General features: G+C 45.9%; 55 protein-coding genes, 2 pseudogenes and 1 other annotated feature (2 of these 58 running past the window's edge). Of the genes and pseudogenes, 13 read left to right on the plus strand and 44 right to left on the minus strand.

What is annotated here, in order from left to right:
* From N288_RS11145 to N288_RS11190, 10 genes are all read right to left on the minus strand, one after another.
* Positions 1-163 carry the beginning of an aspartate aminotransferase family protein gene (locus N288_RS11145; RefSeq protein ID WP_009793882.1) on the minus strand. Its footprint begins 1,193 nt before the window's first position, so 163 of the gene's 1,356 nt are visible here — the first part of the coding sequence; it begins with the start codon at positions 161-163; the stop codon falls past the left edge of the window.
* A gap of 31 nt (positions 164-194) precedes the next feature.
* Positions 195-1,667: a CoA-acylating methylmalonate-semialdehyde dehydrogenase gene (locus N288_RS11150; RefSeq protein WP_371931631.1), complete on the minus strand. Its 1,473-nt coding sequence runs from the start codon at positions 1,665-1,667 to the stop codon at positions 195-197.
* Between the two features lie 116 nt (positions 1,668-1,783).
* Positions 1,784-2,011 (minus strand): hypothetical protein, encoded by a 228-nt coding sequence (locus tag N288_RS11155; RefSeq protein WP_009793880.1) that lies wholly within the window; start codon positions 2,009-2,011, stop codon positions 1,784-1,786.
* A 21-nt stretch (positions 2,012-2,032) separates the two neighbouring features.
* Complete coding sequence (locus N288_RS11160) at positions 2,033-3,487, minus strand: NCS1 family transporter (RefSeq protein WP_009793879.1); 1,455 nt, start codon at positions 3,485-3,487, stop codon at positions 2,033-2,035.
* A gap of 141 nt (positions 3,488-3,628) precedes the next feature.
* Entirely contained in the window at positions 3,629-5,044 is a 1,416-nt protein-coding gene (gene hydA, locus N288_RS11165; protein ID WP_009793878.1) for a dihydropyrimidinase, read from the minus strand.
* Positions 5,045-5,057: 13 nt separating this feature from the next.
* A complete protein-coding gene (gene preA / locus N288_RS11170; protein WP_009793877.1) occupies positions 5,058-6,347 on the minus strand; it encodes an NAD-dependent dihydropyrimidine dehydrogenase subunit PreA in 1,290 nt (429 codons plus the stop codon).
* Positions 6,340-7,719, minus strand: a complete 1,380-nt coding sequence (locus N288_RS11175) for an NAD(P)-dependent oxidoreductase (RefSeq protein WP_009793876.1) — start codon at positions 7,717-7,719, stop codon at positions 6,340-6,342. The genes preA and N288_RS11175 overlap by 8 nt, the downstream gene beginning before the upstream one ends.
* Positions 7,720-7,786: 67 nt before the next feature.
* Positions 7,787-8,677: a nitrilase-related carbon-nitrogen hydrolase gene (locus tag N288_RS11180; RefSeq protein WP_022543843.1), complete on the minus strand. Its 891-nt coding sequence runs from the start codon at positions 8,675-8,677 to the stop codon at positions 7,787-7,789.
* 270 nt (positions 8,678-8,947) lie between these two features.
* Complete coding sequence (speD, locus tag N288_RS11185; RefSeq protein WP_009793874.1) at positions 8,948-9,763, minus strand: adenosylmethionine decarboxylase; 816 nt, start codon at positions 9,761-9,763, stop codon at positions 8,948-8,950.
* Positions 9,764-9,984: 221 nt separating this feature from the next.
* A complete protein-coding gene (locus tag N288_RS11190; RefSeq protein WP_009793873.1) occupies positions 9,985-11,163 on the minus strand; it encodes a M20 family metallopeptidase in 1,179 nt (392 codons plus the stop codon).
* A 155-nt stretch (positions 11,164-11,318) separates the two neighbouring features.
* On the opposite strand from N288_RS11190, the gene N288_RS11195 reads away from it, so the two are divergent.
* Positions 11,319-12,728 carry an aldehyde dehydrogenase gene (locus N288_RS11195; protein ID WP_009793872.1) on the plus strand — a complete coding sequence of 470 codons (1,410 nt, stop codon included), beginning with the start codon at positions 11,319-11,321 and terminating at the stop codon, positions 12,726-12,728.
* Between the two features lie 960 nt (positions 12,729-13,688).
* Here the strand turns inward: N288_RS11195 and N288_RS11205 are convergent.
* The 4 genes from N288_RS11205 to N288_RS11220 form a co-directional block, all read right to left on the minus strand.
* A complete protein-coding gene (locus N288_RS11205; RefSeq protein ID WP_009793870.1) occupies positions 13,689-14,681 on the minus strand; it encodes an LLM class flavin-dependent oxidoreductase in 993 nt (330 codons plus the stop codon).
* Positions 14,682-14,734: 53 nt separating this feature from the next.
* A complete protein-coding gene (locus tag N288_RS11210) occupies positions 14,735-15,700 on the minus strand; it encodes an LLM class flavin-dependent oxidoreductase (RefSeq protein ID WP_009793869.1) in 966 nt (321 codons plus the stop codon).
* A gap of 40 nt (positions 15,701-15,740) precedes the next feature.
* The gene (locus N288_RS11215; protein WP_009793868.1) at positions 15,741-16,127 is read right to left on the minus strand and encodes an IDEAL domain-containing protein; all 387 of its coding nucleotides are present in this window, start codon (positions 16,125-16,127) and stop codon (positions 15,741-15,743) included.
* 267 nt (positions 16,128-16,394) lie between these two features.
* The gene (locus N288_RS11220) at positions 16,395-18,977 is read right to left on the minus strand and encodes a DEAD/DEAH box helicase (RefSeq protein WP_009793867.1); all 2,583 of its coding nucleotides are present in this window, start codon (positions 18,975-18,977) and stop codon (positions 16,395-16,397) included.
* A 185-nt stretch (positions 18,978-19,162) separates the two neighbouring features.
* On the opposite strand from N288_RS11220, the gene N288_RS11225 reads away from it, so the two are divergent.
* Positions 19,163-19,420 (plus strand): YpbS family protein, encoded by a 258-nt coding sequence (locus N288_RS11225; protein WP_022543845.1) that lies wholly within the window; start codon positions 19,163-19,165, stop codon positions 19,418-19,420.
* 66 nt (positions 19,421-19,486) lie between these two features.
* On the opposite strand, the gene dacB is transcribed toward N288_RS11225, so the two are convergent.
* The 22 genes and pseudogenes from dacB to N288_RS11330 form a co-directional block, all read right to left on the minus strand.
* A complete protein-coding gene (gene dacB / locus N288_RS11230; protein WP_022543846.1) occupies positions 19,487-20,971 on the minus strand; it encodes a D-alanyl-D-alanine carboxypeptidase/D-alanyl-D-alanine endopeptidase in 1,485 nt (494 codons plus the stop codon).
* Positions 20,972-21,137: 166 nt separating this feature from the next.
* The gene (gene ileS, locus N288_RS11235; RefSeq protein ID WP_009793864.1) at positions 21,138-24,203 is read right to left on the minus strand and encodes an isoleucine--tRNA ligase; all 3,066 of its coding nucleotides are present in this window, start codon (positions 24,201-24,203) and stop codon (positions 21,138-21,140) included.
* Positions 24,204-24,259: 56 nt separating this feature from the next.
* Positions 24,260-24,497: a binding site (T-box leader), on the minus strand.
* 23 nt (positions 24,498-24,520) lie between these two features.
* The gene (locus tag N288_RS11240; RefSeq protein WP_009793863.1) at positions 24,521-24,850 is read right to left on the minus strand and encodes an MGMT family protein; all 330 of its coding nucleotides are present in this window, start codon (positions 24,848-24,850) and stop codon (positions 24,521-24,523) included.
* Between the two features lie 30 nt (positions 24,851-24,880).
* Positions 24,881-25,690, minus strand: a complete 810-nt coding sequence (locus N288_RS11245; RefSeq protein ID WP_009793862.1) for an endonuclease I family protein — start codon at positions 25,688-25,690, stop codon at positions 24,881-24,883.
* The gene (locus tag N288_RS11250) at positions 25,687-26,649 is read right to left on the minus strand and encodes a S8 family peptidase (protein WP_009793861.1); all 963 of its coding nucleotides are present in this window, start codon (positions 26,647-26,649) and stop codon (positions 25,687-25,689) included. The genes N288_RS11245 and N288_RS11250 overlap by 4 nt, the downstream gene beginning before the upstream one ends.
* 145 nt (positions 26,650-26,794) lie before the next feature.
* Positions 26,795-27,868, minus strand: a complete 1,074-nt coding sequence (locus N288_RS11255; RefSeq protein ID WP_009793860.1) for an undecaprenyldiphospho-muramoylpentapeptide beta-N-acetylglucosaminyltransferase — start codon at positions 27,866-27,868, stop codon at positions 26,795-26,797.
* A gap of 107 nt (positions 27,869-27,975) precedes the next feature.
* On the minus strand, positions 27,976-28,731 hold the full coding sequence (locus N288_RS11260; protein ID WP_009793858.1) for an exodeoxyribonuclease III: 756 nt from the start codon (positions 28,729-28,731) through the stop codon (positions 27,976-27,978).
* Between the two features lie 23 nt (positions 28,732-28,754).
* A complete protein-coding gene (gene mug, locus N288_RS11265) occupies positions 28,755-29,294 on the minus strand; it encodes a G/U mismatch-specific DNA glycosylase (RefSeq protein ID WP_022543847.1) in 540 nt (179 codons plus the stop codon).
* A 98-nt stretch (positions 29,295-29,392) separates the two neighbouring features.
* Positions 29,393-29,830: a peptidylprolyl isomerase gene (locus N288_RS11270; protein ID WP_009793855.1), complete on the minus strand. Its 438-nt coding sequence runs from the start codon at positions 29,828-29,830 to the stop codon at positions 29,393-29,395.
* Between the two features lie 297 nt (positions 29,831-30,127).
* Positions 30,128-30,643 (minus strand): annotated as a pseudogene (locus N288_RS25835) (methyl-accepting chemotaxis protein); the annotation flags it as partial.
* A gap of 249 nt (positions 30,644-30,892) precedes the next feature.
* Positions 30,893-31,432: pseudogene (locus N288_RS25840) on the minus strand (protoglobin family protein); the annotation flags it as partial.
* Positions 31,433-31,625: 193 nt separating this feature from the next.
* Complete coding sequence (locus N288_RS11280) at positions 31,626-32,144, minus strand: HD domain-containing protein (protein WP_022543848.1); 519 nt, start codon at positions 32,142-32,144, stop codon at positions 31,626-31,628.
* 120 nt (positions 32,145-32,264) lie between these two features.
* Positions 32,265-32,462 carry a hypothetical protein gene (locus tag N288_RS11285; protein ID WP_009793851.1) on the minus strand — a complete coding sequence of 66 codons (198 nt, stop codon included), beginning with the start codon at positions 32,460-32,462 and terminating at the stop codon, positions 32,265-32,267.
* A 210-nt stretch (positions 32,463-32,672) separates the two neighbouring features.
* Positions 32,673-34,742: a transglycosylase domain-containing protein gene (locus tag N288_RS11290; protein WP_009793850.1), complete on the minus strand. Its 2,070-nt coding sequence runs from the start codon at positions 34,740-34,742 to the stop codon at positions 32,673-32,675.
* Between the two features lie 93 nt (positions 34,743-34,835).
* On the minus strand, positions 34,836-35,576 hold the full coding sequence (locus tag N288_RS11295) for an STAS domain-containing protein (protein WP_009793849.1): 741 nt from the start codon (positions 35,574-35,576) through the stop codon (positions 34,836-34,838).
* Between the two features lie 197 nt (positions 35,577-35,773).
* Positions 35,774-36,754, minus strand: a complete 981-nt coding sequence (locus N288_RS11300) for a ring-cleaving dioxygenase (protein ID WP_022543849.1) — start codon at positions 36,752-36,754, stop codon at positions 35,774-35,776.
* Positions 36,755-37,045: 291 nt separating this feature from the next.
* Entirely contained in the window at positions 37,046-39,286 is a 2,241-nt protein-coding gene (locus tag N288_RS11305) for an AAA domain-containing protein (protein ID WP_232217717.1), read from the minus strand.
* A gap of 107 nt (positions 39,287-39,393) precedes the next feature.
* The gene (locus tag N288_RS11310) at positions 39,394-40,614 is read right to left on the minus strand and encodes an MFS transporter (RefSeq protein WP_009793845.1); all 1,221 of its coding nucleotides are present in this window, start codon (positions 40,612-40,614) and stop codon (positions 39,394-39,396) included.
* Between the two features lie 113 nt (positions 40,615-40,727).
* On the minus strand, positions 40,728-41,615 hold the full coding sequence (locus tag N288_RS24685) for a CAP domain-containing protein (protein ID WP_009793844.1): 888 nt from the start codon (positions 41,613-41,615) through the stop codon (positions 40,728-40,730).
* Between the two features lie 102 nt (positions 41,616-41,717).
* Positions 41,718-42,989, minus strand: coding sequence for a glycosyl hydrolase family 18 protein (locus tag N288_RS11320; protein WP_009793843.1), 1,272 nt, complete (start codon positions 42,987-42,989; stop codon positions 41,718-41,720).
* A gap of 128 nt (positions 42,990-43,117) precedes the next feature.
* Positions 43,118-43,390, minus strand: coding sequence for a hypothetical protein (locus N288_RS11325; RefSeq protein ID WP_009793842.1), 273 nt, complete (start codon positions 43,388-43,390; stop codon positions 43,118-43,120).
* A 45-nt stretch (positions 43,391-43,435) separates the two neighbouring features.
* Positions 43,436-43,867 (minus strand): hypothetical protein, encoded by a 432-nt coding sequence (locus N288_RS11330; protein WP_022543852.1) that lies wholly within the window; start codon positions 43,865-43,867, stop codon positions 43,436-43,438.
* Positions 43,868-44,187: 320 nt separating this feature from the next.
* Between N288_RS11330 and N288_RS11335 the strand changes: the two genes are divergently transcribed.
* A complete protein-coding gene (locus N288_RS11335) occupies positions 44,188-45,150 on the plus strand; it encodes a 3'-5' exonuclease (protein ID WP_009793840.1) in 963 nt (320 codons plus the stop codon).
* A 50-nt stretch (positions 45,151-45,200) separates the two neighbouring features.
* On the plus strand, positions 45,201-46,103 hold the full coding sequence (locus tag N288_RS11340) for an aldo/keto reductase (RefSeq protein ID WP_009793839.1): 903 nt from the start codon (positions 45,201-45,203) through the stop codon (positions 46,101-46,103).
* Between the two features lie 69 nt (positions 46,104-46,172).
* On the opposite strand, the gene N288_RS11345 is transcribed toward N288_RS11340, so the two are convergent.
* The 3 genes from N288_RS11345 to N288_RS24295 all read right to left on the minus strand — a co-directional run bounded on the left by N288_RS11345 (position 46,173) and on the right by N288_RS24295 (position 47,331).
* Positions 46,173-46,670 (minus strand): hypothetical protein, encoded by a 498-nt coding sequence (locus tag N288_RS11345; RefSeq protein WP_009793838.1) that lies wholly within the window; start codon positions 46,668-46,670, stop codon positions 46,173-46,175.
* Between the two features lie 297 nt (positions 46,671-46,967).
* The gene (locus N288_RS25115) at positions 46,968-47,114 is read right to left on the minus strand and encodes a lmo0937 family membrane protein (RefSeq protein WP_022543853.1); all 147 of its coding nucleotides are present in this window, start codon (positions 47,112-47,114) and stop codon (positions 46,968-46,970) included.
* Positions 47,115-47,184: 70 nt separating this feature from the next.
* Positions 47,185-47,331, minus strand: a complete 147-nt coding sequence (locus N288_RS24295) for a hypothetical protein (RefSeq protein ID WP_022543854.1) — start codon at positions 47,329-47,331, stop codon at positions 47,185-47,187.
* A gap of 113 nt (positions 47,332-47,444) precedes the next feature.
* Between N288_RS24295 and N288_RS11350 the strand changes: the two genes are divergently transcribed.
* Entirely contained in the window at positions 47,445-47,648 is a 204-nt protein-coding gene (locus N288_RS11350; RefSeq protein WP_022543855.1) for a DUF2188 domain-containing protein, read from the plus strand.
* A gap of 29 nt (positions 47,649-47,677) precedes the next feature.
* Here N288_RS11350 and N288_RS11355 read toward each other — a convergent pair whose 3' ends face one another.
* On the minus strand, positions 47,678-48,097 hold the full coding sequence (locus tag N288_RS11355) for a hypothetical protein (protein ID WP_009793834.1): 420 nt from the start codon (positions 48,095-48,097) through the stop codon (positions 47,678-47,680).
* 186 nt (positions 48,098-48,283) lie between these two features.
* Here N288_RS11355 and N288_RS11360 point away from each other — a divergent pair, with 186 nt between their 5' ends.
* Positions 48,284-48,904, plus strand: coding sequence for a hypothetical protein (locus N288_RS11360; RefSeq protein WP_148949471.1), 621 nt, complete (start codon positions 48,284-48,286; stop codon positions 48,902-48,904).
* A 51-nt stretch (positions 48,905-48,955) separates the two neighbouring features.
* On the opposite strand, the gene N288_RS11365 is transcribed toward N288_RS11360, so the two are convergent.
* Positions 48,956-49,801 carry a LysM peptidoglycan-binding domain-containing protein gene (locus tag N288_RS11365; protein ID WP_009793831.1) on the minus strand — a complete coding sequence of 282 codons (846 nt, stop codon included), beginning with the start codon at positions 49,799-49,801 and terminating at the stop codon, positions 48,956-48,958.
* Between the two features lie 272 nt (positions 49,802-50,073).
* On the opposite strand from N288_RS11365, the gene yhfH reads away from it, so the two are divergent.
* Together yhfH and pepF are read left to right on the plus strand one after the other, a co-directional pair.
* The gene (yhfH, locus tag N288_RS24690; RefSeq protein ID WP_009793830.1) at positions 50,074-50,208 is read left to right on the plus strand and encodes a protein YhfH; all 135 of its coding nucleotides are present in this window, start codon (positions 50,074-50,076) and stop codon (positions 50,206-50,208) included.
* Between the two features lie 146 nt (positions 50,209-50,354).
* Entirely contained in the window at positions 50,355-52,172 is a 1,818-nt protein-coding gene (gene pepF / locus N288_RS11370) for an oligoendopeptidase F (RefSeq protein WP_009793829.1), read from the plus strand.
* Between the two features lie 37 nt (positions 52,173-52,209).
* Here pepF and N288_RS11375 read toward each other — a convergent pair whose 3' ends face one another.
* Positions 52,210-53,460: an erythromycin esterase family protein gene (locus N288_RS11375; protein ID WP_009793828.1), complete on the minus strand. Its 1,251-nt coding sequence runs from the start codon at positions 53,458-53,460 to the stop codon at positions 52,210-52,212.
* 146 nt (positions 53,461-53,606) lie between these two features.
* Here N288_RS11375 and N288_RS11380 point away from each other — a divergent pair, with 146 nt between their 5' ends.
* Positions 53,607-53,798 carry a hypothetical protein gene (locus tag N288_RS11380; protein WP_022543856.1) on the plus strand — a complete coding sequence of 64 codons (192 nt, stop codon included), beginning with the start codon at positions 53,607-53,609 and terminating at the stop codon, positions 53,796-53,798.
* A gap of 14 nt (positions 53,799-53,812) precedes the next feature.
* Complete coding sequence (locus N288_RS11385) at positions 53,813-54,049, plus strand: transcriptional regulator SplA domain-containing protein (protein WP_009793826.1); 237 nt, start codon at positions 53,813-53,815, stop codon at positions 54,047-54,049.
* Between the two features lie 416 nt (positions 54,050-54,465).
* Here N288_RS11385 and N288_RS25845 read toward each other — a convergent pair whose 3' ends face one another.
* On the minus strand, positions 54,466-54,795 hold the full coding sequence (locus N288_RS25845) for a cold-inducible protein YdjO-related protein (RefSeq protein ID WP_224950341.1): 330 nt from the start codon (positions 54,793-54,795) through the stop codon (positions 54,466-54,468).
* Between N288_RS25845 and N288_RS25660 the strand changes: the two genes are divergently transcribed.
* A complete protein-coding gene (locus N288_RS25660) occupies positions 54,733-54,867 on the plus strand; it encodes a hypothetical protein (RefSeq protein ID WP_022543857.1) in 135 nt (44 codons plus the stop codon). The two genes, N288_RS25845 and N288_RS25660, sit on opposite strands and share 63 nt — an antisense overlap.
* Positions 54,868-54,893: 26 nt before the next feature.
* On the opposite strand, the gene N288_RS11395 is transcribed toward N288_RS25660, so the two are convergent.
* On the minus strand, positions 54,894-55,622 hold the full coding sequence (locus N288_RS11395) for a DUF2071 domain-containing protein (protein WP_022543858.1): 729 nt from the start codon (positions 55,620-55,622) through the stop codon (positions 54,894-54,896).
* 381 nt (positions 55,623-56,003) lie between these two features.
* Here N288_RS11395 and N288_RS11400 point away from each other — a divergent pair, with 381 nt between their 5' ends.
* Together N288_RS11400 and N288_RS11405 are read left to right on the plus strand one after the other, a co-directional pair.
* Positions 56,004-57,230, plus strand: coding sequence for an MFS transporter (locus tag N288_RS11400; RefSeq protein ID WP_009793822.1), 1,227 nt, complete (start codon positions 56,004-56,006; stop codon positions 57,228-57,230).
* Between the two features lie 248 nt (positions 57,231-57,478).
* Positions 57,479-57,671 carry the 5' end (the start) of a class I SAM-dependent methyltransferase gene (locus N288_RS11405; RefSeq protein ID WP_410110751.1) on the plus strand. 848 nt of this gene lie beyond the right edge of the window, so the window shows 193 of its 1,041 coding nt (coding positions 1-193); it begins with the start codon at positions 57,479-57,481; its stop codon lies beyond the right edge, outside the window.

Below are 57,671 nucleotides of genomic sequence, written 5' to 3' on the forward strand. Positions count from 1 at the left end.
CCATCGCATCTAAATAGCGTTTCCCGTCACTTGCAGTTATCCACGAACCCTCAGCCTTTTCCGCGACGATGGTCGACTGCGGGCTGTAGGGCTTCATTGAATGCCATACATATTGATCATCCTGTTCAAGCAATGATTTATTTCCGTTCACTGACTGTGCCATCCTATCTCCTCCTCGTTGCTGCTAAGTGATTTCAAAGTTCAAAACGAGATGTGACCATTTTCTTTTTCGTATAAAAATTCAAGCCATCTTTGCCATTGACATGAAGGTCCCCATAGAAGGAATCCTTCCAGCCTGAAAAAGGGAAGAATGCCATTGTAGCCGGAACGCCTACATTGATGCCGAGCATTCCGGCATCCGCCTCTTCACGGAATTGCCTGATGCTCCTGGCATCGTTTGTATAGATGGTTGCTCCATTCCCGTATCTTGACCTTCGGATGAAGTCCAGCGCTTCATCAAGGCTGCCTGCCCTGAGCAGGCTCAGTACAGGTGCAAATAGCTCTTCCTTTGCGATCGTCATATCGCATGTCACCCTATCAAAGATCGTTGCACCAAGAAAGTTACCGGCTGGGTGCCGCTCCATCTCCGTGCGGCCGTCCCGTATCAGCTCAGCCCCTTCTTCTTCTCCTTTTTCAATGAGTCCGAGGACTTTTTCAAGATGCTCCTTGCGGATGACGGGCGTCAGGAGGGTATCTTCTTCCATCCCGCTGCCGACCTTGAGCTCATCGGCTTTTTTCTTAAGCTCATTAATGAAGCTGTCGTTTTCTCCCACCACGACAACGGCACTGCATGCCATGCACCTCTGGCCGGCACTGCCGAATGAGGAACTGATGATATGCTGGGCCGCCTTCTCAGCATCGGCATCAGGCATGACGATATGGTGATTTTTAGCACCCGAGAGTGCCTGTACCCGCTTTCCTTCAGAAGCGGCCCGTTCATACACATATTTTGCAACCCGCTGAGAACCGACAAATGAGATGGCGGCAACCTCTTTATGTTCAAGCAGTGCATTCACAACATCATGTGCGCCGTGTACAATGTTCAGGACTCCAGGAGGGGCGCCCGCTTCGGCAAACAGTTCAGCAAGGCGCGCTGCCAGGATCGGCGTCCTTTCAGACGGCTTCAGCACAAAAGTATTCCCGCAGGCAACAGCAAGAGGGAACATCCACAAAGGGACCATCATCGGGAAGTTAAAAGGAGTGATCCCCCCAACCACGCCAAGCGGGTAACGGAACATCTCAGAATCAATATCCTCAGCGATCCCTGAAAGCGACTCACCCATCATTAAGGTCGGTGCACCTGCGGCAAATTCCACACACTCGATGCCTCTTTGGACCTCGCCGAATGCTTCTTTGAAGGATTTTCCGTTCTCTTTTACAATCAGCTCAGCAAGCTGTTCATGATACTGTGACAGCAGATTATGATATTTGAAAAGGAGCCTTGCCCTCTTTGGGACAGGCACCTTCCTCCACGAAATAAACGCCCTTCCTGCTGCCTGGACAGCAAGGCTGACATCTTCTGCACTGGAGGCAGGCACCCTCGCGAGCACTTCATCATTGGCAGGGTTGATGACTTCAAATGTATCTGCAGAGGAAGCTTCTACCCAATTGCCATCAATAAAATTTCTCAAAACCTCTGTTTCATGCCTGATCGCCATATGCTCCATCTCCTTCATATGAAATATCCACTTCAGATTTTTATAAGACTTCGATAGAAAGCTGCACATGAAGGCGAAGGATCAGCGGCAAATAATGAAATGCGCAATCCTTCGCTCTATCACAGCTATTTTTGTTCTGCAGAATGCTCTTTCTGCTTGAGCAGAAGCCCGCTGAAATATTTCCGTGCTTCTGCTGTCCCAACATGGATTGTTTCCTGGATCCCGCTGGCCGGATTGGCAAACAAGATGGCCGCTCCATCCAAGCTTTCTTTCACCTGAAGGATTCTGAATCCTTTTTCGATATAAAAATCGATTTTGTCTCTTTCATGCAAAAAGAACTGGTAGTCTGACATACTCTGACCTCCTGAAAATAGTCAAGATTTCATGGAATCAGCGGCTTTTTCCTGATCATCGTCCAAAATCCAGTCGCGCCCCACACTGATTCCGAGATATTTGCTGTCATCCGGATCATTGATTTCGGCCTGCTGATATTTGCGGAACCACCAGTACCGGGCAAGAAGGTAATAAGAGCCTGCTCCTGCCAGGAATCCGGCAAGGAATGAATAGTTGGGAAGCCAGTATGCAACTGCGGCACCAATGACCCAGCTGATGAATCCTGCAAGGTTGATTCCTCCCCAATACCTGAACTGCCCATGGTCCTCGTATAATTCAGGTACATTGACGCGCCTTTTTCTCAGCAGATAATAATCAGCAAAAAGGATGCCGACAATCGCAGACAGGATGCCGCCTACAAACAGGAGGACAGGGATGATGATGCCAAAGAGATTCCATGGCTGGACGACTGTCCCGACAATTCCTGCTGTAATAACGCCAGCCCAGAAAGGAAATTTCGGCCCGCCAACATTAGAAAATATCGTTGCCGCCGGAACGACATTGGCCGCCGTGTTGGTGGACCATTGCGCCAGGATGATCATCAGAAGCAGGACGCATAGGACGAGTCCTCCCGCCGCTTCCTGAAGGGCGATGACAGGATCGTAATTCAGGACGGCAATATAAGCGATTCCTCCAATGATAATCATAAAGGTCTGTGTCAGCGGCATGGCGATCAGGTTGCCGATCAGCGCCCCTTTATTGCGCTTGAACCAGTTTTTTTCATTCACGGGCGCCTTGATGAACCGGGAAATGGAAGGAATATCAGCACTCAAGGTCGCCCAAAAGCCCATATTGCTGAAGATCACAACAAGGAAAGCAGTAAATGCATCGGTTCCCGCTGCCGGATTCTCTGCCCATGTCCAAATATTCCTTCCTGCCTCTTCAGCCGTATCAGATAAAGATAGGTACATCCAGACGGAAATCAGGATAATGACCGGAGCTGCCATGTCAGCAAAACGCTCTATCGCTTTTATCCCAAGGCTGGTATTAATGAGCTGTGCAGCTGCGAAAATAAGAAAACAGATAAACCAGTTATTGAAACCGAATAAAATATCAATGATGCCATTCATGGCAGTGGCACCGAAGTAGGTATTGATTCCAAACCACATAGAGGCGGTGACGCCCCTCGTGATTGAGGGGATATGAGTCCCGATTGTGCCGAAAGGGGCGCGCATATAGACCGGGAAGGAAAGGCCATGCTCTATCCCGATGTCTGCAATCAAACTGATGAATAAGCCGATTCCGAGGCAGCCGATCACCGTTGCAATAATGACAAGCGGCAATGGGAGGCTCATAACCCCGGAGCCTCCGATGGCAAAGGTGGCGAGTACCACCACCATGCCCACCCACATAAATGAATAGCCGAGCGAGGTGATATTCCTGTCCTTTTGCTGGATCGGATAAAGGTCAGGGGATTTCAGATGGCTTTTTTTCATACGTACACATCCTGTCCGGTTAATTTTTGTCAGGCCGAGAAGCTGATTGAAACCGAAAAGCCGGGTTAGTGCATGCCATCATCCTGTTCACTGAACAAAGCCGGGGTAATTCATCTCCGTCCACAAGTCAACCCTCTTAATCTAATAAGCAGGAATCACGTTATTATGGGTTTTGTGTTTAAAATATTTTGCTCTTTTTAAATATTGCCCACTGCCCGCTTTTCCAGTGAACTGGCGGTCTTTAATCACATACTCTCCCCTTACGAGCACAGTGACAGGCTCTCCTTTGACTGATAATCCTTCAAATGCGCTGTAATCAACAGCTAAATGGTGGGTGCCTGCAGAAATGGTTCGTTCCTTTTCTGGGTCAAATAGGACAATATCGGCATCAGAGCCTACAGCAATCGTCCCTTTCTGAGGGTAGAGGCCAAATAGCTTCGCAGCACGGGTCGAAGTGATGTCGACAAATTGGTTGAGGGTGATCCTTCCCTTTGCCGCCCCTTCTGAAAAGAGGATCGAGAACCGGTCTTCAATAGTCGGGCCTCCGTTCGGTATTTTGGTAAAATCCTCCCTGCCGAGATCCTTTTGCCCCTTAAAATCAAAAGAGCATTGGTCAGAGCCGATCGTCTGGAGCTGTCCGCTTTTGAGGGCATTCCATAAAGTGTCCTGATTCCATTTTTCGCGGAGCGGCGGGGACCACACATATTTTGCGCCTTCAAACTCAGGCTTTTCGAGGCTGGTCTGGTCAAGAACGAGATACTGCGGACAGGTTTCCCCCCAGACATCGATGCCCCTGGAGCGGGCTGCGGCAATTTTTTCTGCTGCTTCAGCGCAGGATACATGTACCACATACAGCTGGGAGCCTGCCAGGCCGGTCAGCTCAGCCGCACGCCCCGTTGCTTCCCCTTCCAGCTCAGGAGGTCTTGTAAGCGCATGGTAGATGGGTTCTGTATGTCCTTCTTCCAATGCCTTTTTCGTAAGATAATCGATGACATCCCCGTTTTCTGCATGCACCATGACAAGAGCCCCGAGGTCCCTTGCGGCAACCAGCGTCTTGAAAAGCGTTTCATCATCAGCCTGGAAGACATTTTTATAGGCCATGAAGACTTTGAAAGAAGTAATTCCCTCAGAATCTATCACTTTCGGCAGCTCCGCCAGTACTTTATCATTGATTTCCCCGATCATGAGGTGGAAGCTGTAATCGATGGCAGCCTTGTCTTTAGATTTTTGGTGCCATTCATCAATGCTTTCCTGGAGAGGCCTTCCTTTAGATGTCAGGCAAAAGTCTATGATGGTCGTCGTGCCCCCAAAGGCTGCGGCAATCGTGCCTGACTCAAAATCGTCCTTTGTCACAGTCCCGCCGAATGGCATATCTAGGTGGGTGTGCGGGTCTATGCCGCCCGGAAAAACGTAAAGCCCTGCAGCATTGATGATTTCCGCCCCGGTATCTTGCAGATTCCTGCCAATCAGGGCGATTTTTCCTTCTTCTATTAAAATATCAGCCTGAAAAGTATCTGATGCTGTCACTATAGTGCCGTTCTTTATTATTTTCTTCATATTCAGCACCCCTTTACCGTTTAGATAGATCCAATTCGCATGCCTGTGCCCCGGCTATCGCGGCCTGCCGTTCATTCCAGGTCATAGGCGGCTGTGTGTGCGGAAGCTCTACCATTGAAATGGCCCCTTCCTCCGGGCAGACAATAGAACAGAGGTTGCAGCCGACACAGTCTTCTTCGCGGACTTTCAAATATTCTTTTCCGTTTTCATCAACCAGCATATCAATGCATTGATGCGAGGTGTCCTCACAGGCGATATGGCATTTATTGCAATTGATGCAGATATCAGGGTCGATCCTCGCGGCAATATTATAGTTAAGGTCCAGATTGCCCCAGTCCGAATACCTTGGTACAGATTTTCCGATAATGTCCCTGACTGACCGGATGCCTCTCTCGTCCAGATAATTATTCAAACCATCCATTAAATCTTCAATGATGCGGAACCCGTGGTGCATAGCAGCTGTACAAATCTGTACGCCGGAAGCGCCCATCAGCATGAATTCAACCGCATTCTGCCAGTTCGATATCCCGCCCATGCCTGAAATCGGGACAGATATTGCTGGATTCCTGGCGCACTCAGCGACCATGTTCAGTGCAATCGGTTTGACTGCCGGGCCGCAATAGCCTCCATGTGCTCCCTTCCCTCCGACATGCGGAATCGTATTCCAGGTATCAAGGTCCACCCCGGCAAGGCTGTTGATCGTATTGATCATACTGACAGCATCTGCACCGCCTTTTACCGCTGCTTCTGCTGTTGCTGTAATATCCGTTATATTGGGGGTAAGCTTCACGATGACTGGTGTCCGGGCCGCTTCCTTCGCCCAATAAGTCTGTTTTTCCACCAGCTCTGGCACCTGTCCGGATGCAGATCCCATTCCCCTCTCTGCCATCCCGTGCGGGCAGCCGAAGTTAAGCTCAAGTCCATCTACCCCAATCTCTTCGACCCGTTTGACAATTTCATGCCATTTCTCCTGTTTCGGCTCAACCATCAGTGAGGCAATGATCGTGTTGTTGGGAAACTTCTTTTTCGTTTCATAGATTTCCTTCAGATTGACTTCAAGCGGCCTGTCTGTAATCAGCTCAATATTGTTAAAGCCTGCGACCCGCTGTCCATTAAAGCTGACAGCAGCAAATCGGGAAGAAACGTTTAAAATAGGCTCACCCAGCGTTTTCCAAACAGCTCCGCCCCATCCGGCCTCGAAAGCACGCTGAACCTGATAGCCTGAATTGGTAGGTGGTGCAGAGGCAAGCCAGAAAGGATTGGTTGACTTTATGCCTGCCAATTCTATGCTTAAATCAGCCATTTGCTTCTCTCCTTTCTTCCTTCATCATCAGCTTGTGGATCGCATGGGCTGCTTGTTTACCCTGCTGGGCAGCAGTGACGACCATGGCTTCCCCTTTTCCTTTGCCGAAGACAATATCCCCGCAGGCAAACACTTTCGGATTTGAGGTCTGGCATGTCTCAGGATTGATTTCTACAACTCCTCCATCGTGAGCAAGGCCGAATTGATCGATGAGGCTTTCGTGCCTTTGCTGCCCGATGGCTTTAATAATGATGTCAGCCGGGAGCAGATGCTCAGATCCTTCAATGGGTACGGGCCTTCTCCGACCATCCGTATCCGGCTCGCCAAGCATCATTTGGATGCACTCCAGTCCTGCTGCTTCCCCGCGGTCATTGCTGATAATCCTTTTGGGTGCCGTCAGCCATCGGAACTCGACTCCATCCTGCTTCGCAAACTCATATTCAAAATCATAGGCAGTCATTTCTTCCTGTGTCCTCCTGTAAAGGATTTTCACATTCCCCGCCCCGAGCCTTGCTGCACAGGTTGCCCCGTCAATTGCTGTGTTGCCGGCGCCAATTACAATTGCTTTCTTGCCTGCCACATCTCTCCTCAGTTCACCGGTTTTTGTCTGCTTCACAAATTCAATCGCATCAAAGACACCTTCCAGATTTTCACCTTCAATTCCAAGGTCCGGCACTTTTGACATGCCTGCAGCAAGAATCACAAAGTCATATCCGTCCAGCAGTTCTCCGGCTGTAACATCCCGGCCGATCTTCGTTTTTGTCCTGATGTCTACATTCATCCGCCTGACCTGTTCTGCTTCCCAATGGGCAATCTCCTTGGGCAGACGGAATGAAACGATACCGTAAGTGTTCAGCCCTCCGGCTTCCTCCTCGGCTTCATAGATGACAGTCTCATAGCCGAGACGGGCCAGCTCCCTGGCAGCCGATAATCCCGCAGGTCCGCTTCCGATGACCGCTGCTTTTTTGCCGTTGGCCGCGCCTGGGAAAAATAAGTCCTTCCCGCTTTTTATGGCCCAGTCAGTCGCATGCCTCTGCAGTTTGCCGATCAGAATAGGGCTTTTTGTTGAATTCAATACACACGCCCCTTCACAGAGCTCTTCTGTCGGGCAGACCCTTGAGCAGCTTGCGCCGACAGGATTGGCATCCATGATGGTTTTGGCGGATCCCAGCATATTTCCGCTGCTGATTTTTTTTATGAATGAAGGGATATCTATTCCAGTTGGACATGCTTTAATACAAGGGGCATCATAGCAATACAGGCAGCGGCTGGCTTCATGGGCAGCATCCCTGCTGGACAGCGCAGGCTCCGCTTCCCTGAAGTTCTGTTCCAGGTCGGTGTGTGAGATTCGCTTTGGTTTTGCATCGATCACAGCGTTCCCTCCTATCCTGCCTGTGCCAGGCAGGCAATTGAAAAGCTTATTTTCACATAAAAGCCCCTTACGGAAGAAGGGATGTCATTTCACTGTATGTTTCCGGCCTGCGGTCGCGGTAAAACTGCCAGGTGTCCCTGACCTCCCGGATCAGCTTCTTGTTCATTTCACCTATGATGACTTCATCCTTATCCCGGCTGGCAGAGGCAACGAAGCTTCCTTTAGGATCCACCAGGTATGACTGCCCATAAAATTCTCCCATATTCCATGGACCCTCATAGCCGACGCGGTTGATGGCGCCAACATAATATCCGTTGGCGACTGCATGGGCAGGCTGTTCGAGTTTCCATAAATATTCGGACAGGCCGGCGACCGTGGCCGATGGATTGAAGACGATTTCTGCGCCATTAAGCCCCAGCAGCCTTGCCCCTTCCGGGAAATGCCTGTCATAGCAGATATACACGCCGATTTTGGCATATGCAGTATCAAATACCGGATAGCCCAGGTTCCCTGGTTTAAAATAATATTTTTCCCAGAACCCGCAGCCGTTTCCTCCTGCCGCAACATGCGGAATATGCTGCTTCCGGTACTTTCCCAGATAAGTTCCGTCTGCATCCAGGACAGCAGCTGTATTATAATAGGTAGCTATCCCTTCCCGTTCATAAATCGGAAGGACAATAACAATCCCAAGCTCCCTTGCCAGCTCCTGGAATAGCTTTGTTGTCGGGCCGTCCGGGATTTCTTCTGCAGCGTCATACCATTTCGTATTCTGCTCGGAACAGAAATAAGGACCATAAAAGATCTCCTGCAGGCATACAATCCGGGCGCCCTTTTCTGCCGCTTCCCTAACAAGCTTTATATGCTTTTCGATTGCCTTCTCCTTATGAACTGCAACTGGCTCGCTGCCGTCCACATCATGAGATGCTTGTATCAAGCCGATCTTCACATTGTCTGCCATCTTTACTCCCCCTCTAAAATAAATTGAATCATCCTTTGCAGAACCGGGCTGTTTCGTACCAGGGCAATCCAGCAGCATGGTTCAGAATGTTCCGTTAATCTAACATACGCAGAAAGGGCAAGTTGTAAAACTTAATTTAAAGAGAGTAGAAAGAAAAAGGTCTAGCAAAAAGACAGTGTGAAGGATATCTGCATACAAAAAAGACTGCAAATGGCCCCATAATGAGAGGATCTTTGCAGTCTCATGCTACCTTAATAAAAAGTATAGAAATTAATTTTGCGAGGAAATATTGGTGCCATAAAAGATTTCGTCCATCTCTGTTTTAAGTCGGTCGGTGATTTCTTCCGCTTCTTCTGAATCCAGCTTCTCCTTAGTAAAGCCAAACAGATAATTATTCAGGTCGAATTCCTTCAGTTTGCATTTTGTGTGGAAAATTTTTTCCTGATAGATATTCACATCGATCATATCATACAGGCCTTTTGCTTCATCTGGTATATAATTCTGTATAGAGTTAATATCATGGTCGATATATAGCTTTTCACCGTTGATGTCCCGGGTAAACCCTCTGACGCGGTAATCAATCGTCATTACATCCGTCTCAAAGGAGTGGATCAAATAATTCAGGGCTTTTAGCGGTGAAATTTCCCCGCACGTGGAAACATCGATATCTGCCCTGAAGGTGCTGATCCCTTCTGTCGGATGGAACTCAGGGTAGGTGTGGACTGTAATATGGCTTTTATCAAGCTGCAGGACCACATTGTCAGGGAGCGGTCCGGGAGATTCCTCCAGTGATTCTTCAGGCACTTCGACAACAGGGCCTTCTGATACGAGCATGGTCACACTGGCTCCCTGCGGTACATAGTCCTGCTGGGCGACATTCAGCACGTGTGCCCCGATGATATCGGACACATTAGTCAGAATGTTGGTGAGCCTCTCAGCACTATACTGTTCATCAATATAATCAATATAAGCTTCCCGTTCTTCTTTTGTTTTTGTATAGCAGATATCATACATATTAAAGCTTAACGTTTTAGTCAGATTATTAAAGCCGTGCAGCTCGATCCGTTGCTCTGGTGTCAGTTTCATGTGCAAAATCCCCTTTAACTCTGTTAGTCTGTTGCCCCTATCACCAGCCTTGGCCACTTCTATGGCGAGCTCTTAAGAGAGTGTTTCCAAGCTGGTTAGGCTGATTACTATCTAGAGTACCCTTTATAAAAGGCAAAAAAACGGGTTTTTCCTAATTGTGTCCTGCTGAGGCTGAATCTAAAAAAGCCTATCCGTTTTGGATAAGCTTTTTGAGTACATCATTATGCATTAACGAGTTTATTCTTTTTGAATTCTTCCCTGATGGATTGAAGCAGTTCTTCGCTTGAGAGGATTTCATAACCCGTCAGGGCCATTGCCTTTGCCCCTAAGATCATTGCCTCCTGTGCCTGGCTGCTCATGGCCGCTTCGCGGAACTCATGGGTATGGCAGGCGAAATCTTCGTCGCAAATCTTGATATATGGGTGAATGGAAGGCACAGCCTGGCTGACATTTCCCATATCGAGCGATCCTGATCCATCGCGGTCCTCGTGGATTTCACCTGGATCTATCCCCAGCCCGATCAGCTCGTTAGTGAATGCATCCGATAATTGCTGGTTTGTTTGCATGTCGTCATACGAAAATTCATAAAAAGAAGCTTTCATTTCTGCACCAGTCTGAAGCGCAGCACCCTGGGCGCATGCTTTCACTTTTTCAACCAGTTCATTCACATAAGATCGGCTTGATGCTCTTACATAGAACTGGGCAGACGCATAGTCAGGAACTACATTGGCCGCTTTTCCTCCTTCAGGGATGATGCCATGGATTCTTGCATCAGAAGTGATATGCTGTCTGAGGGCATTGATGCTGTTAAAAGTCTGAAGCACAGCATCAAGAGCGTTGATCCCTTTTTCCGGACTTGCAGCCGCATGGGCACTCTTGCCGAAGAATTCAAACTGGATCGCATCCATGGCAAGTGATCTGCCGCTTTTCAAATACTTGGACAAAGGATGGACCATCATCGCAACATCCAGTTCATCGAAGATCCCGTTCTCCGCCATTGTCACTTTCCCGCCTTTTGTTTCTTCAGCGGGAGTTCCGTACACAATCACTTTTCCGCCAGTTTCTCCAACAGCCTTGCTCAGGCCGATCCCTGCAGCAATTGCCATTGTGCCTATGAGGTTGTGCCCGCATGCATGACCTACCTCAGGAAGTGCATCATATTCAGCCATCAGCCCGATGGCTGCTCCCGCAATGCCGCTGTCATAAACAGCACGAAAAGCAGTCGGAAGTCCGCAGGTTCCCTTCTCTACATTAAATCCGTGCTTTTCCAATGTTTCAATCAAAATCGCCGAAGATTTGAACTCCTCATGCCCGAGCTCAGGATTTTCTCCTATGTACGTGCTGATATTGACAAATTCCTGCTTAAGCTTATCTATTTCGTTCTGAATTATCTGCTTCATTGTATAACCATCCTTAGTGGTGAATTTTTATTCCTTTTTACTAGAATAACAAATAATTCGGTATTCGAAAATAATTATTTTTTAGTTCCTGCTGATTGCCTATTCCTGAGGGAAAAGGTATGCTCAATTTAATCATTGAATCAAGCTGAAAGCAGGTGATCGGATTGCAGCAAAACATCGTAACTGAGACATCAGCAGAAGAAATAAAAAGGCTGCTTGCCGCCCAGAAGAACTTTTTTGCGAACCAGGGAACAAAGCCCGCAGCATTCAGGCTTGCCCGTCTGCAGGAGCTTAAGGATAGTATCAAAAATAATGAACAGCAGCTGATCTCTGCGTTAAAAGAAGATCTTGGAAAGTCTGAACTTGAAGCATATTCAACGGAAATTGGGATTTTATATGAAGAAATCGGCTATACATTGAAGCATCTGAAAAAGTGGATGAAAGCAAAGAAAGTGAAGACGGCCATGACCCATATCGGCTCCAAGGGCTATATTATCCCTGAGCCATACGGAGCGGCCCTCATCATTGCCCCATGGAATTACCCGGTCCAGCTCGCCCTGTCCCCGCTCATTGGGGCAATTGCTGCCGGGAATACGGCTGTCATCAAGCCATCGGAGCTGACCCCGAATGTATCACATGTGCTCTCAGCGCTGATCAAGGAAGTCTATCCGGTAGAGTATATTTCAACTGTTGAAGGCGGTGTGGAGACCAGCCAGCAGCTGCTTGAGCAGCCTTTTGATTATATATTTTTTACAGGAAGCGTCCCTGTCGGCAAGATTGTGATGGAGGCAGCCAGCAAAAGACTGATTCCTGTCACCCTGGAGCTTGGCGGAAAAAGCCCGGTCATTGTCCATGAGGATGCAAATATCGGCCTGGCGGCGAAGAGGATAGTTTTCGGCAAATTTACAAATGCCGGACAGACGTGCATTGCCCCTGATTATCTGTTTGTCCATGAAAAAGTAAAACAGACTCTGCTGGAAGAGATGAAGAAGTGCATCAAGGAATTTTACAGTGATAACCCTCTTGGTAATGAGGATTATTCCAAGATCGTCAATAACCGGCATTTCAGCAGGCTTGAAGCGTATTTGAGCGACGGACCAATTCTTTTCGGGGGAAGGGTGAATGGTGAGCTTAGAAAAATGGAGCCGACACTGATGGATGCCCCTTCTTTTAATTCGCCTGTTATGCAGGATGAAATATTTGGCCCGATCCTGCCGGTATACGGGTATGAAGCCTTGGATGAAGCCGTCTCCTTTATCCAGTCACGCCCGAAGCCGCTTGCTTTGTATTTGTTTACGGGAAGCAAGGATATTGAAAATAAGGTGAATGGTACGATTTCTTTTGGAGGCGGGTGCATTAATGATACTTTAATGCATATCGCGACGCCGTATCTTCCTTTCGGAGGTGTCGGGGAGAGCGGGATAGGGAGTTATCATGGGAAGAGCAGTTTTGGGACGTTTTCGCATGATAAAAGTGTGCTGAAGCAGACTACGCTGTTTGATTTTTCGTTCCGTTATCCTTCTGCTGAGAATGGGCTGAAGCTGATTAGGAAGCTGATGAAGTGATGGGAGCCTGGACCGGTTTGGTTCAGGCTTTTGTTTTTTTATGGATTTGTATAAATTTGCTAAAATTAGTTTAGCTTTAAAATGTAGGCTCCTGATCTGCACTGCAGGCACTTCGCTTTCCGCGGGGCGGAGTTGAACCTCCTCGCGCTTACGCGCTGCGGGGTTTCAACATTTCCGCTGCAATCCCGCAGGACGTTGAATCTTCTTCCTGGAATCTGCATCGCACGAAGAAAATGAGCATGCATTTTATGAGGAGTCTTCGTGCCTTCCGTTCCGGTCAGCAGGGCTTTGAGAAAAAGATTCCTAAGCAACGACACCCCCTAATTGGTTTCTTCATCCGTTGTTGTGTTCTTAACTTGGGCTGATGGTTTCCGTTCCAGACACTTCGCTTTCCGCGGCGCTAAGCCTCCTCGCGCTTGCGCGCTGTGGGGTCTCAGCTCTGCCGCTGCGATCCCGCAGGAGTCTGCGTGTCTTCCACTCCAACCATCAGCGGTTTTTAAATTTACTTGCCAGTTTTAACTTAAAAAGAGTAAGCCAAGAAGCAGGGCTTTGATTCAAAGTTCAGCTACGACGAAAAATTCTCAAAGAGGGATCAGTGATAGGTTAGGAAAATAAGCGGAGAAATTCCCTCTAATTTCAAAAATGCCCTAAAAATAGCTCAAATAGACGGAGAAATTCCTACTATAAACTTAAAAAACAGGAAAATGGGCAACTTCGCTTCGCTTAACCGGAGATTCTCCGCTTATTTACACCCATCCGTGCCATATTCAGCCGTCTAAGAGGAGAATCTCCGCTTATTTTGAGGCTTGCTGCTCAAATCGGATAATATTATACTTCTTTTCTCCAAAAAGCCTTCCATCACTAAAATGTCCCATTAACTGAATAAGCCTCCATATATAATAACCTAAATGTAAACTGTCCCTTTTTATATTCAAATACAATAATCTTTACATAAAAACTTTACAAAAACAATTCAGCCAATAATTCCAGATTCCTTGCTCTGTCCTTGAAACTATAGGTATTATTGATGGCCATGATTTCATCGGTACCGTATTTTTCACTGATCTTGAGGAGCTGATTTCTCACTTTTTGAGGATTGCCTATGACCATTCTGCTTCGGTTGTGCTGAATCTTTTCTTTTTCGGCTGCCGTCAGGGTTCTTTTTTGGGCTTCCTCTGGTGAGATGATTCTTGTGTCGGCTCCTTTTTCGATGTCCAGGAGCCAGTGGTCCTGACTGGCTGCGAGGTGTTCGGCTTCTTCGTTAGTCGGCGCGCAGATGACGAATACACAGACGTTTGCCGAAGGCTCTTTCAGCATAGCAGACGGCTGGAAGTGACGGTAATAGTATTGGAATGCTTTTTCCCCGTTTGCCGGTGTGATGAAGTGCCCATAGGTAAATCGCATGCCGTTTTCAGCTGCCGCTCTAGCGCCGCGTTCGGTAATCCCCAATAGCCATAATTCCGGCAGCGTTAGCAGATCCGGGTAGGCTTTTACCTCCCTAAAAGGATGGTTATCCGGCAGAGTGTTGGTTAAAAAGCCCTGGAGATCTCTCAGCTGGCCGGGGAATTCATTCATGCTCCTCCTGATGCCGTCTGTCAGAGCCAGTCTTGTGTCTGCACCGCCGCCAGGTGACCTGCCGACACCGAGGTCAATCCTGCCCGGATACAGAGCTTCCATCACTTTAAAGGTCTCTGCAACTTTATACGGGCTGTATTGAGGTAGGAGGACCCCTCCAGAGCCTACCCGTATCTTTTTGGTTACTGCTGCTATATGGGAGATCAGGACATCTGGTGAAGATCCTGCCATCCCATTGGAATTGTGATGCTCAGCGGTCCAAAAGCGGGTGTATCCCAGATTATCGGCAATTTGCGCCAAGTGGGAGGTTTGCTTAAGTGCATCTCCCGGAGAATCTCCTTTTCGAATGACAGCTTGATCCAGTACGCTTAGTTTCATACTTCATCCCCTCTTTTAAATGAAAAACCCGCTGCACCATCCACAGCGGATTATTATAGCATTTGTTCAGCAATCAGTCTGTAGGAATGCAGCCTGTCTTGATAGTCGGTTGTCAGAGTGATGATCATAAGTTCATCTGCCCCTATCCTGCTGGCCAGGCTTTCAAGCTGTTCAGCAGCCTGAACAGGATTTCCGATGATCATTTTTTTCTTCATGTCCTGCAAGAGTTCTTCTGTGTTTAAGGACTCCTGTTCCAGCTGCGCTTCTTCCCCGCTCAGCAGATTCCTCCATGAGCGGCTTTTTATAGCCAGCTCCTCTGCCTGTTCTTCTGTTTCTGCACAAATCACATTAACAGCGGCTATGCAGTATGGGGCAGAGGCCATTTTAGAAGGAATGTAATTATTCTTATAGAGTGAAATAATCTCTTCGGGATTCTGGTCGCTCATAAAATGCCCGAAGCAGTAGGCTGTTCCCTTTTCGGCAGCCTGTATGGCGCTTTTCTTGCTGGTTCCCAATATCCACGGAAGAGGAGCAGAACGGGGTACAGGTGCAGGCGCCACTTTGGAGTACATATGGCCTTCAGGATGGCTGCCCACCAGAAAGTTTAAGAGCTCAGTGATTTTATCAGGCATTTCAGCGACGCCTTTTAAAAAGTTGTCAGATAGCGCCATGGATGTTTCGGCAGATCCGCCTGGCGCCCTTCCGATCCCTAAATCAATTCTTCCGGGAAAAAGGGTGGCAAGCATGTTATAGGTTTCCGCCACTTTGTAAGGTTTGTAATAAGGAAGAAGAACGGCTCCGCTTCCAATTTTTATATGTGAAGTCTGGGCGCCAATATAGGGAAGCATCACTTCAGGGGCAGAGCAGGCAAGCCCTGTCATATTATGGTGCTCTGCAATCCAATAGCGGCTGTAACCGAGCCTTTCCGCTTCCTGTGCAAGCTCGAGTGAGGCTAAAAGGGCCTCATGAGCCGTTCTCCCTTCAGGAACAGGAGATTGATCAAGTATACCGAGCTTCATCTTCCTGCCTTCTTTCTATTCTTGCTGTAACAGCATAGTTTTAATATTTCTTATTCATTCTGCCTTCGCTTGAAGGAAATGTACCGCTGCCGGCTGCCTGTTCTTTTTTTTCAATGCCTGCCTGTTCAATACGATTCAGTGCATTTGAGAGCTCCATAAACCATTCCTTGTCCCTTGTAAGCAAAGCTGTGTCGATAAGGGAGCGAAGACCGTCGGCAGAAGGAAGAAGATCGTTTTTCATAGTCTCTGCCTTTTTCTTTTCAATATGGACCTTCCTGCCGATCACTTCCGGGTTGTCGCTGTCGACAACAAAAACTGTCACGAATTCACGCTCTGGCAATGCCGCTTCCACGAAGCCCTGAACAAGCTCCCCATTCCGCGACTTCCCTGTGATCCATCCGCCCATTTTAATGTCTTGATTGTTCATATCATAACACCGCCCTCAATAGATTATTTATTTTTTATGTTCAATACATTTAAGATCTTAGATTCAGGGCCGGTTCTTTTCGGCCGTATACTGTATCATTACCCGTAAATTCTTTGTGATAACGCAAACTGCAGATAGGCTTTTCATTGTATATCTGAGCAGCTGGTTAATACCGGGATATGTCCTGCTTATACTGTAATAATAAAAGATACAGTTTGGATTGTCAATGAAAGGGCAGGCAGCTCACGGGCTGCCTGCCCTTTTTAGTCATCTCCTGAAATATGAAGGTTTTCTCCTGGTCCTGAACCCGCCCTCATGGCATTCGTCGCATATCGGATAAGGATGCTCCCATGAAAGCTTCTTGCCGCATCTGCGGCATTTTTTAGTCATTTTCTGAACATCTGTCTTCAGCTTTTCATGGACCATTGTCCCCAGTTCATCCCGGACCCTTTCCCAGTATAAAGCTTCTGTCCTCTGGTCGAGCCTGTAAAGAAACAGCAGATGCAGACCGACAGATTTATACGTGAGCTCCAGGTCCTCAAGGGTCCTTTTGCGGATTGAAGGCTCAGGAAGGTCTTCGTTATGCACCGATGCCATCACCGACATCCTCCATTGCCTGACGAGTTCCGGCTCCCTGGCTGAAAAAGGCAGGTGCAGGAATCCATACAGGTCCCCGAGGCTGAGCCTGGCTTCCATTTCTGTTCCCTGGACGAGCTCATAAAGCTCCTTCTCTTCGGCAAGGGACGCTTTCACTGTTCCAGGTGGACTTTCGAATTTGTCCCAAAGTTCAAAGAAAGTTCCCAGATCATGATAGTATTTCTGGAAGCGGTCAAATACTCCGCTGGTTGGCGCAATCGAAAATGTATGGACCGGATCATCTTCCTGTTCCAGCAGGGAACCCATTTCCTTGATGTTTTCCATAAATGCGACCCGGCCTGTATTGTAGAGGCCTTTTCTGCCGGCCCTTCCGGCAATCTGTTTGACCTCCTGGGAAGTGAGCTGCCTCCTGCTGACTCCGTCGAATTTTTCATTTTCAAGAAAAACGACCCTGCGGATAGGAAGGTTCAGACCCATGCCAATTGCATCTGTACTTACTATAATATTGGTCTCGCCGTCGATGAAGCGCTGCACCTGTTTTTTCCTTGTTTCAGGCGGCATGCTGCCATATATCATGCTGACAGAGCGGCCATCATTCTGAAGCCGGGAAGCAGTCTCCAGCACTCTTTTCCTTGAAAAGCAGATCAGGGCATCCCCTTTTCTGCTGTGCTTCAGCCTGAATTCGTCAGGTTCGACGATAAGCGGTGTATCTCTATGGTATTCATGTATCTCCAAATCAGTCCCCTCCAAAAGCTGAAGGAGGATTGACTGAGAGCTTTTGCTGCCAATGATATGGACTTCACTTGCATTAGCCTTCGTTATGGCCTTATACCATGAGAACCCGCGGTCTTTGTCAGTGATCATCTGTGCTTCATCAATGACTGCTATATCAAAACGCTCTTTTTCACTGAACATCTCGACAGTGGAAGCAAAATGGCTTGCCCCGGGAGTCACTTTTTCTTCCTCCCCTGTCTTAAGTGTACAGGGAATAGCTTCCCCGTTCAGCTTATCGTATACCTCGAGTGCCAAAAGCCTTAAGGGGGCCAGATAAATTCCACTGTCCGCCTTTTTCATGCTTTCGAGCGCATGGAAGGTCTTGCCTGTATTCGTATCGCCGATATGAAGGACGTATTTGACGCTCCTGTCCACAGAAGGGCTGTATTCCCGGCCAAATATCTCATCGAGGATCCTGGCTTCCTCCTGCTTTCTCCGCTCTTCTGCTGCTCGCGCTTCTGCCTCTTTCCGCTCCCGGTCCTCAAGATCCATCTGATATATTTCCAGATGCGCGGCTGGTTCCCATGGAAAAGAACTGAGGCGGAGCAAGTCCTCCAGGAATTCATTTTCAATTTCCTCCAGGAATTCTCCGGCGAGTTCCTCTGACGGCCATTCAGTCATGGAATGGATGGCTGCTTCCGGGTCGTTTTCCGGATGGAGCGATTTGTATTGTTCAAGCATGGAAGGATCCATTAGTTCCAATACGGTCTCAGGAACAATATCTTTCATAGAATCCATCAAAAGCTTTTCATATTTAAAATAATAGGTTTCATATTCAAAATACTGTCTGCCCCAATGGTTTGTTGAATGGATGCCGCCAGTCAGCTCTTCAAAGAACTCGGCAGCGAGTGTATAATGCTCCGGGTTAAAATGTCCTTCCGGCCTGAGCTTTTCTTCAAGTGCAAATGTATCCGCCTGCCCGTATTTGGTTCCGCTGCTGAAGTCCTTCTTTAATTGCCGGGCAGCCTCATATCTTGCCCTCAAATAAAACAGCCGGCTATGCTTCCTCATGATTTTCCCGGCAGCCTTATCGAGTGCTGTGTAAGCCTTGGCAATACGCTCGGCATTTTCCTCATGCTGAAGCTGAAGCAGATACTTTTCCCTTGCATCCCGATATGTCTGTTCCCATTTGCCTGGATCATGGGAATAGAGGGAAAGCAGCCATTTCTCTGCATTCCATGGTGAATAGTTCTTTACTTCAGATCGGAAAAGGCTGTTGATGACCTTCTTGTCGATTCCCTCTGTTGAAAATCCCTTTTCCTGAAGATATTCCTTTTTTAATTTCCGCGCCACTTTATTGTTGGTCATATTAAGCCAGACATTTATCCAAATCTGTTCATAATACAGCTTCCTGTCCTGAAAATATTCTTCAAAATCGGGAAGAGAATCTTTCGTTGATAAATAATAGTGAATATCCTCTAAAATTTTTGCTTTAGCTTGTTCTACTGCAAGAGGATAGAGAGTTTCCAATGCTTCCATGGAAAATCCCCCCTTTGAATATTAATCGGCGCCTTTTAAGGAGCCTGTATATTATATTATCATGTATTGGCCAGCACCCTATCCTTTAAAGTTCTCCTTAGAACTTTAACACAGAAAAGTTTTTCTTAACGAAATGGAGGTTAGTTGATAATATAATATTAGCCTTTTGAATGAGGAGTGAAACGATGAGTGTGCACCATGCTTTAACCGAACATGCCAAGAAATTAAACACAAGGATCACCCGCTTTCTTGAGCTTGACGCAAAAAGAGAAGCGTTTATTGAAGAAGCATTATCTCTGTCTAAAGCAGGAAAAGCTTTTTCTACAGAAAAAATCAATGAAGTGACAGAGGAAATCAACCAGCTTGCCAGACAGGGAATTGTTCCTTCCAGGAAGCTTGTGACCGCTGAAATGGTTGAGGAATATGCAGGGCGTACGAAATAAACCGTTATTATTAAAAAAAGAAGCAGGCAGACTCCCTATTGAAAAGAATCTGCCTGCTTCTTGGCGTTACGGCTGTTCTGCCAGAAGGATTGCAATCTTATCTTCTATAATTTTTGCCTTGCTGTCATCCTTCAGATTATTGAGGACAATGCTGAAAATGAGCTTTTCACCGCTTTTGGTTTCTGCATATCCGGAAAGGGAGCTTACGGTGGATATGGAACCTGTCTTGGCTTTAATCTTTCCTTCTGCTGCCGAGTTCTTCATTCTGTTGCGTAGTGTGCCGCCAATTAATCTGTCCTGGGCTCCTGCCAATGGGAGTGATCTCTCAAATGAGGGGTACCATTTCTCAGACTGTACGCCGTATAACAGCTGTGACAACTCATTAGGCGGAATAAGGCTGACATGTGATATGCCCGACCCGTCACGGAGGATCAGGGTGTCTTTATTGACTCCCCAGCTGGCAAGCTGTTCTGAGACAACTTCAAGGCCTTTTTCCCAGCTTCCTTCATTCTTCACCTTTTTGCCCATTTCCTTGACCAGTACTTCTGCATGGCTGTTGTTGCTGAGTTTCATAAAAGGTATCAGCAAGTCCTTCAATGCAATGGATTGATGTGCCAGAAGCAGAGAGCTTTTCTCAGGGGCTTTCCCCAGCTCCAATTTTCCGGTTACGCGTATCTCATGTTCCTTCAATGACTGGCTGAACAGATCAAGCGCATATCCGGCCGGCTCCCACACGGCAATCCATTCCCTGGACCTGCTTGCCTTTTCAGGTATTGTCCCGGTAATGCGGATCGTGTTCGTGCCATGGTCCCGTTCAATGGTAATGTCCTTTTTGCCGTCAGCCGGGACGGTCGCTGCCTCGTTGATGATTTTTACATAGCCTGTTTCAGGGGTCAGAGTGACTGCCGGTAGTTCTCCTGCAGATTTCCCCGGATTCACCTCTACAATGACCGTGCCTGCATCATAATCTTCATTTGGCGACGCTGTCAGTGCTGATACCTGGCCGCCGTAATAGTAGGACTCGTCGCTCCAGGGCAGATCCTTTGATAGCCTTATGTCATCATACCAGCTGTCATCAGCAATCAGGCTGCCATGAATCGTTTTAATGCCCTTTTGCTTTAACCCGGCTGCCATCTTGTCAAAGTCGCTTTTTAATAGGGTCGGATCGCCTTTGCCTTTCAAATATAGATTTCCATGAAGATTGCCTTTTTTGTGCAGTCCATCTGTCAGTACCTCAGTAGTAAACCGGTATTCTTCGCCAAGAACCTGAAGAGAAGCGGCGGATGTGAGCAGCTTCATATTAGAGGCCGGCCTAAGACGGATCCCGCCGATATGGTCATACAGCAGTTCGCCGGTCTCTGCATTTCTGATGCTTACTCCCGCAAGCGCTCCAGAGAGGATAGGACCATTATTCAGAAGCTGATTCAGGTCTCGGGTCAGTCCTCCTTCTTCAAACGCCGAAGCCTGGCGGGATAGTTCATAAGCGTATGGAGAGGCTGAAATGAATAATAAAGCTGTTATAAGGATGACAATTTTCCACTTTCTCAACAAGCAGCAGCACCTTCCTGTGGCAAAAATTAAATTCAGATCCAAAACCAGAAGTTAAGCTTTGCCAGATTTAAAGTATTAACAGTTACTTCGCTTTGAATGCTGCTTTTCCTTTATTTTCATTGTGAGGAAAAAGTAGTGTTTTTGAAAGGTGCCGGCCAGCCAGTGGTTATGTCAATGAGACAGCTATCAGTTCCCCCCCAAGCCTGCCCTTCAGCATCGGAGCTTGCAGAGGCTTGAAAGCAATCCCTTCAAGAACGATATTGGCGTATAAAAGATCCTCAAACCCGCGCAGTATTCCTTCTGCTTCAGAGGTTGTATCGATATGCAGGTTAACTCTTTTGTCGATAGGAAGCTCCAGCTTTTTCCTTAAATCCTGTATTCCTCTGATAAAGTCCCTTACATAGCCTTCCCTCTTCAATTCCTCAGTCAACTCTGTTTTCAAAAGAACTGTCATATTTCGTCCGCTGCTTTCCGCGTAGCCTTTCTTTGGGAGCTTTTCCACCGTTGTATCACTATTTTCGACCTTCAGCAGTTCATTGCCAGCCTGCAGAACGAGGCTTCCTGTTTCCAGCAGCTGGCGGATATCTGTTTCAGAGAGCTGCTGCAGCGACTGATGAACGAGATTGGCATTCTTTCCGTACTTCTTTCCTGCTGCTTTGAAGTTCAGCTTCAGCCGGCAGAAGTATTTATCCTGCAAGCTTTCAGCCCATGAGATATCTTTTACATTCAGTTCTTCCTTGAGGATCCTGCTGAAAGCTTTTAATTTCTCTTCCTTTTCTTTGCTGCATTGCACAAGCATTTCGGCCAGCGGCTGCTTTGTTTTCAGCTGCTTTGAATGCCGGATGCTTCTGCCCAGCTCAACCAGATCCATGACTTCAACCATATTGTCCTCCAGCTCCCTGTCAATCAAGGCGGTTTCAGCCTCCGGGTAGTCTTCAAGGTGGACGCTTCTGCCTGTCAGGTCTAAATAGACGCTTTCAGCTATGAAAGGCACGAATGGTGCCAGCATGCGGGAGATATTGTCCAATAGTGTATACAGTGTCTGGAATGCAGAAATTTTGTCGTCTTCCATGCCCTTCGCCCAGAACCTTTCCCTGTTTCTCCTGATATACCAGTTGCTGACCTCTTCGATCAGCGTGCCTGCTGCCCTGGCGGCATTTGTAGCCTGGTAGCTGCCCATCTCCTTGTTTACCGTTTCAATGACACTGTGCAGCCGCGAAAGAATCCACCGGTCCATGATGTTGCCGGAAGTTTGAGAGCTATCTGGCTCAAAATGATCGATTGTACTGTAGAGGCTGTAAAAATGGTGAATGCTTGCTAGCGAGTCGACCAGCTTTGATTTTGCCTCTGCCGCATTTTTTCCGGAAAACTTCTTGGGCTTCCATGGACTGCTGTCTTCCACCAGCGCCCATCTTAAAGCATCTGCTCCAAATTCAGTGATCAGCTTTGCAGGATCAAGGGCATTTCCTTTGCTCTTAGACATTTTCTGTCCATTTTCATCAAGGACATGCTCAAGGGCGAGGACATTTTTATAAGGCAATTGCCCCTTATATAAGACTGAAACCGCGAGCAATGAGTAAAACCAGCCCCTGGTCTGATCCACACCCTCTATAACTGCATCTGCAGGAAATAGCCTTGAAAATTCCTCTTTATGTTCAAAAGGGTAATGAAGCTGGGCATATGGCATGCTTCCTGAGTCAAACCAGACATCGATGACCTCCGGTGTCCTGGCCATGTAACCATCACAGTCCTGGCAAGGGATTTTCACTGCATCGACATAAGGCTTATGATAATCAGTGAGCTTTCCATTTGCTTCTGAAAGCTCCTGCAGCTCCTGAAAGCTTTTTGGGGCTTTCTCTGCCCCGCAATTTTCACAGACCCAAACATTGAGAGGCGTGCCCCAATAGCGGCTCCGGCTGATATTCCAATCCACCAGCCCTTCAAGGAAGTTGCCGAAACGGCCATTCTTCATGTGGCTTGGATGCCATTCTGCCTGGCTGTTGAGCTCAAGAAATTTCTCTTTCAGGGAAGAGGTTTTGATGAACCAGCTGTCAGCTGCGTAATAAAGGAGCGGAGAGTCGCACCGCCAGCAAAATGGATAGCTGTGTTCATACTTTTCTTTGTGGAATAACAGGTCCATGCTTCCCAGCATTTTTAAGATATCAACATCACAGTCTTTGACGAACTTCCCTGCAAGCGGCGGAAATTCATCAGTATAACAGCCTTTGGAATCAACGATATTGATAAAAGGAAGCCCCCTTTCCTTTATGGCCCGGTAATCGTCTTCTCCGTAAGCGGGAGCAAGATGGACGATACCAGTGCCGCTGTTTTCAGTAACAAATTCAGCTGCAATGACTCTGTGCGCACCTTCCAGCCCATCAACTTGAAAGGGAGGCTCATATTCCATTCCCGTGATCTCTTTGCCTTCAATCGTTTCAAGGATTTCATCAAAGCTGCGAAAAAGGTCTGCCACCCTGTTTTCAGCCAGAATAAAGATTTTGTCTCCATTCTTTACTCTTGCATAACGGACCTGGGGATGGACAGCCAGTGCCACATTGGCCGGAAGTGTCCATGGCGTTGTGGTCCAGCCTAGGATATATTCATTTTCCCTTCCTTTCAGCCTGAAGGTGACAGTGGCGCTTAAATCTTTTACATCCTTGTAGCCCTGCGCAGTTTCATGGGAACTCAAGGAAGTCTGGCAGCTTGGACAGTAGGGAGATACCCGGTGGCCCTTGTAAAGCAGCCCCTTTTCGTGGATTGTCCCAAGGATATGCCATACCGACTCGATATATTCATTGCTTAATGTCATATAAGGGTCATCCATATCCGTCCAGTAGCCTAGCTGCTCTGTGAATTCCCTCCACTGTTTTTCATATTGGAATACACTTTCCCGGCATTTTTCTATAAAAGCACCTACACCATAATCCTCGATTTCCTTCTTTCCTGATATGCCCAATGCTTTTTCCACTCCCAGCTCAACCGGAAGCCCATGTGTATCCCAGCCGGCTTTCCTGATTACCTGCCTCCCTTTCATCGTCCAGTAGCGGGCTGTCAGATCCTTGTATGTTCTCCCAAGAGCATGGCCGGCGTGGGGCAGCCCATTGGCGGTCGGAGGCCCTTCATAAAAAACGAAAGGAGTCCTGCCTGCACGATTGGAAACGGATTTGGCAAAAATATTTCCTTGCCTCCAATACTCTCTGATTCTGTATTCTCTTGCCTGAGTGCTTTCCATTTCAGTACCTGCCTTTCTTTTTAATTTTTAGGGAAATAAAAAACACCCGCCCCTGTATAAGGGACGAGTGTTATACCCGCGTTACCACCCAAATTCTATTGCATAAACAATAGCGCTCATCAACGTACCATCATACGCGTTCCTTTTAACGGCGGACACCCGTCAGGACTTACTGGATTTCAGCCCTGCATCTCAGAGATGATGTTTCAGAAAGATCGTTTCCGCTGGCTCTCACCATACCCAGCTCGCTGAAGGAACTTTCCCTTTCCTACTTGTTCTCGTCATAGAATTTAAGAATTTTTATTATCATATCAAAATCAGGTATTATTATCCAGCCCTTTTTTTGGCTCATGCAGAAAATTTTCAAGCCTGATTATTCCTTTGACGTCTACAGTGATGCCCTCCGCTTCAAGGAGAAATCTCTGTTCCTCCCGGAGCATAGGATCTTTCATGCTGATTTCGCCCATTTTGCTGATGACTCTGTGCCATGGAAGCTTCTCCTGCCTGCTCAGGGAATGAAGAATCCTGACGACCTGCCTGGCTTCGCGTGGGCTTCCGGCAAGGGCTGCTATCTGGCCGTATGTCATCACCTTTCCGGCAGGTATTTCTTTAATGATTTTTATCGTTCTTTGTGTAAAAGGCTGCATAAGGCTAAAAACAGTATCTCCGGAATTTTATTAATTTGAATCAGTCATTTTCCCTGCAAGTGCCGGAAAATCAATGAATGGATTGCGATTGCCCTGCAGCTCCTCAATTGCGGCATTCCTGTGCTTTTCATAAAGTGATACAGGAAATTCAAGATGCCATTTTTGAAGGAGACTGCAGCTGATTCCGTGTTCTGCAGGCTTAAAATTCTTATACCTCAGGAAAAAGTAAAAGCATGCCCGGGCTGCAATTCCTTTGCCGTATTCCGGCTCAAACTTCCCTTCTTCAGCCATGCCGCAGCCGCCTCTTATACCGAAAGCAGAAGCTTCCGGCTTATAAGAGGGGAAGTCTTCATAAGGAAAATTGCTCCTCATGCTATTGCAGGCGGGCTCACAGGCGAACAAATGATGGAGGTCCCCCTTCATCGGCTGCTGTTCACTGAACCAGGACTGCGGAACTACATGCTCGCAATTCAGCTTTGTCCGCGTGTCTCCAGTCCGGTTCCGCTCCAGCAAGATCTCCGCATCATGTTTAATGCTTTCAGCCGGATCCATGCTGCTGCCTGAATAAAGGCTTTTGAGAGCAAAGTTCTCCTGCAGGTCCACCCAGGGATATAAATAGAGATGAGGGGAATATTTCAGAATGGTCTTGTGGGTTTTCTCCACAAGCTTCTGAAGATCTTCTTTGGCCTCCGCTGCCTCAAAGTCGATTGAAGCATAATAGGCTTTGCATTTCTCAAGGTCAGCAGCTTCATCATAGTAGATCCGCTCCGCACTTTGAGTCTGCAGGTTTGCCAGTGCCGCCTCCTGTTCAGCAGCGAGCTGTTCAGCCAGGCTGTTCATGATTTTAAGACCATCGGCAGAACTTTAGATGTGAAAATATCTGAAAGATGTTCAAGCAAAGTTAGATAAACAAGGCCATTGCCTTCAAGCTTGGCTGAATTGCCAAGCGGAACGGTGCGTCTGATGAGCTGGGCGAAAAGCTCTGCCTCGGAAAGATTCCGGTCAAAGTTTTTGTTGGCCACATTCTTAATAAGCGCCATCGCACCGGATACATGCGGGGCAGCCATGGAGGTGCCGCTCAAAGTGGCATACTTCCCATTTAAATAGGTTGATTGTATTTCTTCCCCTGGTGCAACCAGGTCGATTTCATTATGTGAATTGGTAAATTGTGAAGAATTCCTGTCCAAATCGATTGCACCTACACTGATCACTTCGTTATAGCAGCCCGGATAGGCGAACTCATCAGTTGATTCTTTTCCGTCTCCTTCATTACCCGCTGCACATACAACAGAGATGTTGTTCCGTACGGCTTCCTTTATAACTTCATGAAGCTCAGGCATGTCATTCTGGCCGCCGAGCGACATGGAAATAATATCGGCTTTTTGGTCGATAGCGTAGCGGATTCCTTCAATAATCCAGTCATACTGGCCGGAGCCGTTTCTATCAAGCACTTTGACAATGAGCAGCTTTGAACCTGGCGCAACGCCCGATATGCCGGGCTCTTTGCCTTCTGCTGCAATGGTCCCCGCAACATGGGTGCCATGGCCGTTATAGTCTTTATAAATATCCGGATTTCCGGAATCATCGCCAGTAAAATTCCTGCCGCCGATGATTTGATTCTTTAAATCAGGGTGGCTGATGTCGCAGCCTGTATCGAGTACAGCGATTGTAATGCCTTCTCCCCTTGTTTCTTCCCAGATTTTTGGCGCCTGTATCAATCCGATGCCTTCCGGAATGCCTGATACCGCCTCTGATTGTTCAATTACCTGATACGGGATCACACGTACACATTCTTTCATTATTTTCCCTCCTTCAGAGTAATTCAGGATGCAGAAACAAGATGTATCTCCATTATACCAAAATCGAAGGAATATTCAGATAAGGAGATAGGCTTGATTTTCTTTTTTAGAACCGAACAAAAAAGCGAACAAAGACCCAGAAGGCCTAATTCTGCTGCAATTTGTCCCTAATGTTACCAGCCATGACGGATAAAGCATCCTTCATCCTTGATTCTTCCATCTGTTTCAGTATGCTTTCCCTGTGTTTACTTAAAAGGGCAATATACCCGGCTAAAGATGCGGCTGTCAGGTCTTCTTCCTGCAAGGTCAATGAATAGCCTTTTTCCTCAAAGCTTTTTGCATTCAGAATCTGATCGCCCCTGCTTTGTTTCCTGCTCAAAGGAATGATAAGCATCGGAATACGGAGGGCAAGGAATTCAAAAATAGCATTAGAGCCTCCTCTGGTTACCATTAAATCTGTACAGGCAAGTACATCTGAAAGTTCACTGTTCAGGAATTCAAATTGCCTGTATCCTGGCCGGCCTTCCAATGCAGGATCAAGATTTCCTTTTCCGCAAAGGTGCACGATTTGAAACTGGCCGCCGATTTGTTCAATTTCCTGCCGCACTGCTTCGTTAATCTTCTTTGCCCCTAGGCTGCCACCCATAATGGCAAGAACCGGCCTGGTTCTGTCAAAACCGAGGAATTCAAGCCCCTTCTCCTTGATGCCAGAAAGGATTTCCCTCCTGATTGGCGAGCCGATTGCCTGTGCTTTTCCATTTGGAAGGTACTGCAGAGTTTCTTCAAATGAAGTATAAATCTTTGAAGCAAACCTTTTTGAAATCCGGTTAGCCAGGCCCGGTGTTAGATCGCTTTCATGGATGAATACCGGAATTCCGAGGAGCTTTGCTGCCGCGATGACAGGTACGGATACAAAACCCCCTTTGGAAAAAACGAGGCCTGGCTTGAGCTGTTTAAGAATCCAGAGCGCTTCAGTACATCCTTTTGCCACTTTGAACATATCCTTTACATTTTCAAAGTCGGCGTACCTCCTTAGTTTCCCGCTTGAAATCGAATGATAGGGAATGGAAAGACCGCTGATAAGCTCTTTTTCAATGCCCTCTCTGCTGCCAATATAATGGATGTCTATATTTTCCCCCTCAAGTTCTTTAATCAAAGCCATATTGGGGGTAACATGGCCGGCTGAGCCCCCGCCCGTCAAAACAAGTGTCTTTTTCATAAAACCTTCCTGTCATGGCAGTTCAGGCAGGCAGACTCTCCTGCCTCCTTCACTGCGCCTATTTTTATGCTGATTCCATTATATACAGAAAAAAAGCCCTTTATCATCTAAAGGGCCATTTCGAGCATGATCGGGCAGTGATCGCTGCCCATGATGTCACAATAAATCTTAGAATCTAGTATATGCTCTTTCAGTTTATCAGATACTATAAAATAGTCGATGCGCCATCCGATGTTCCGCTCCCTGACCTTGGCCATATAGGACCACCACGTATAAGCGCCTTCCTGCTCTGGATAAAGGTATCTGAAGGAGTCTACAAATCCTTCTGACAGAAGAGATGTCATTTTTCCGCGCTCTTCATCCGTAAATCCGGAGTTTCCTCTGTTAGACCTGGCATTTTTAAGGTCTATGTCAAGATGGGCGACGTTCAGGTCCCCGCAGAGTATGACTGGCTTCTTTTGTTCAAGCTCAAGGATATATTCCCGAATCTCATCCTCCCATTCCAGCCGGTAAGGAAGCCTTGCCAGGTCCCTCTTAGAGTTAGGTGTATACACATTCAGAAGGTAAAAATTTTCAAACTCAAGAGTCAGGCTCCGTCCTTCTGGTTCTGTTTCTCTTCCGGCTATCCCATAGGATACATAGAGGGGCTTTTCCTTTGTAAAAACGGCGGTCCCGGAATAGCCTTTTTTCTCGGCATAGTTCCAGTACTGGTGATAGCCATCCAGATTGAGTTCAATCTGTCCCTCCTGAAGTTTTGATTCCTGAATGCAGAATATATCTGCATTTTCTTCCATGAAAAAATCCAGGAAGCCTTTTTTGACGCAGGCCCGGATTCCGTTAACATTCCAAGATACTAATTTCATTCTATATTCCCCCGTATTTTCCTTTAGCTGTCCTCTCCATGCCGGGAGGGTGCCTGTTCATACACGATGGCAGGCAATTCTTTATATATATCAATTACTTCGTCCATTTTCATCCGCACCAGTCCGCTGGAAGAAGGAGCTGCAAATTCAATAACCCCTGGAACAATAGAAATGTCCTGGCGTCCCCATGGTGCTTTTTTGCTGCCGCTGTACTCCAGGTAAACCCCTTTGCCGACAAAACAGACTGCCTTTGGCTTCAGCTCCGTAATGAGTGAGATGAGCCTTTCTCTGCCTTCTTTATATTCTTCCCTGGTTATTTCGTCTGCTGCTTTGGTCGGCCTCGGGACGATATTGGTCAGCCCTATATTCAAATCCAGCAGCAGGCTGTCTTCTTGAGGGAGAAATTTTTTAGGAGTGATGCCCGCTTCATAAAGGATTTTCCAAAACCGGTTATTCGGATTGGCGAAATGATGTCCGGTCTCAGCTGACCGGATGCTGGGGTTGAAGCCGACAAAGATGATATCCAAGCCTGGCTTGAGATGGTCTTTTATTGGTTTTAGCATACCTGCTCCTTTCTTTGAACAAAATCGGCCTGGTCATATTCCAGCCTGAAGAAAAGCTTTGTGAAAGTAAAAAAGAGCCAGAGGCTCTTTTTTACTGATTAGGCGTCGTATATTTCAACTTTTTCCATAACATCGCCGTTTTTCATCGCTTTAGCAGCTTCAAGGCCAGATGTTACTTTACCAAAAACAGTATGGACTCCGTTCAGGTGAGGCTGAGGGTCATGTACAATAAAGAACTGGCTTCCGCCTGTATTTTTGCCTGCATGTGCCATTGATAGAGACCCTGATTCATGCTTATGAGGGTTGCCTTCTGTTTCACAATTGATTGTGTAGCCAGGTCCGCCAGTCCCAGTTCCATTCGGGCAGCCGCCTTGGCTCACGAATCCAGGAATCACGCGGTGGAAGTTCAAGCCGTTATAGAAGCCTTCGTTTGCAAGCTTTTCAAAGTTAGCAACTGTGCCCGGAGCCTCATTAGGGTATAATTCAAACTCGATCTTCTCGCCGTCTTTCATTTGTATGTATCCTTTTTTCGCCATTGAAATCATCTCCTTGGGTTGATGGCCAGCTGTATCCTGACTGGGTTCAGTACCGGCTGATGTTCCGGGGAACCAGCTTTGATTAACAGCATCGCCAAGATTTAAAAATCATTGATTATCATATCATTTTTTGCGGAGGAAATAAAATAACTTGGCTTTTTTTCCCCTTTTGATTTTCCATAAAGCATATGTTAAGCTTAAAAAGCCCTTTCCGGACATTCGCTTGTTGCGGGACACTTAACCACTGTACGGACGGAAAGGGCTGGCGGCTGCTTTTGCGGCCGCCATTTTTCTTTCCTATAAAGTCAAAGTCAGTCCGGAAAGCATATCAGATGATGCAGCAACCTGGCCTGAAGCTTCTCCTATGTCAATAAATACTAAATTCAAATCCTCCATTTCCTTCACGATGGCCAGATTCTTTTCTTTTACCTGCCGCATTGACTCAAGGATTAGAGAGAAGTATTCATTAACTGCCTTGGACTGAACAGAGCTGGAATTGATATTTACGCCAGCCTCTTCGATGGATTGAGCCATGATGCCTGAACGGGTTTCCATTTCACCGATTAATCCTGAAACTTCTGAAACAGCATTTTTTGTATTCTCCGCCAGCTTTCTCACCTCATCAGCCACTACCGCAAAACCTTTTCCATGTTCACCTGCCCTGGCAGCTTCTATTGCTGCATTGAGAGCCAGAAGGTTCGTCTGATCGGCAATAGAAGTGACAATCGCAGCAATCTGCTCGATTTGTTTCGAACTGTCAATCAGCTGTTCCATGTTCTGGCTGATGCTGGCAATTTTGCCCTCGGCCTGAACTAAAGTCCTGCCAAGACCGATAAGCCTATTCATTCCTTCTTCCGATTTCTCCTCTGCAACAACAGCTATATCGGAGCCAGACTTTGTATCAGCCCTAATATCCTCTGTTCTTTCGGCTGCCTTCTGGATCGCGGCGCTTGTCTGTTCGCTGATGGCCGCCAGCTCTCCAGCTGCTTCTGTAACCTGATGCTTCAGCTGCTCTTTATAGCTTTCAGACTCTTTCCTGATGCGGCTTATTTCCTGTTCATAAGCTTCAAGCACTATCTGCTGCTCAAGGCTGATGATCTTTGAAACAGCCAGCATCGCCCCGGTGCACGGGCCCTTCTCTGAGATTGTATCTATGATCATGCTGCATAAGGACAAATAAAGATCCTGAAAAGCACACATATACCATTTTGGCTGCAGGCCGATTTTTACATGGACATGAGCAATGACAGAACGCTGCTGAATGAATTCTGTATCTATTTTTCCGCTGAACATCTCATAAATGTGGGCGCTCAAAGTATTTTTCAGCCTCTCAACTGAACTGTTATCGTTGATAATTTTCGTCAGTGTTTTTTCATTTTCTAAATTCTTATAGAATTGTTCTATGATAGCAGGGAGATTTCCTTTCACATAGGGCTGCAGGGAAAGTATATAGTTCAGGTCACTGTCCTGAAGGCCAATCATATCAATTTGCCTTAATACCTCTTCACTAAGAGACTGATCGATTCCAATATTCCCGTTATCATTAAGTTTGAAAGAATGCTCTTGCCTGTTTCTGCTTTTTTTAAATAAAGTGATTTCCATGCCGATTCTCCTATCGGAATATTTTTACATACCTTTGTATTTTAGTTTAAAAGATTCTGCGAAGGCTCACAATCTATTCATGGATAAAGTAGTAGGTATAAATACCTATAAAGGAATGATTTTTAGACAAAAAGTTGAGAATAGAAGCCTTCAAATAAATAAAAAAAGGAATCTGCTTCATCAGCGGATTCCTTTATTCAGCTTCCAGAAGATTATCGATCTTCTTATCAAGCCTTCTAAGGCTTTCAAGGGCCCTTTCTTCATCAACTTTTCTGTAATGGTGGGCGCCGCCAGGTTCTTCATCAAATTCGTCGGCCAATTTTACAATTGTTTGAAGAGGCGTGCGGATGACTTCCCCCCCAGGAAGAAAGGAATCTGTATGAAAAAGAATAGCAAGAGCTATTTCTTTTGCTTTAACAGGATTTTCACCCAGCCTGATCAAAAGTTTATGTGCCCTTTCTGCACCTTTTATCGCATGTATATCATTCTTTTTGTAGAGATCATAATCCCACTTTCCATTTTTATACCAAGTGTAATGCCCCATATCATGCAGGAGCCCTGCTTTAGCAGCCATGTCAGGATCAGCGCCTCTTTCAGCCGCAAGCTTAAAACTGTGATTGGAAACCGCAACTGCATGGGCCACCCCGGATCGTGTCAAATACTTTTGGGCGATTCTGTGTTTGAAAATCTGTTCTAAAGTGACATCTCTCAATAAAACCATTCCTTTTAATTATTTCTATGAGGTACTTGCCTGAGATCGGCAAAGGGACTACCTGAAGAAGTTCTAATTATTTTTTCCAGATTCAAGCAGTTCAAAACATTTAGTTGTCTTTTAAAATTTTCGGGCATTTATGGATTTCTGTTTCTTCATCACTTCATATGATTTTTCAATAATATCAGCAAGCACGTCTGCTTTGTATATTCGGCCAATCTTAGTGTTTTCCTGATAATATTCTACAATTTCATCCAGCTTCTGCAGCGTTTCTTTCTGCAGCCGGACATTTAATTGTGTTCTTTGTTCATTCTGCAATGATAGCACCTCCTATTTATAGGATAACATACAGATATCAAATAGCTACTCATTTGCTAGCAGTTTGATATACCCCCTGCTGCGCAAGAGTTTCGGAGATTGTCGAATAAGATCATGTGATATAAAAATTTGCCGAACAGAAAAAGGAAAACATTCGATGATGTTTTCCTTTTAGATCAACATATTGATTATATTAGTGATAGAACACAGCTAACTTCCAATTTTGTCCCAAATCTCATTTAGTTTTTCTTCTGTTTTATCGAGCAGCTCCCGTGCATCCTGCCATTTTTCTTTCCATTCCGGCAAATCTTCCTTCAATCGCTTGCTGAATTCCTCAGCCCGCTCCTGAAGATCGATATCAGGTTCAGCTTCTTCTGCGAGCTGATCATTAACTGACTCTGTTCCAAAATCTTTCTGTTCTGTATAAGGCAGCACCTGCTCCATGATGCTTTTGAAAATAGGCACTACAGTTTCAGAGCTGCTTGTTGATAAATAATGCTCCCTGTCTGTTTTATCATAGCCTAGCCATACAGCACCTACCAATGAAGGTGTATAGCCTACAAACCATTGATCCTTCGTGCCGTCGATATCATTGTAAGGCAGCTGTGTGGAGCCGGTTTTTCCCGCTATCTGTACTTCCGGAATCCTGGTCCTTTGGCCGGTTCCGCTTTCGACAACATTAAGGAGCATGGATGTCATCTCCCTTGCCGCTGCCTTGGAAGTGACTTTGACCGTTTTTTTCTTTCTTTCAGCAATAACATTCCCTGTCGGTCCGACTATCTTGGTAATAAAGTGGGCATCATGCCTTTTTCCTTCGTTAGGAAAAGCGGCATATGCTTGTGCGAGCTGCAGCGGCGAAATTCCTTTTCTCATTCCGCCAAGAGCGATGCCAAGCGCTCTGTCTTCCTTCTCAGTCGGGATTCCAAAGCGCTTTAAAGAATCCATGCCTTTATCAATCCCGATTTCATTGAGCAGCCAGACAGCAGGAATGTTAAGCGATTCTTCAACTGCTTTATACATCGGCACCTCGCCGGCATACGTCCGCGAGAAATTTTCCGGCTTATAATTCCCGAATGTCATCGGCTCATCCTTCAGGATAGATGAAGCATCATAGCCTTCTTCTATAGCAGGTGTATATACTGAGAGCGGTTTTAAGGTGGACCCTGGCTGAGCCTTTATATGTGTCCCTCTGTTAAAGCCTCTGAATACATGCTCACCCCGGCCTCCAACAATGGCACGGACACCGCCGGTCGACGGATCTAATAGGACTGAGCCGCTCTGCACCAGCTGTCCTCCTCTGCCTGCAGGGAAAAGGGAATCTCTGTCATATACCTTTTCAAGGCCGGATTGTATATTTTGATCCAGTTCTGTATAAATGGTATAGCCTCTTGTAAATATCTCCTCCTGGGTAAGGCCATACTTGCTTGTTGCCTCATCAAGGACTGCATCTACATAATAGGGATACTTTCTTGCTTCTGTGTTTGAACTTCCATCTTCCAGGACAATTTTCTCCGCGATAGCCTTTTCATATTCATCCTTTGAGATGTATCCAAGTTCCTGCATTTTTCCAAGCACCGTGTCACGCCTGCTTATGCTCCTGTCATAATGCTGGTAAGGATCTAATGCTGATGGAGACTGCAGCAGTCCCGCAAGCAGCGCTGCTTCGCTGATGGTGACTCCGCTTATCGGTTTATTGAAATAGGTTCTTGCGGCCCTGTCAATGCCCCATGCCCCGCTGCCAAAATAAACCTGGTTCAGGTACATCAGCAGGATATCTTCTTTTTTGTAATTCTTTTCTATTTCGACCGCCAGGAAAATCTCCTCAGCTTTTCTTCTGTATGTTTGTTCCGGCGACAGCAATGCATTTTTGGCGAGCTGCTGTGTGATGGTGCTGCCGCCGCCAGTGATCCTCCCTGCAAACAAATTACTGAAAAAGGCCCTTGCAATCCCTTTTATATCAAAGCCATTATGCTTGTAAAAACGCTCGTCCTCAATACTGACGACAGCTTCCTTCATATGGTCAGGCAACTCTTCTATTTTTGCTCCCCCGGTCCTGTTGGCGGCAAGCTTTCCGGCCTCATCTCCGTCTTTATCATAAAGGACGGTCGACTGCTTCAGGCCATCCTTCAAGGATTGGACATTGGCCGTGGCTGCAAGGTAGGCAAAAAACAAAATGGCGAGCAGCAGGGCCGTCAGGGCGGCAAGCAGCAGGATCTGTGTGATATGCTTTCTCTTCCAAAAGCGTTTGATATATTCCCAGACCTGTTTGAGTCTTTCCATTTTAACTTTCTCCTTAAAAAATCATATTCGATATTCTATTTTAACCAACTTATACAGAAAAAAGGAAGGAAAATGAAATTTTCCTTCCTTCTGCTAATACTTTTCTTTTAAGTGCCTGATGGCTGAATCAAGCTGAGAAAATGTTTCGATTCCTTCCAGCCTGATTCCGGCCTGTACTGACTGTACTGCAATATCCGGCCGTATGCCTGCAAATACAACTTCAATGCCAATCATCCTGAATCCCTGCATAAGCTTTACAAACCCTGCAGCATTGGCAAGCAATTTAATAGTAAACAGTTTAGACATATCGAGAACCAGGGCCCTGATCTGCTTTTGGCTTGCTGATTGCATGGCTTTAGCAGTAAGGTCTGCCATTTTGGCCGGTGACACATCATATGGCAGCGCATGGAGAGAAAGCATTCCAATCTTATCATCTACAAGAATGATGTTTACTGTGCTTTCCTCGATGAAGTTTTTATATTGCTCCTCCATCTTGTGCCGCTCTGTGATGTCTTCAAATTCAACCATAGCACCTTTTATCTGGTTATTATCGTCCTTGAGCAAGGTGGAACGCTGGCTCAATGTCAATTCGTATTTACCCCAAGTATATGGGAACACATCGTATCGGAAGTTCTTTCCCTGTTCAAGGGTGTGCTGAACGGTCCTGGTAAATTCAGGCGGATGGCCAAAAAATTCGTCGATATTCTGCCCAAGCGCTTCTTCAGGATCTATTCCCAATATTTCCTTGCATCTTTTATTGGCTACTTTAATAGTAAAATTTTCGTCAATTGCCATGACAGCAACCGACAAATGATCCAAAACAATAGAATCCATCAGTTATCTCCCTATATTTGTTAACTTCATCTTACCATAGCAGGAAAGAAAAGGAGATAATTATTTCAGTATAAAATACTGCCGGGTTTCTTGTTTGTCAGAAGCTGATTGAACCGCACCAAAACTTAAAGAAATTACGAAGACTGTCGATTGCGTGCCCAAATGATTAAAGAGAGCACAAAACAGGCGGATTCCGCCTATCTTCCTGTATCAAGAGGCTTCAATTTAGCTTCTATCTCTTCTCTCCGGTCTTCAAAATAAGGCGGCAGAGCAAGATTCTGCCCCAGCTCTTCAAATGGCTCATCACTTTCGAACCCTGGTCCGTCAGTCGCCAGCTCGAACAGAATGCCATTCGGCTCCCTGAAGTATAGTGATTTAAAATAATAGCGCTCTACAAATCCAGAGCTGGGGATTCTTTTTTCTTTCAGGAGGGCAACCCATTTATTCAGCTCTTCCTGGTTTTCAACACGGAAAGCTACATGGTGCACGCTTCCGCGGCCTGGCCTTTCCTTTGGCAAGTCATCCCGAACAATGATGTGTACCTCGGTCCCTGATCCTCCCTTTCCTGTTTCATACACATGTGCTGTATGGCCGCCAAGCGCAGATGCGGAATAAGAATCTTTCTTTCGGAAACCTAAAAGGCTGACAAGGGTATCTTCTGTCCGGCTCAGTTCGGCGACAGTCAGGAATACGGGTCCAAGACCTATGATTCCATGCTCTGCGGGAACAGGGCTTTGCTCCCAAGGGCGCCCTCCTTCTTCCCCGGTGTTCGCTTCATCAGAAATAAGTGCAAGTCTTTGATCTTCAAAGTCAGTGAAAAAAAGCATGTTTCTACCGCTGTCAGAAGTAATGGCCGTATATTCGACCCCGTGTTCCTTAAACCGGTCCTGCCAATACTCAAGTGAGCGGTCACTCGGAACTCTTAGGGAAGTGAGGCTGATGCTGTTGGTTCCGGGGTAGGTGTGCCCTGCATTCGGTATTTCAAAAAAGGTTAAGTCAGTTCCCGGGTTTCCCCTTTCATCTGCATAAAACAAATGGTAAACAGAAGTATCATCCTGGTTCACCGTCTTCTTTACGAGCCTCATGCCTAAAGTGTCAGTGTAGAATTCATAGTTCTTTTTTGCGTTTGCTGTGATGGCAGAAACATGGTGGATGCCTTTCAATGCTAGCAAATTCATCATATGCACTTCCTTTTCAAGAAAAAATCTTCACTTCGAGATAATTTTACTTCTTTTTCTGTTTTTATGAAACCTATATGTTTGTATAATAGACCCTGTGGAAAAATTTAATCTTGCATCAGCGGATGATTGGTGATATATTTATTGAGCGATGAGCTAATTGAATAAGCCGGCGGGCGCTCCTTTATTGGAAATGCACGATGTGGCGTGCAGCCTGCCGCCTCAATACGCAAGACCCTCTGTTTCAGGGGGTCTTTTTATGTTTAGTTGGCTTGCATGTACCAGGCTTTTTCACAGAAATTGCGATTCAACGTAGCCGGCAATGTTTTCCGATAGAAATCTGACAGCAATATATGGAGGCCTGATGCCTTCATGTCTGCAAAAAGGCATTCCCAGCCATAAGATGCTGCTGTCAATGCTGATGAAAGGAAACGGTACATCTTTTTGAACGAAAGCGGCATGCTTTAACGTCTCATGCCTTTTGTCTGAAATCAGCGTGACACTGGCTTTTCCAGTCATTCCGTTCACTATTTTTGTCCATTCTTCGTCCAATGCATGGGTGGCTGGCAGCGAAATGATGATGGCTGATTTGGCCTGTAATAAATCATTTTCAACTTTGCCGGTTTTCCTGCTGTGAATCCATTGCAGAGCCTGGTGCTGGTTCCTGATCCATCTTCCGATACTGGAGGGAGTAACAGCCTGATCCATCTTAAGCTGGTGTTCTGCCAGTTTCCGCCATGTTTTTCCTGTATATACTTTTTCTTTGATAAAACGGATATCCCCTACCTGTATGAATTTTCCCCTTGTCCTTGTTACGGCTACATTGATCAGCCTTTCACTGTCTTTTCCAGTCATAAGCATCCCAGCTTTTTCAAAAGGAAAGCTGTCAACGGTGTCAAAGACCATTATATCTCTTTCGCTCCCCTGGAAACGATGGACGGTTGCCGCAATAATGTCTGCAGCAGCAGCTTCAGAGCTGTATACCTCTTCCATGAACTGTTCCATCAATGAAGCTTGAACCCTGTAAGGTGTAGCATAACCTATTGACCTGGCCCCATCCAGATATGCCTCGTGGATCAGCTGGAATGAAAGCGCAAGATGAAGAAGGTTGCTTCTGGATCCGCTGTTATTATCTTTAACTCCGTACTTTCCCATCTCAGAGCTGTCAACCATAATAGATGCCATGTTTTTGAACGGATTTAATTTGGAAATACCTGCCCGCAGCTCGGCTGTGCCTTCAAAATCAGTCACAAGGGAATGGTAAACATGTTTATTGGTAAAAGCAGAAATATCCGGATGCATCCTCCTTTGTTCTTTCAGCAAAAACAAATGGGGATGCATCTGGCCATTCCCGACCGCAGAAGCGGCCCCTGAATGGTGGAAAATATCCTCTTTCAGCCATTTGACTGCCAGTTCGCTCCTGGAGGCGGCTATAGGCGGAAGCTGTTTGAAGTCTCCGCAAATGATGATCCTTTTACCCAGAGAGGCAGCAAAGGCAGCCTGCGGTACATAAGCCATGCTCGCTTCATCCACAATGACAAGATCAAATTGGCTTTCATAAATCGCCGGATCGCCTGCTGCCCTGGCAAGAGTGGTTCCAATGATGCCTGCATCCTTAACATATTCAATTTCCTTTTTGCGGATCTTCTCCAGAACGGCTGCGAGCTTAGTTTCAATTTCAACCAGCTTTTCAGAATCCCTTTTACTGAAAGAGCGCCCCAAATCAGATTTTAACAGCCTTTTTTCTTCCATCAGCTGAGATTTTTTATCTGCCAGATCCGGGTGGTGCTTTTCAATGAGCCTGTCGGAATGAAACAGCCCCCCTGCATGTGCTTCACTGCTGCTTCTCGTTCCATACCTGAGAATATCCCCGTCTTTGGTTTCGGATTTGCGGGACGAAAAAGAGGCAATTTCGGCCATCAGTACATCAACCGCCTGGTTGCTGTGTGATAGAACAAGCACCTTCAGTTTTTTGAAATATTTATTAGCTGCTGTCCGGGCAAGCGTATATGTTTTCCCAGTCCCCGGGGGACCCCATACAAATGTAACCGGGTTATATTTGGATCTCAAAATAAGTTCATGGACAGGGGATTTGGCCTTTCCTCCCGGATGGGCTGCCGGCATGGAGGGATCCATCAGTTTTTTGATCCGCAGCCTCTTCGTTTTGCTTTTTTTTATATCATCAAGCCGCTGTATGAGCTGATCGATCAGCTCCCAGGGATCATGGTGCAGGGATGCATATTGCAGTTCCTCACCCAAATACTGGTCCGCAGAGACAATGATATTCCGGCCTTCAGAAGACAGGATCCTTCCTTCAGCTTTTTTATGCCCCCAGCTGATTTTCACCTGTGATCCGATAGGCACATGCAGTGCAGATTCTGTCTCAAAAAAATAAACAAACCCTTCATGGCTTGATATCAGAATGCCATTGTGAAGGGGATATTTACTGCTTCCATAATTTTTCATATGCTGTATTTCTGATTGAAGGGCCTTTTGCCATTCTGCTATATATCTTTTTGTGCTGCTCATCATATTTCTTCCTTTACTCAACAATCACCATTTGCTTCTTCTTTGGAAGAAGCGCCGGCCATATTAATGAAAGATAATATAACACGGCTATAGCCAAAAATCCAATCTGGTTAAGCACTCCCCGCTTCCTGCTGATTTTTTGTCCTGGCAAATATGTATGTACGTACCATGATCAATAGCGTCATTACGATCAGGATGCCATGGAAGGATGCTGCAAGCACCGGCAGGCTGGTACTGTCAAGGACAGCTGGAGCCAGAATAAATCCGCATGCGAAACCGAGCGACTTCAGGAGCATGCCTACTCCAAATATCCTGCCCCTTATATGATTGGCCGATTTTTGGAGGATGGTTGCATGCAGGGTCGTAAAAGCTGCGTCAAAAATACCGGTTAGAAAAGCAACCAGTAATATTGCAGGGATATAGCTGCTTGATAAAAAGATGATAAACCCTGATGACATCAGGATGGCAGAAATGAAGCACGCAAGATAAATTCTGCTGCCCCTTGCCCACCGGAGCCTCGGCAGGAGGAATGCAGACAGAATAGACCCGATTCCCCATGTACTCCAAATCAACCCATAATAAAAGCTTTGTCTGTCAGGATTAAGGGCCTCTGCCAAAATCGGAATCCCAAGGTTATGGGAGCTTCCGGCAAAAGATCCTGCGAGGAAGACAAGGTTGACGAGCATAAGCATCGGAGCCAGCTTTAAATAGGCATAGACCTCTTTTATATCAGAGAAAATTGAAGACAGCTTCCCTTGAAGCGTCGATTGAACACCCGCTTTCCTGCCAGGTGCCGATTCCCATTTAAGCATCATCAACACAGCAGCAGACAGGAAGTAGGTAGCTGAATCGATAATCAGTGTAATATGGTAGCCTATAATATCTGTCAGGATGCCAGCGGCCAAAAATCCGGCGACCAGGCTGGCGGAAGTAAGTCTGGAAATAAGAGCATTTGTCTCAAGCACCTTATTTTCGCCAAAGATCTGGGGGATTTCCGCATTAAAGCTGACCATAAAGCTGCTGTTGGAGAACCCAATAGCAAAGGATACGAGTATGATCATATAGGGTGATGGAAAAGAAATCAGAGACAAAATCAGAATGCCCCTTGCCAGGTCGCTGATGATCATGATCTTTCTTCTGTCGAACCGGTCTGCCAGTATGCCGGAAAAAATGCTTGAAAACACACCGCCGGCTGTCCTGAATGCCATAGCGGCAGCCATCCATCCTGTGCTCCCTGTAGCAGCATAAATGAGGACGTTGAGGACAATTGTATCCATAAAGGTGCCAAAATCTGAAAAAGCTTTTACATATAATATTACTTTTCTGTTCATTCCTTTACTCCAGTGCGGTTTTTGTCTATTTTATCCGGTATCTGAAAGTTTCGCAATACGAAATTTTCAGGCGAATAAAAGAAGTGCCCATGAAAAGCACTTCTTTTCTCCTTCTATTTTCCAATGAACATTTGTGTCCAGTAATTACCTTCGCCTGTATGCCCTACTCCTATATGGGTGAATTTGCTGCTGAGGATATTCTTGCGGTGCCCCTCACTTTTCATCCAGGCATCGACGACTTCCTCTGCAGATCTTTGTCCCATGGCAATATTCTCACCTGCTGTTGAATACTCCACTCCAAAGTCCCGCATCATATCAAATGGGGAGCCATAAGTTGGACTAGTATGGGAAAAGTAATTCTTGGCCTGCATATCATCTGATTTTTCCTGGGCAACCCCGCTCAGAGAGCTGTCAGATTTCAATGCAGCAAGGCCGTTCTTCGTTCTTTCTGCATTAGTCAGCTCGATGACTTTGGATTCCATATCGCTGATGCTTTGGTCAGTGTCTCCTGCCTTTTGCTGTCCCTGTTCCTCAGCGCCATTCTGCCCCTGGTCACCCTGGCCGCCAGGCGCTGTTCCCTGGCCTGCCCCATACTGAGTGCCAGGCTCCATGCCTGCTCCCTGTTCTGCTTGATTCTGTCCTGGAGCTGCCTGCTGTCCTTCCTGTCCTTGCTGCCCTCTTTCTTCACCCGTATAAAAACGGAACATGCCATTATCCTGCTGTTCACCATGCGGGAATTCTTCGCTTGGCATGCCAGTGCTGTAAGCATTCGGATCAATCGTAATAAATCCATTGTTGATTTCCTGAAGGCTTTCCATCATTCCTTTTGACTGCTGGCTGCTGCGGTCATTTAAAAAGTTGGTCTGGCCCTGTCTGCCATTCCCGGCATTCAGTGTGTTGAGGCCGCCTTGCCTGTCATCTGCAGCATTATTAGAGGCGCAGGCAGACACCAGCATCACTGCAAAAACTGCTGGCAAAAAGCTGAATTTCATTTTGCTCATTCTGTTAACCCCTTTTCATAATAATGTAACGGTCTTATTTTGCACTGCATGACCGATCTATTATGAATGGAATTATTTACAGCAGAAAAAATAATAAACCTCCTATTCCTGCCGCACGACATGATAGCTGTTATAAAGGGCGAGCCAGCTTTGCGGGGCACGGAGGCTGATTTGCCAGAAAGTGGTGCCCAGTAGCTGATAACGGTCCATAAGAAGGTATTTCTGCATATAGCTGCGGATATCATCAAACCAGACGGTATGGAGCTGCCCCTCATCGTAATAAGTAAAGAATGGTGCTGCCCTGTTGCTGTCATACTGGATATTAGCGCCTTTTTCTATTGCCCGGTTCTGTGCCTGGAGAACTGACAGAGAGACAGTTTTGTTGTCCGGTCCGAATTTGTCATACCCGTATAAGGGCAGGGCAATCTGCAGCTTACGCGGAGGAATCTGGGTAATGGCGTACTTGACTACATCCTCCATCCATGGCAGCGGTGAAACAGGCTCAGGCGGCCCGCCGGGATAACCGTAATCGATTGTCATGACGGCAACAATATCTGCAGCAGCACCGATTGCCTCATAATCATAGGCGCCAATGATCCTGTTTGAAGGAATATCCTCTGTTTTTGCATGGACATTGACATGAAGAATCAGATTTCCAAGGGCAAGCTTCAGCTCAGCAAGAAATCGGGAAAAGCTGTTCCTTTGCGGCGGAGGTATGAATTCAAAATCAATGCTGACGCCGCTGTAACCCTTCTCTTTAGCCAGACTGGCAATACTGCTGACCAGATTGGCTGTATACCTTCTATTTCCCAGCACGCTTCCGGCCAGTTCCGGATCAAAGTCGCCATTCTGATAGTTGCGGATCATGAGCAGCGGGAGGATGCCCAGCTCTTTGCTTTTATTGATAACAGATGTGTCATCAAGGAGCCTGTAGGCAGTTCCCTCTGCCCGGAATGAATAGGCAGTGATGGCAAGATAGGTAAGGAGGGGCGAAATTCCTTCCAGTATGGGGAAAAGAGCCTCAGTATTGTAAGGCAATATAAAACCAAGCGTCTGAATGCCGTATTTAAGTGGTGAAGGAATGAATATGTTCTGTCCTTGCCTAAGATTATATGGATTCAAGCCGGGATTTGCTTTAAGAATAGAATCAATTTGTGTCTGATAAAAAAGAGAAAGCCGATAAACGGTGTCTCCCTCCCTTATTATATGAGAGCGGACAGGCAGAGTGTCCAGAGGGATATACAGCGCCAGCCCGGGCACTATATCATTGGCGTCCTTCAATCCATTAAGAAGTAAGATGTCGGCTGGGGAAACAGAATATTCATTGGCAATCTGCCATATGGTGTCACCGTATGATACAACATGAATTCCCATTTCAGCACCTCAAATAGGTTTTTATACCATCATATGGATCTCCAATGAATAATAGAATATAAGATAACATCCAGGTCTCTTTTCATAAGAAAAACACAGGGCTTTCGGCGCCCTGTGTTGATCTATTCCTAATTTTTGCTGTAGTCATCCGTATCCGGTGAAACCATTCCGCCCGCCCCGGAAGTGTTAACATCCGGTGCAGCGCCTTCAGGCTGGGAAGGAAGCTTATGATGTTTATATTCTTTGTTGTTTTCATCTGCCAAAGGTGTCTGGCTGTGATCTTTCTCATCTATAGAAAGAATCTCGAACTCAGTCCCCTGCAAGTATCCTTCCAGCTTTGTCCTCATATCATCTCTATCTATCTTTCCTTCAAAGCGCAGCTCTGCATTAACAGTTATCATGAACGATCCGTCCTTTCGTTAATTAAGTTATTTTTGCTTAATTTATCACGAAGATGTGCCGGGGGTTGTTTCACCCTTCAGGGTTTCCTTTGCTTCTTCGATGGTTGTGAAAACGAGTACTTCCGTTACCTGCTGCCCATCATGTGATACTGCAAGGAATCCGTCTGCAAGCTGATGGATGTCAGCCAGCGTCCCTTCCTCGCCGCCATCAAGCTTGACCGATTCTTTAAATTCCAGCTGGCCTTTTTCAGCCCATGACTGAACCTCTGCTGAATAGGTCCCATAATCCATTCCTTCTGTGATGCGGTCATCCAGTTCTCCTGCGCTTAACTTTTCCTCCTCTCCTTCCGTATTTGTCTGTTCGTTATACCCTTCTGTCGTATTCTGCTCATCTGAAACGGTTTCTTGGTCATCCTCGGCACCGCAGCCTGAAAGTACTATGGCTGCAGCGGCTGCCAGGGTGTATATCTTTTTCACCGGCTCCACTCCTCTGCAATTGGTTTTGTTACAATGTTAATACCCGTTTCTGCAAAGAACATTCGTCATAAATAAGGTTCTTTACAGCGTAAGGTTCAATAATACTCTGTAAGTGTTATGTGCTGATCCGGCATTTCTGTGAACTGTTGCTCCATATGCCGTTCAGGTGTCCTGAATGTGTGGCTAAGTGAGCCCTTAATCAGCAGCGGCGCTTAACACACATCGCCAAGTAAGAATTCGTTTGTATATATGGAAAAATATTTCCTTTCCTAAAACCGTGAATTCAACTATAATGAACTGTTAGGAAAGGAGGGTGTAAAATGGCTGAACTGACGCAATATGTTTTTTTTGACTTTGAGATGCTCTGTTCGAACAAAGGGATGCTGTTTGAAGATATGGAGGCAATCAGGCTTGGTGCAGTAAAATATGATCTGATTACAGAGAAGCTTTCATTTTTCGATGAGTATATAAAGCCGGAAAATCATAAGCCGCTCAGTATGTTCTGCAAAAGGCTGACCGGCATTGAAGATAAAGATCTCAGGGATGCAGACAGATTTGCTGATGTATTTTCCACTTTTCTTTACTGGGTTAATGGAGTGAAGAAAACCAGGTTCTATTCATGGTCCAAAAGCGATCTGTCCCGCCTGAATGCTGATGCAGCCAGACATGGGATCCCGTCTGCCACAATCGAAAAAATCAATTCCAGATATGTCGATTTCCAGGAAGTGTTTTCAAACCGTGCGGCTAATAATACACCCTCTGTTGAAAACGCCCTGGCACTGTATGGGCTGGATTTCGTCGGAGAAACGCATAACCCGATGTTTGATTCTTATAACACACTGCGGATATTTTTTGCATTTGAGCGCAATCCCCAGCTCACTGAAAAAATCATGGCTGAAAGATTTATACTGCCGGGGAGAACACTCACAGTGGATCAGATAAATGTAGAGGTGAAAAGCCAGTTCGCCAAGGATATGGAAGAGTTTTTTTCCAGTCTGCAATGGATCTACAAAATGAAGGAAGCGCAGCAGCTTGTCAAAAAAGCGAAAAGAATTTGCAAAAGGTATAAAAATGTCGCAGGCAGCAGCTCCGGCATCTTTGATGAAGAAATTCGAAGCGATACTAAAGACTTTATGCTTTTTTACGAAGGCCTTAAGAAGAATTACTTGGAGCATATAACCTATTCATCCCGCATACTGATTCTGGATGAAGAGAACTTTTCCTACAGGAAGACCCTTTTGGCAAGAGCCTCCCTGGATGGACAAGACCGTCAGGCCGTTTAAGGCTTTTCGGATACATATTTATTAACTTTACTCATGAGGAGCTGTATAAAATGGAAAGAATAAAACTGAATGAGGATTTATCTTTTTCACGGATCATCCATGGTCTTTGGAGGCTTGCTGACTGGAAACAGTCAGACCAGGAAACACTTTCGCTTATAGAATACTGCCTGGAGATGGGCATCACAACCTTTGACCATGCCGATATTTATGGAGGCTACACCTGTGAGGATCTGTTTGGGAAAGCGCTTGCTCTGAAGCCTGAATTAAGGGAAAAGATGGAGATTGTCACTAAGTGCGGAATCGTCCTCCAATCACCCAACAGGCCGCAGCATAAATCACACCACTATAATACCAGCCGTGAGCATATTATAGAGTCGGTCAATTATTCTTTAAAGAATTTAGGGACAGACTATCTGGATGCACTGCTTATCCATCGTCCTGATCCTTTCATGGATCCTGAACAGACCGCACAGGCTTTCATTGAACTGAAGAAAGCGGGAAAGGTCAGAAACTTTGGCGTTTCCAACTTTAAAAACCACCAATTTGATATGCTTCAATCTTATCTGCCGTTTCAGCTGGTCACAAATCAGATTGAGCTTTCTGCTTATCATCTTGAAAATTTCGAAGATGGGACACTTAATCATTGCCTGGAAAAAAGAATTGCTCCTATGGCCTGGTCCCCTCTCGCGGGAGGAAGGATCTTTTCCGCTCAGGATGAAAGGGCAAAAAGGCTTCAGGCTGCCCTGAAAAATATAGCAGGGGAAATAGGAGCGGGTGACATTGATGAGGTTCTCTATGCATGGCTTCTGAACCATCCGGCACGGATTATGCCGATCATTGGATCAGGCAAAAAGCAAAGAATTGAAAAAGCAGTTAATAGCATGAAACTGAAGTTGGACAACCATCAGTGGTTTGAAATCCTTCAAAGCTCCATGGGTCATGATGTTCCATAACTGAACAAACCGAAAGGCCGGCCACAAGAGTGGACCGGCCTTTCTGATGCTGCTAGAATTTCATTCTGATTATTGGAACATGCCTTTGAAAGCTGGAGTAGAAATATCAACACCCTCAAAGACCTTGGTCATGCCCGCAATATACTCTTCTTTGAATGTCTCAGCTTCAGCAAGGTCCTCTGACCCGGCCTTAAGAAGTTCGCCTTTTTTTGTGAAATATTGAACGAGGCTGTCAGATGCACCTTCGATATCTGCAGAATAGTCGCTCAATTCTTCAGGGATTTCAATTCCGTCTAAACCAGGTTCAAAAGCAGAAGCTGCTTCTGCAGGATCTTTGCCTTCTTCTGCAAAAGATGCCTCAGTACTGCGGATCAGCTTGGTGACTTCAGATTGGTAGCTGAGGAGCGCAGATTTTTGTTCTTTGCTGCTGTCAGCCTGTTCAGCTGTTTCAGTCTCGGCGGCTGAAGTGTCCTTTTCGGTGTCAGCCTCTTTAGACGTGTCATCGGAACACGCTGCCAAGCCGGCAGTCATAAGGGAAGCCATTAATAATGCCATAAATTTTTTCATTCTTCTCTCTCTCCTTTTTCTGTTGACCCTTTTTTTAAAAATAGGTTATTTACTGACAATTTATAATTTAACTAGTTTTCATACTTTTTTCAACCCTTTTTTGTTCGAAAGTCGAAACAAAAAGATATTTCTAAATAATTTTTAAATATTATGAATAGAGTAAATATTTAATATTTAAATACAAAAAATCCTGTGTTAGTGTACCTTGTTGATTTTGGGCTCATTTCAGCTGTGATGAAATGAGCCCAAAATCAACAAGAATGTTTAACAAAAAAGACCTCCGCCTGGAGGCCTTATCTAGCTGGTTCTTCTTCCTTTGATAAGATTGATGACGAGCAGAACAGCAGCAATTACGAGGAGAATGTGGATGATCCCTCCTGCAATCTTAAAAATGAAGCCAAGCAGCCACAGCACCAAAAGTGCCCCTATGATAAATTTCAGCATCATTATCTTCCTTTCTATTCATGGTAGAATTCAAATACCCTTTGATACTTTAGCATAAACACACGTGTTATCAGCTTGGATCCGCTTCATCCAGAACTAATGCAGTCACATTGGTATATTCGCCTTTCTGCCTTTCCTGTGCGGAAGCATCCTGGTTCAGTTCGTCACTGTCATCAATGCCCGGCGCCATAGTCGGTTCTTTTTTATCCTCAGGCAAGTTAATCACTCCCTTTTTAATGTTACTATCTCCTTTCAGAGAAATCATATTCCCGGTTTAGCAGGGTGCGGAAAGGGAAAAAAACCATTAAGAAAGTGAAAGGAGTTTTTTATATGATTAAAGAATATGCAGTTGTACCAAATAAGGATGAAAACCTCTGGCTGGTCAAGCTGGAAGATGCAGCACCTGCAGCACAATTCGGCAGCCGAACGGCAGCAGTGGAAGAAGCTGAAAAGATGGCTAAAGAAAATAAGCCGAGCAAGGTGACCGTAATGGACGATAATCATGAGGTCATCGACGAAAAATTATTTCAATAAAGTAAAAGCCCGGCCTAATATGGCGGGGCTTATCTTTTGCTGTTTAAATCCTCTTCAATCAGCGACTTTAGAAGTATCCTGTAAGAGCTGCAAAGTTCTTCCCCTTCTGTGTCCCCAGCTTCCCAGCAGTATTCCCTGAAAGTGTCCATCTCCGTAAAGATCAAGTATAGCAGCCCTTCGTCAAGCTTTAGATTCATTTTCAGACCAGATGCATCTTTCCACGGCAGCTGCATCAAAAGCTGCTGATAAAGATCATGAAAAATGCTGTACTCCCTTTTCAGCTGCTCCCTCTCACCTATTAGAATATCATCCCTGGTTTGAATCACTTCCCCCCTCCAGTGGATATTGAAGGTGCAAAATGCCAGCCAAAAAGATCTTTCTTCAGGCGAAATCATGATGGTTCCTGCAATGTCAGCCTGACTGCCTTCATCAAAAGAAAATATTTCCATATCCGCCTCCCGATCTGTTCTTCCCTGAATGGGTCACCTGCCTATTATTTGCAGCTTTTCTGCAATCATTACATAGGATAACCTAAAATCAGAAAGGAGCTGTGCCCTATCAGCAACCATGCTAATTCAGGAATTTCGCCCATCATATTTACTGAGAATTTGGAAGTGTCTGCCCGCGGGAATCAGGTGATCTACAAAAACAGTCTATTCAGAGAGGCTGTCTCACGGTCACTCGAATCTTTTAAGGCCGATATGCTTGCTGCAGCAGAGCGGCATTCTGAGGACCTGGCCGGGCTGGAGGAAGTTTATTTAAAACAGCTGAAAGAATGTATGCTAAAGCAGGAAGAAGCTGGCTTGAGAATCCTTCAGCGGCTCGAAATGATGGAAAGTCACCACCTGCAGCTTACAGAAAGCGTGGAGCAGAAAAGTGCCCGGCAGGAGAAATGGAATGACCAGCAAATTATCCAGGAAGCGATGATGCTGGAACTCTCCCGAAAGATGGATAATCTGCTTCCGCCTGACGGCCTTTTAGAAGAACACGAAGAATTGAAGAATAAAGTGGATTCTCTCGTAGATCTGCATGAAATGACCCATCTGACCATTATGGAACGTCTGGATAAACAGGAGGATCTGCTTCAGAAACTGGGCAGGCATTACGAAGATCTGCGTTCTGGCATGCATGATCGATTTGCTGCTGTCAGCAATTTTCTTGAAGACCGCTTTTATCAGCTGACACAGCCTGTGCAGCGTTTCGTGATTAAAGATAAACAAACGCAAAAAGAGGAAGATGAAAGGACAATAGTATAAAAAAGAAAGAGGCCGAATGGTGTATCCGGCCTCTTTCTTACATTACATATATCAATCAAGTATCCTGACCGTCAATGTCTGTCTGCCAAACTTGATTGCTTCTTCTTTAGTCGGGATAAATACATCAATTTTATTGCCTTTAATGCTGCCCCCTGTATCTCCGGCAATCGCATTGCCATATCCTTCGACATATACCTTGGAACCTAAAGGAATGACATTGGGATCTACCGATATGACTTTCTGATCTGGATTTGCATTTAAATCAATTCCAGTAGATGTTACGCCGGAACAGCCTTCACAGCTGGCAGTATAGGCGGTTGCAGTAACGGTGATTTCCTTGCCGACCTCTTCCTGCGCTACTGGTGCACTGGCTTCAGGAGCAGGCTGGGTGCTTACAGTACCTTCGCTTTCAGCAGGCTTAGACTCAGCAGGGGCTGTTTTTTCAGGAGCAGGAGACTTTTCAGCAGCTTGTACGGCCTGCTGTTTTTCAGTCTGTTCCTGCCCTTTAGGCGCTGGTGCTGCCGGTTTTTCCTTTATGCTTCCTTTCGGATGGATGACAAGGGCCTGTTCAGGGTAGATCAAGTCTGACGACAGATTGTTCCAGTGCATTAAATCACTGACGGAAACGCCATGATTCCTGCTTATAGCCCATAGCGTATCCCCGGATTTAATTATGTATTTTTTTTCTGGAAAAATAGAAAGAGTGGTTTCTGCTCTGATCATGTCTGAAGACAAATCATTCCACTGCTTAATATCATTTACTGTTACTTCATATTTTTGGGAAAGCCCCCAAAGGGTATCTCCCTTTTCTACGGAAATTTCATCTGCTTGTACATTGGCTCCGGCTGCTCCGGCCACGGCTGCTGCAGCCACTAATGATAAAATTTGTTTTTTCATCTGATTACCTCCTGATAGCTATTTCTCGCTAACGGAATCTATCATAGCATGAAATATTCTGAGAAAAAGAACAGGCAGATAATAAATCCTTTACGTTCATGACAAGCATTTAACAGCCATATTTCGCTTCTCGAATTTTTACCTAAATTTTGTATTGGGTGGAAAAATCTAAAAAATTTGCAGTTTATCCTTCACAAATAAATCAACTGAAGGTATACTGTACTATAACAGAAACAATTTAAATTAGTTGTATTATAAAAGGAGGAATTATCATGATTAAGAACCCAGTTGAATTTTTCAGGAACCTTCCGAAGAAGGAATGCCCGGAATGCGGCGAACATATGGAAGAACAGGCAGAAGCCTATTTGCTGGAATGCGACAGATGCCTGGCTAAAAAACATGAGTAGTAATCGGAAACGGGCTTAGCCCGTTTTTTCATGTACAAAGATTAAAAATATTTAGATAAAGGATAGGAAAATGCCTTCCGATGAAGTATAATTTCTTTAGGGTTTCGAAACATCTTCCCGTTTTATATAAAGGAGGCTTTTTATAAATGACTGAAAAAACACTTGTCAAAAGACTAGCACGCTCAGAGGTCCCTGAGGCTATTACATGGAATTTAAATGATTTGTTCTCTTCGGAAGAAAACTGGAAGAGTGAGCTTGAAAGCCTGGAGGCTGACCTGTCCCGGTTTGATTCATATAAAGGCAGGCTTGCCAGCGGCTCTGCTGTCCTGAAGGAATGCCTGCTGGCACAGGAAGCTTACTCCATCAGGATGGTCCAGGCCGGAACCTATGCTTCCCTGCGCCAATCTGAAGATGGATCAGATCCTGACAATCAGTCCAACGCATCGCTGGCAGCGTCACTCCGGGCAAAAGTGAACTCCGCCCTTTCTTTCATTGAGTCCGAGATCCTGGCTTTTGAAGATGGGCTGCTTGAGAGATACATAAAAGAACAGCCAGAGCTGGAAGCCTTCAGAAAAAATCTTGAAGAGCTTCTTGAAACAAAAAAACATAAGCTCAGCCCAGAGACTGAAGAAGTCCTTGCCTCACTTGGCGAGGTACATGCCTCTCCATATCAGGTTTATCAAAACAGCAAGCTGGCAGATATGCAGTTCGCTTCATTTAAGGACAAGGAGGGCAATGTACTGCCAAACTCTTTTGCCCTGTTTGAAGACCGTTATGAATTTTCGCCTGATACACATACAAGAAGAGCTGCTTATGAATCTTTCACTGATACACTGAAGCAGTATAAAAACACGTTTGCTGCCGCTTATTCAGCAGAAGTGAAACGGCAGGTCGTTCTGTCCCGGGCGAGAAAGTATGAATCTGCAACAGAAATGCTGCTGGAGCCTCAGCAGGTTACAGAGGAAATGTACCACAATCAGCTTGATATCATCGGAGAAGAATTGGCCCCTATTATGCGCAAGTATGCTGAACTGAAGAAGACGGTACTCGGACTTGATAGGATGACATTTGCTGACCTTAAGGCGCCGCTTGACCCGGAATTCAACCCGGCCACCACCTATGAGTCTGCCAGTGAAGTCATCCTGGAAGCTCTTCAGGTGATGGGGCCAGAATATACAGAAATCATGAAAAAAGGCCTTGAAGACAGATGGGTGGACCTTGCAGATAATATCGGCAAATCGACAGGTGCGTTCTGTTCAAGCCCGTACGGCTCGCACCCGTATATTCTGATCACATGGACAGATACAATGCGCGGTGCATTCGTGCTTGCCCATGAATTGGGCCATGCCGGCCATTTCTACCTGGCAAATAAAAATCAGCGTATTATGAATACCCGTCCTTCCACTTATTTTGTAGAAGCGCCATCGACGATCAATGAGCTTCTGCTGGGGCAGCATCTACTGGAAGGCACCGAAGATCCGCGGATGAAGCGCTGGGTCATCCTTCAGCTACTTGGAACCTATTATCATAACTTTGTTACACATCTCCTGGAAGGCAGATACCAGAGAAGAGTCTATGCTTTGGCGGAGCAAGGGGTTCCCCTGACGGCTGCTTTATTATCCAGGGAGAAGAAACAGGTGCTTGAAGACTTCTGGGGCAGTTCAGTTGAAATCGATGAAGGGGCAAGCCTGACATGGATGAGGCAGCCTCATTACTACATGGGTCTGTACCCGTATACTTACTCTGCGGGATTGACTGTATCAACTGCTGTTGCACAAAGGATCAAGGAAGAAGGACAGCCTGCCGTTGAACAGTGGATCGATGTACTGAAAGCCGGAGGAACGAAAAAGCCGCTGGAGCTTATCAAGGACGCGGGCGTTGATATGAGCAAGCCGGATTCGATCAGGAAAGCTGTTTCTTTTGTCGGTTCTCTTGTTGATGAACTGGCGGACAGCTATCAATAATGAAACAAAGGGTGAGCCTGATTCAGGCTCACCCTCTTTAGTCAAGAGGTCTTAAAGCAGAAGTGCGGTCAATGAAAAGAAAACCATCGTACCGGTCGGAAATCTGTGAAGGAACGTAATTTCCATTGAGTTCAAATTCCGGATTATATACGACTCCCACCGCTCTGTGTCCAATCGTTTCTTGAAAAAGGCTGCGATTTTCGCTGCTGAAGAGAATCAGCTTATTATGTGCACCAGCCCGGTGCAGCAAATCCTCCCAGCTACCTTCTGCTGCAGGAGGCAGAAGCATCACTTCCCTTCTCTCTCCCCAGCTGCGTCCGGCAATCACAGTCCCGTCGTATGTTCCCAGACCGAGCGCAAATACTTTGCCGGCATACCTCTCCCTGAGAATCTGGCCGACATTCGTCATCCCATGCATTTCCATATCAGTTGCTCTTGCATCACCGATATGCGTATTATGCTCCCAGATGACGATCTTTGTAGCTTCACCATAGTATCTAATGATTTCCTCAATTGCGCTGACCATATGTCTGTCCCTAATGTTCCAGTCCTCAGCGCCGCCTTTTACCATTGACCGGTAATAACTTTCTGCATGAAGGGCAACAAGGCTGTTGACTGAAAGGTTAAGCGCCGTTTCATTTTGGGGAGGGTATTTTGCCAAGTCTCTCCGGATATTTAACAGCAGCTCCATTACTTCTTCCTCGCACGATTCTCCATAAAAGCCCGATGACACCGCATAGTCCTCAGGATTCCTGTAATAAGGCTCAAAGCACGAAAAAGCTTTTTTGGCAGCTTCTGCATCATTGGAGCTGTCTTTTTCAAGATGCTGGATGATTTCCTCCATGGACTCCCATAAACTGTAGACATCCAAACCGTAAAAGCCAATCATATCTTTTTTTGCCTGCTCATTATAATCCCTGAGCCATACGATAAAGTCCTGGATCTCACGATTGGCCCACATCCACTCCGGCCATCTGTTAAATGCTGCTTTCAGTACATCCTGTGGCAGGCGCTGATTATACGATTTGATATAGCTGTTAACCTCAAAACATGAGGGCCAGTCCCCTTCAACACAGACGGCCTTGAAGCCATATTGTCCGATAAGCTTCTTCGTCAGCTCTGCCCTCCAGGTATAAAATTCAGATGTTCCATGGGACGCTTCCCCAAGTAGGACGAACTGGGAGCTGCCGGCAGCTTCTGCTGCTGCATCCAAGTCATTAAAATTATCAATCCTAATGCTGTGGTTCTGGATATCTGAGATTATTCTTTCTGCATTATTTTTAAACATTCCCTGCCTCCTTTTTTTCTATCTGTTATGCGTATTCCCGGCTGCTCAGATCCTAAAGCCTCTGCTTTAATTTGGTCGTAATGCATAGTGGAGATACATCAGGAAAAACTTTTAAATAGATGGTTCGAAAAAAGGAGGGGATATACTTGCAGGAGAAAGAAACAGAAGACCCTAAGAATTTTGCACCTTCTGAGCCTGAAATGACAATAGACACTGATGCTCGCGGGATAAACGAAAGAAATACGCCCGGAGACTCTGTCAATGAGCATGAATCACTGGAAACAGCCAATAGCATCATAGCTGCAGGCGAAATTGGACAGCAAAACGAGAACTTATAAAGGAGAATGCCAATATGGATATGATCAATCCTAAAGAAGTAAAAGCCGGGGACGAGGTATTTGTTATATATAACAACCCCCATACCCCTACCGTCTCAAATATCCGGGCAGCAGAAATCGTCCAGCATCCCAAAGATCCCAACGCGTATGCCCTGTTCCTAAACGAAACCTTTCACGTAATCGAGGACGACGACGCCCTGTTCACCTCACAAGCCGCCGCAGAAAAAGCATTTGAAGAACATTATGAATAGAAAAGCGGAGGCGGCTTGCCCAGAGCCGACAAGCATAAGACGCGCAAGGATAAAAGGCGTTCTTTGCCTTTAATCCTTGCGTGGCTTATGACTCGAGGCTCTAGCCGCCGGAGCTGGACAAATAGAAAAGCGGAAGCGGCTGTTCGGATTAAGGAACGCAGGCTAAAGACGCCACGTCCTGTGGCAACGCCTGCATGACCCGCGTCCTGCGGGCCCAGCATAAGACGCTTTGGAATTGGAGGCGTTCTTTGCCTTCGGTTCCAAAGTAGCTTATGACTCGAGGCTCTAGCCGGCGGAGCTGGACAATAGAAAAGCGGAAATGCCTTGTTCCAGGAACACGGCATAAATACTCTGCGTTATGCCAACAAAAAGAAGCCTGACAAAGGTTCAGGCTTCTTCCCATTAATCGTGCAGCATCAAATCTTTGGAAGCTCTCTTATTTCAGCAGTCATACCTGTTCCGCAAAGGGGGCATAATAAGTCATCGGATGCGAAATCTTTCCTCATCCACCCATTGCAGGATTCACCGGCGCAGGAGTATACTTCAGTATCCATTAAGATATCTTCTGGCTTTTCTTCTTGTGCTCTCTTGTTGAAAAAAATTGGAACCGCCTCCTTTTTTTCTAGTATGTGCAGGTTCTGCCTTTTTAACCTGTTAAATAAAAAGAACTGGAGGGAATATGCTTGGAGTCTAATAAAAGGTATACTGCTGCAGGAACTGATATTGAAGAAGTAAAGAAAAAAAATGCAGCTTCGGGACTGTCGTACAACGAAGTCAAAAGGCAGCTGGCAGAAATGCATCAGAACAGGAAAAAATAACAGCCGCATTTGACGGCTGTTATTTTTTAATCCAGCATCCATGGCCATATGAAGGCGGTCTGGCTCTTGGAATAATGGAAGATAGGTGTTTCTGCGGCTGCACCTTCAAGCTCCGGCGGTAAAAAGGAATTCTCTGCTGCCCTGCCCTCCGCCTGCATCAATCTCCACTTTTTATGATGGATATCCGTCCTTAAATATCGCCCCCCTATTCTATTGAATAAACAATATCTCTCAGTCAGCCACTCATCAAGTGACCCTTTTTCAGCTGTGTATGTTTGTCCGCAGGTGCTTAAGCTGCATTTGTATTTACGATGGCTGCTTTTCCTGGCAGCTTTTATGGTTAAGCTTTCATTATTTCTTTCTTTTTTCAAATCAGCCCAAAAATATGGGAGGAAATAAGCAAGTCTCGGACCAACTGTATTGAGCAGGGAATTCGTATCAAGGCTGAAAAAATAGACTCCCTGTTTTCCATTTCTCTTCACATAGGTACGGACGTTCATTTCATGGACTTTTTCTTTTAGCGAAAATCTCGGGGTGATTATCAAGCCTGCTTCCTTCAGAGAAAAAAAAACTACACTGATCCATGCCTGGCCTCCGTAAATATCTATTTCCATACCATCAGGCACAGAGCTTCTGATGGAAGAAGCCTCCACTGGCCAATGGACAAACACCACATCAGTCCAAGTCTGCGTCATTAGCCAGGGTAACTTTGGAAGAGGGTAGGGTCTATGGCTGATTACATTGAATACGCTCATTTTGATCCTCCTGCTGCTTTTTCATATTTTCCCCGGCTGCAGGAAAAAACCCGGAGCTGGATACCCCGGGCCATGACTCTTTCTTTATTGATTTTTTAAGTCTTCCGGCAGCGTATTATGAAGGCTTTTAGGAGCCGGGTTCAGAAATGGCTTCTCGGCATTCGGTTTAGGATCAGCAACATATTCATATTCTCCCTGGCCATCAAGTGCAGGTCCGCTTGCCCACCGTTTTTGTCATGTGACATAAGTCCTTCAATAGGTCTATGTTCTTAATCGAGAAGGTCCCACCTTTTACCCTTTTTATGCCAAATGTATTGTTTTTTGAGAAGCGAAAGCATACAATCCATTGCGGCAACGAAAAAGGAAAAAGGAGATTAAGAATTGAAATATACACAAAATGAAAAGCTGAGCATCTATAATGGCCTGGCTTCTACTATTTCTACGAATGCGGTCAACGGCTACATCCCCCTACTGGCCATCAGTGTTCTTGAGGCAACAAATCAGCAGATGGGACTGATCAGTTCCCTTCCTTCTATCATCGGCCTTCTGGCCATCATTCCTGGAGCAGTTTGGATCAATCGTTCACGGAGCAAAAAAAGGGTGGCTGTTGCTTCTACATTTGCGACAAGATTTCTTTTTATGCTGATTTTATTTGTACCTTTCCTGCCAAAGGAATATGCGCCATGGTTTCTTGTTGGGCTTATTGGTCTGCTCAATTTCCCGGGAGCTGTTTCCGGACTGTCCTGGCAGTCCATGATCGGAGATCTGGTCCCTGAAAAAAGACGCGGTGATTTCTTTAGCACACGCAACCGCCTTAATACAATTGCTGCCATGTTTATAACTTTCGGGACAGGATTTTTCCTGCAGCAGTATGACCAAGGTTCCCCTTTTCCGTATCAATTTCTCTTTGTGCTCGGCTTCCTCTTTGCGCTGCTTGAAGTTTATTACCTTTTTAAGCATAAAGAAAGCCCGGTGATAAAAGAAAAGCCGGAAGAGGGCATCAAGACAAAGAAACTATCATTAGCTGTTTTCAGGCACAAGCCATTCCTTACATTTGTTGTCTGCGGACTTTTATTTAATTTTGGTGCCCAGATGGCATGGTCCATTTTCAGCATATATCAAATAAAGGAAGCAGGAGCTACTGCCCTGTGGCTTTCCCTGTTTTCTGTAACCAACCAGCTGGCCCAGATTGTCAGCATTAAATGGTGGGCTAAAGCGGCGGACAGGAAAGGCAACAGCTTTATCCTATTCATTGCAGCAGCTGGCATGGCAACGGCCCCGCTCCTTACAGTCGCTTCATCCAATCTTGTTTACCTGACGCTAATCAATCTATGGATCGGCCTTTTTGTTTCGGGGACTAATCTGCTACTGTTCAATCAGCTTCTTAATGCTTCGCCGGAAAAAAACCGGACCAGCTATATAGCCAACTATAACTTTTTGTCATCCCTTGTCGGTTTTATCGCCCCGCAATTCGGAGTGTTCCTGCTTGATCATTTCGGTATGTTATCGGCTATGAGCATAACTTCTGCTGTTCGTTTTGCAGCAGCGCTTTCCTTCCTGTTTGCGGCTCTAACATTAGAAAGAAAAAAGATGGCTGCGGCGATTTAAGAGCAGGATATCCTGCTCTGTTTATCTTTAGACGGTTTTTGTGTCATTGCTGCTAATGATTAGATCATTTTTGTGAAACCAAGTTTTACAGACCTGTAAACACACTATTAGTCACGAGGATTATCCAGCTAAATGGTCCCATCACAATATGAAGCAGTAAAGCCATAGGAAAGTCGTTTTATTTCCGCCTATTAAAGGGATTGACATTTCCTGTGTTGAATAAATATTGATAACGCTTACAAACGGGGGTGGTATTGTTGCTTGAAACCGAAATAAAAGCAGATGAGATTAAGGAGGAAACCTCTCTCCTTCCCTCTTACAGGAGGGATATGCGCGAGTATACGGAAAAGCAGGCCGGCAGATTCATTAAGATGAACACTGTAAAGGATTGGTCCTTGCTCTCGTGGAAAGACATCGGGAAGCCGTACGAAGTGACATCAT

Origin of the sequence: Bacillus infantis NRRL B-14911 (assembly GCF_000473245.1) — a bacterium.
GTDB lineage: Bacteria > Bacillota > Bacilli > Bacillales > Cytobacillaceae > Bacillus_AB > Bacillus_AB infantis.

Coding starts and splice junctions, on each gene's coding strand:
- N288_RS11305 (WP_232217717.1), bottom strand. CDS start 39,286: ATGATGAGCAGCACAAAAAGATATATAGCAGAATGGCAAAAGGCCCTT.
- N288_RS11220 (WP_009793867.1), bottom strand. CDS start 18,977: ATGGAAGCATTGGAAACTCTCTATCCTCTTGCAGTAGAACAAGCTAAA.
- N288_RS11225 (WP_022543845.1), top strand. CDS start 19,163: ATGAGTGTGCACCATGCTTTAACCGAACATGCCAAGAAATTAAACACA.
- N288_RS11160 (WP_009793879.1), bottom strand. CDS start 3,487: ATGAAAAAAAGCCATCTGAAATCCCCTGACCTTTATCCGATCCAGCAA.
- N288_RS11350 (WP_022543855.1), top strand. CDS start 47,445: ATGATTAAAGAATATGCAGTTGTACCAAATAAGGATGAAAACCTCTGG.
- ileS (WP_009793864.1), bottom strand. CDS start 24,203: ATGGAAAGCACTCAGGCAAGAGAATACAGAATCAGAGAGTATTGGAGG.
- N288_RS11255 (WP_009793860.1), bottom strand. CDS start 27,868: ATGAAAAAGACACTTGTTTTGACGGGCGGGGGCTCAGCCGGCCATGTT.
- N288_RS11335 (WP_009793840.1), top strand. CDS start 44,188: ATGGCTGAACTGACGCAATATGTTTTTTTTGACTTTGAGATGCTCTGT.
- N288_RS11205 (WP_009793870.1), bottom strand. CDS start 14,681: ATGAAACTAAGCGTACTGGATCAAGCTGTCATTCGAAAAGGAGATTCT.
- N288_RS11365 (WP_009793831.1), bottom strand. CDS start 49,801: ATGAAAAAACAAATTTTATCATTAGTGGCTGCAGCAGCCGTGGCCGGA.
- N288_RS11395 (WP_022543858.1), bottom strand. CDS start 55,622: ATGAGCGTATTCAATGTAATCAGCCATAGACCCTACCCTCTTCCAAAG.
- N288_RS11240 (WP_009793863.1), bottom strand. CDS start 24,850: ATGCAGCCTTTTACACAAAGAACGATAAAAATCATTAAAGAAATACCT.
- N288_RS11260 (WP_009793858.1), bottom strand. CDS start 28,731: ATGAAATTAGTATCTTGGAATGTTAACGGAATCCGGGCCTGCGTCAAA.
- hydA (WP_009793878.1), bottom strand. CDS start 5,044: ATGAAGAAAATAATAAAGAACGGCACTATAGTGACAGCATCAGATACT.
- N288_RS11270 (WP_009793855.1), bottom strand. CDS start 29,830: ATGGCGAAAAAAGGATACATACAAATGAAAGACGGCGAGAAGATCGAG.
- speD (WP_009793874.1), bottom strand. CDS start 9,763: ATGAAACTGACACCAGAGCAACGGATCGAGCTGCACGGCTTTAATAAT.
- N288_RS24685 (WP_009793844.1), bottom strand. CDS start 41,615: ATGAGCAAAATGAAATTCAGCTTTTTGCCAGCAGTTTTTGCAGTGATG.
- N288_RS11320 (WP_009793843.1), bottom strand. CDS start 42,989: ATGGGAATTCATGTTGTATCATACGGTGACACCATATGGCAGATTGCC.
- N288_RS11375 (WP_009793828.1), bottom strand. CDS start 53,460: ATGTTTAAAAATAATGCAGAAAGAATAATCTCAGATATCCAGAACCAC.
- N288_RS11385 (WP_009793826.1), top strand. CDS start 53,813: ATGGATATGATCAATCCTAAAGAAGTAAAAGCCGGGGACGAGGTATTT.
- N288_RS11310 (WP_009793845.1), bottom strand. CDS start 40,614: ATGAACAGAAAAGTAATATTATATGTAAAAGCTTTTTCAGATTTTGGC.
- N288_RS11345 (WP_009793838.1), bottom strand. CDS start 46,670: ATGAAAAAATTTATGGCATTATTAATGGCTTCCCTTATGACTGCCGGC.
- N288_RS11180 (WP_022543843.1), bottom strand. CDS start 8,677: ATGGCAGACAATGTGAAGATCGGCTTGATACAAGCATCTCATGATGTG.
- N288_RS11250 (WP_009793861.1), bottom strand. CDS start 26,649: ATGAAAGAATGTGTACGTGTGATCCCGTATCAGGTAATTGAACAATCA.
- N288_RS11340 (WP_009793839.1), top strand. CDS start 45,201: ATGGAAAGAATAAAACTGAATGAGGATTTATCTTTTTCACGGATCATC.
- N288_RS11150 (WP_371931631.1), bottom strand. CDS start 1,667: ATGGAGCATATGGCGATCAGGCATGAAACAGAGGTTTTGAGAAATTTT.
- N288_RS11245 (WP_009793862.1), bottom strand. CDS start 25,690: ATGAACAGCCTGGCTGAACAGCTCGCTGCTGAACAGGAGGCGGCACTG.
- pepF (WP_009793829.1), top strand. CDS start 50,355: ATGACTGAAAAAACACTTGTCAAAAGACTAGCACGCTCAGAGGTCCCT.
- N288_RS11325 (WP_009793842.1), bottom strand. CDS start 43,390: ATGATAACTGTTAATGCAGAGCTGCGCTTTGAAGGAAAGATAGATAGA.
- N288_RS11215 (WP_009793868.1), bottom strand. CDS start 16,127: ATGAACAATCAAGACATTAAAATGGGCGGATGGATCACAGGGAAGTCG.
- N288_RS11210 (WP_009793869.1), bottom strand. CDS start 15,700: ATGAAGCTCGGTATACTTGATCAATCTCCTGTTCCTGAAGGGAGAACG.
- N288_RS25115 (WP_022543853.1), bottom strand. CDS start 47,114: ATGCTGAAATTTATCATAGGGGCACTTTTGGTGCTGTGGCTGCTTGGC.
- yhfH (WP_009793830.1), top strand. CDS start 50,074: ATGATTAAGAACCCAGTTGAATTTTTCAGGAACCTTCCGAAGAAGGAA.
- N288_RS11190 (WP_009793873.1), bottom strand. CDS start 11,163: ATGAAGCAGATAATTCAGAACGAAATAGATAAGCTTAAGCAGGAATTT.
- N288_RS11300 (WP_022543849.1), bottom strand. CDS start 36,754: ATGAATTTGCTAGCATTGAAAGGCATCCACCATGTTTCTGCCATCACA.
- N288_RS11355 (WP_009793834.1), bottom strand. CDS start 48,097: ATGGAAATATTTTCTTTTGATGAAGGCAGTCAGGCTGACATTGCAGGA.
- preA (WP_009793877.1), bottom strand. CDS start 6,347: ATGGCTGATTTAAGCATAGAATTGGCAGGCATAAAGTCAACCAATCCT.
- mug (WP_022543847.1), bottom strand. CDS start 29,294: ATGCTAAAACCAATAAAAGACCATCTCAAGCCAGGCTTGGATATCATC.
- N288_RS11155 (WP_009793880.1), bottom strand. CDS start 2,011: ATGTCAGACTACCAGTTCTTTTTGCATGAAAGAGACAAAATCGATTTT.
- N288_RS11295 (WP_009793849.1), bottom strand. CDS start 35,576: ATGGATTCTATTGTTTTGGATCATTTGTCGGTTGCTGTCATGGCAATT.
- N288_RS11290 (WP_009793850.1), bottom strand. CDS start 34,742: ATGGAAAGACTCAAACAGGTCTGGGAATATATCAAACGCTTTTGGAAG.